We start from the raw sequence: 56930 nt of genomic DNA, 5'->3' as shown, positions 1-56930 counted from the left end.
TGCCGGCCGCGCGGCGCGCGCGCTGGAGCTTTGATCGGCGGATGGCCACTGCGCTCGCGCTGCTTGGCGATGCCCGTCTCGACAGGCTCATCTCGGGCGAAACCCACTTCACCGATCTGCCGGACGACTATCCACGTATCCTCAGCGCGTCCGACACGCTCTGCCACGCCATCCGCTATTCCTGACCTTCCGCATCGCTTTGTGAAAAGAGGCCCCATGTTCGCCGTTGAAGTTCGAGACCACATCATGATCGCCCACAGCCTGCCGCGCCCCGTCTTCGGCCCGGCGCAGGGCATGCATGGCGCCACCTTCGTGGTGGATGCCGCCTTCTTCACGCGGGATGTCGACGAGGATGGGCTGGCGGTCGATATCGGCGCGGCCACCACCGTTCTGGCCGAGGTGCTGAAACCCCTGAATTATCAGAACCTCGACACGCTCGACGTGTTCAAGGGCAAGGTCAGCACGACCGAGGTGATCGCCAAGCATGTGTTCGATGCGCTTGCGGCAGCGGTGAAGGCCGAACGCCTCGGACCGGGCAGCCACCGCATCTGCCGGCTGAAGGTGACGCTGCACGAATCCCACGCCGCGCGCGGCTGGTACGAGGCCGATCTGTGACGCGGGCACTGACCTTCGCCTATCCCGGCAATCTCCAGCTGAAGACCGGCGGTTATGGCTATGACCGCCGGGTGATCGAGGGCCTGCGCGCGCTCGGATGGCAGGTCGATTTGCTTGCCCTCGGCGAGGGTTTTCCGGTGCCTGATGAGTCCGTGCTGTCGGCCGCACAGCAGGCGCTTTCCGCCCTGCCCGACGGCAGCCTGCTGCTGATCGACGGGCTCGCCTATGGCGTTCTTGACGATTGGGCGGAGAAGGAGGGCAAGCGGCTGACGATCGCCGCGCTCTGCCACCATCCGCTCGCGCTCGAAACCGGGCTTGCGCCCGAGATGCAGGCGCGGTTTCGCCAGAGCGAGCGGCGCGCGCTGGCCTTTGCGCACAGCGTGATCGTCACCTCGCCGATGACGGCGCGGGAGCTTTCCGCCCATTTCGATGTCGAGCCCGGGCGCATCACCGTGGCCCTGCCGGGCACGGACCGCGTGGCGGCCACGCGCGCGGACAATGCGGTTGCGCAGATCCTCTCCATCGGCACGCTGTCGCAGCGCAAGGGGCATGATGTGCTGATTGCCGCGCTGAAGGGCGTCGAGGATCTTGAATGGCAGGCGACCATCATCGGCTCCAGGGACCTCGATCCCGCGACCGCCGCCGCACTGGAGCGCCAGATCGCCGCGCTCGGGCTTCAGGCGCGCATCGACCTTGCCGGCGCGGTGGAGGACCCCGCTCCCGCGCTTGCCCGCGCCGATCTCTTCGCACTGGCCTCGCGGTTCGAGGGCTATGGCATGGTCTTTGCCGAAGCCCTGGCCCATGGCCTGCCCATCATTGCCTGCCATGCCGGCGCGGTGCCGGAGGTGGTGCCGTCGGAGGCGGGCATTCTCGTGCCCGTGGATGACGTCACCGCCTTCAGCGCGGCGCTGCGCACGCTTCTTTCCGATCCGGCCGAGCGGCAGCGGCGGGCGGACGCCGCGCGCGCCGCGGGCGCCGAACTGCCCGGCTGGGACGATACGGCGGCGATCATCTCGAAGCTTCTGGACGGCATGGCCCGGGACGGTGTTGCATGAGCGGTTTCGACAAGGACTGGCTGGCGCTGCGCGAGCCTGCCGACCGCGCGGCGCGGGCAAAGCCGATGGTGGAGGCCCTGCGCCGCCATCTGCGGCAGGAACGGGCGCCGGTGATCATCGACATCGGCTGCGGCACGGGATCGACCTGGCGCAGCCTCTCGCCGGATTTCCCGGCGCAGACCCGCTGGCGGCTGCTGGACCATGATCCGCTGCTTTTGGCGGAGGCGGCACGGCGGATCGGCGAGACCGGGACGGTCTCGCTCCACGAATTCGACCTGAACCAGGCCGAGAGTTTGGCGCTCGACGGCGTCTCCATGGTCACCGCATCGGCCCTGTTCGATCTTTGCTCGGATGCCTTCTGCGCTCGCTTCGCCTGCCTCCTGGCGGCGCGCGGTGTCGGCCTCTATGCGGCGCTGAACTATGACGGGCGCATGGAGTGGTCGATCGCCCATCCGCTGGACCGTCAGGTGGTGGAGGACTTCAACCGGCACCAGAGGATCGACAAGGGCCTGGGCCCCGCTCTGGGCCCCGAGGCCACCGCGTATCTCGTCAGGCAGTTCGAGGCGCTCGGCTACAGGACGGAGGTGGAATCGAGCCCGTGGGAGCTGGGGCCGGACGAGGCCGCGCTTCAGGCCGCCCTTCTCAAGGGGCTGGAGCAGCCGTTGGGCGAAATCGGCTCGCTGACCTCAAGCGACATCCGGACATGGCTCGACTTCCGTCTGGCAGCGGTCGGCAAGGCCGGAAGCCGGTGCGTGGTCGGCCACGCCGATTTCCTCGCTTTGCCCGGCGCCCTGCCCGACACCCTGCCCCGCGAATGAGCGGTCCGGCGCCCTGAGGTCGCAATCGAAGAGGATATCCTCGCCCAGCAGAAAGAGGCTCGCCGCCGGACGGCGGGCGCTCGACAGCCGCTCGATCGGCGACAGGGCGATGCCGGGCGGGCCCGAGCCGATGATCAGCGGGGCGATCGACACATGCAGCCGATCGACCAGCCCTGCCTCCATGAAGCGGGCGATGGTGCGCGCGCCGCCTTCCACAAGCACCCTGTTCAGACCTCTTGCTGCAAGCACGTCCAGAATGGCGGCGGGGTCCAGGCCGTTGCCGTTTTTCGGCAGGCGGATGATCTCCGCCTTGCAGGGACGCTCCGGCGCATCCTCGGCGCGCATCACCAGCACCGGCGCGCCGCCATCGTGAAACAGGCTTTCCGCGCCGGTCAGCTCGGCGCGACAGTCGATGATCACCCTGACAGGGTTCGGTCCCTTGACCGCGCGCACCGACAGGCGCGGATCGTCCATCAGCACGGTGCGCACGCCGACGATCACCGCCTCGACCAGCGCCCGGCAGCGATGCAGATGGGCGATGCCCTCCGCGCAGGAAATATCGCGCGCATCGCCGGAAGGGGTCGCCACACGCCCGTCGAGCGACTGGCCGACCTGCGCCAGCACGAAGCGGCACGGCGCCGCCGCAATGGGGGCATAGAGCGCCACGGCCGGATCCAGCTCTTCGGCCGCCGCGCCCTGCGCGCTGCCCCGCAAGGCGAGAATGTGTGTCCACAGAGCATCGGTCATGGTGATCATGCGCATAAGGCGTCTCCCCCGGGACGAAGTGCCGCCCACGTGACGACGGCGCTGCTGTAGCACGGCGCAGTGAAAATGGTGCTCGATCGCGTGAACGGCAAGCGGGGGCGAAGGTTCCGCGGGCGAAAGACCGGTATGTGCCGGCGGGGCCGTGGCCGCGGGCGGCCTCGCCATTGCGAAACCTTTCCATAGCTCAGGGCGCACAAGACAAAAGGCTCGATTGACAGAAGCGGACAAGCCGGACCAGTTTACCCGCGCGACCAGCGGCCCGGGCAGGCTGACGGCAGGGCGGATTGGCGTTTGCGGTCAGGCTCTTGCCGGACCTTACCCTGGGGGAGCGGGGCGGCGCACAGTGTGGAGGAAGAAGATGCGGTCGATTCTCGAGCAATTGGAGCTGCGGCGCGCGCAGGCCCGCCTCGGCGGCGGGAAGAAGCGGATCGACGCGCAGCATGCCAAGGGCAAGCTCACGGCCCGCGAGCGCATCGAGGTGCTGCTCGACGAGGGGTCGTTTGAAGAGATGGACATGTATGTCACCCACCGCGCCGTGGATTTCGGCATGGCAGAGCAGAAGGTGGCGGGCGATGGCGTGGTCACCGGCTGGGGCACGATCAATGGCCGGCAGGTCTATGTCTTTTCCCAGGATTTCACCGTCCTCGGCGGCTCTCTCTCGGAAACCCATGCGCAGAAGATCTGCAAGATCATGGACATGGCCGTGCGCGTCGGTGCGCCGGTGATCGGGCTCAACGATTCCGGCGGCGCCCGCATCCAGGAAGGCGTGGCCTCGCTCGCCGGCTATGCCGAGGTGTTCCGCCGCAATGCCGAGGCGTCCGGCGTCATCCCGCAGATCTCCGTGATCATGGGCCCCTGCGCCGGCGGTGCGGTCTATTCGCCGGCCATGACCGATTTCATCTTCATGGTGCGCGACAGTTCCTACATGTTCGTCACCGGCCCCGACGTGGTGAAGACGGTGACCAACGAGATCGTCACGGCCGAAGAGCTGGGCGGCGCGGCCACCCATACCAAGCGCTCCTCCGTGGCCGACGCCGCTTACGAGAACGACATCGAGACGCTGGAGGCCGTGCGCCAGCTCTTCGATTTCCTGCCGCTTAACAACCGCGAGAAGCCGCCGACCCGGCCGTTTTACGACGACCCCGCCCGGCTGGAGATGCGGCTCGACACGCTGATCCCCGACAGCGCCACCAAGCCCTATGACATGAAGGAGCTGATCCTTGCGCTGGCCGACGAGGGCGATTTCTTCGAGCTGCAGGAAGCCTTTGCTCGCAACATCATCACCGGCTTCATCCGGCTGGAGGGGCAGACGATCGGCGTGGTCGCCAACCAGCCGATGGTGCTGGCCGGCTGCCTCGACATCGACAGCGCCCGCAAGGCGGCGAAATTCGTGCGCTTCTGCGATGCCTTCTCCATTCCGCTGCTGACGCTGGTGGACGTGCCCGGCTTCCTGCCCGGCACGGCGCAGGAATATGGCGGCGTGATCAAGCATGGCGCCAAGCTGCTCTTTGCCTATTCCGAGGCCACCGTGCCGATGGTGACGCTGATCACCCGAAAGGCCTATGGCGGCGCCTATGACGTGATGGCTTCCAAACATATCGGCGCCGACATCAACTATGCCTGGCCGACGGCCGAGATCGCCGTGATGGGCGCCAAGGGCGCGGCCGAGATCCTCTACCGCGCCGAACTCGGCGACCCCGACAAGATCGCCGCGCGCACCCGCGATTACGAGGAGCGCTTCGCCAATCCCTTCGTCGCGGCCGAGCGCGGCTTCATCGACGAGGTGATCATGCCGCATTCCTCCCGCAGGCGCATCGCCCGCGCCTTTGCCGCGCTCCGGGGCAAGCGGGTGGAGACGCACTGGAAGAAGCACGACACAATTCCGCTTTAGGCCGCAGCGCCTTCCGGCCATGCGGCAGCCGGGCCATGCGCCGGCTTCCGAACCTCCCTGCTTCTGACATTGCCAAAGAGCCGCAGACCCCATGTTCAAGAAAATCCTCATCGCCAATCGCGGCGAAATCGCCTGCCGGGTCATCCGCACCGCGCGCGCCATGGGCATCGCCACCGTGGCGGTTTACTCCGATGCCGATGCCGAGGCGCTGCATGTGCGCATGGCGGACGAGGCCTTCCGCCTTGGGCCCGCGCCATCGGCCCAGTCCTATCTCTCCATCGAGCGGATCCTTGAGGCCATCCGGCAGACGGGCGCGGATGCCGTTCATCCCGGCTATGGCTTCCTGTCGGAAAATGCCGGCTTTGCCGCCGCGCTCAAAGCGGAAGGCGTGGCCTTCATCGGCCCGCCGGCCGGCGCGATCGAGGCGATGGGCGACAAGATCACCTCCAAGAAGATCGCGGCGGAGGCCGGCGTGTCCACCGTGCCCGGCCATATGGGCCTGATCGAGGATGCCGAGGAGGCCGTGAAGATCGCCTCGGCCATCGGCTATCCCGTGATGATCAAGGCGTCGGCCGGCGGCGGCGGCAAGGGCATGCGCATCGCCTGGAACGAGGCGGAAGCGCGCGAGGGCTTCCAGTCCTCGCGCAACGAAGCGAAAACCGCCTTTGGCAACGACCGCATCTTCATCGAGAAATTCGTCACCCAGCCCCGCCATATCGAGATCCAGGTGCTGGGCGATGCCCATGGCACCATGCTCTATCTCGGCGAGCGCGAATGCTCGATCCAGCGCCGCAACCAGAAGGTCATCGAGGAAGCGCCCTCGCCCTTCCTCGATCCGGCAACGCGCAAGGCCATGGGCGAACAGGCCGTGGCGCTCGCCCGCGCCGTCGGCTATGCCTCGGCCGGCACGGTGGAGTTCATCGTCGACGGGCAGGAGAACCGCTTCTACTTCCTGGAGATGAACACGCGGCTGCAGGTGGAGCATCCCGTCACCGAGCTCGTGACCGGCATCGACCTGGTGGAGCAGATGATCCGCATTGCCGCCGGCGAGCGGCTGGCGCTGACCCAGGACGATATCAGGCTCAATGGCTGGGCAATCGAAAGCCGGCTCTATGCCGAAGACCCCACCCGCAACTTCCTGCCCTCGACCGGTCGGCTGACGCGCTACCGCCCGCCTCAGGAGGGCGCGCGGCCGGACGGGACGATCGTGCGCAACGACACCGGCGTCACCGAGGGCGGCGAGATCTCGATCTATTACGACCCCATGGTCGCCAAGCTCTGCAGCTGGGCGCCGGACCGGCGCCAGGCCATCGACGCCATGGCCGCGGCCTTGAACGATTTCGAGGTGGAAGGCATCGGCCACAATCTCCCCTTCCTCTCCGCCGTCATGGGGCAGGAACGCTTCCGCTCCGGCAGGCTGACGACAGCCTATATCGCCGAGGAATTTCCCGAGAGCTTTTCCGGCGTTCGGCCGGATGCAGCATCCTCGCAAAAGCTTGCGGCCATCGCCGCTGTTCTTCACCACAGGCTTCAGACGCGGGCGGCGCGGATCTCGGGCGGGATCGATCATCATGCGCGGGCCGTCGGCAGGGACTGGGTGGTGCGCCTCGGCGCGGCCAGCCATGCGGTGACGCTCTCAGGCGATCCGCAGGCACAGGCCGTGACCTTTACGGACAGTGGAGAGAGCCTGACAGTCGAGGCGGACTGGCATCCCGGCCGGACGCATGCCCCTTTCCGGCTGAACGGCGAAACGCTCGGCGTGAAGGTGGACCTCGTGGGCTCCGCCATCCGCCTGCGCACCCATGGCATGGATGTCCTCGCCCACGTGCGCAGCCCGCGCGTGGCGGAGCTGGCGAAACTGATGCCGGTGAAGCTGCCGCCGGACACATCGAAGATGCTGCTCTGCCCCATGCCGGGCGTGATCACGAGCGTCGCGGTGAAGGCCGGGGAAACCGTGGAAGCGGGACAGACCCTTGCCACTGTCGAGGCCATGAAGATGGAGAACGTCCTGAAGGCCGAGCGCAGGGGCATCGTCAAGCGCGTGGCCGTCGCAGCAGGCCAGAGCCTTGCGGTGGACGAGCTGATTATGGAGTTCGCGTAATGCGTGGGGTAAGGCAGCGATCAGGCGTTTGCCGTCGCCGCGGGCTTGATCTTATAGACCGAGAGCGGCTTTCTTTCGCACAAGCATCTCGTCAATCCGTTGACGGCTCTCCTCCATCGTCAGAAACGGCCCCTTGCTCCTTTCCTCGATCAAGGCGCGCAGGGCCTTTATTTCGGCCTCTTTCCGTTCCGTCTCTTTCCGCAGGAGCTCCAGCCCGCGCTGGACGACGGCGCTCACGCTGGCATAGCGGCCTTCTTCCACGAGCCGGCGGGCAAAGGCGTCCTGCTGGTCGGAGATCGAGACGGATGCTTTTACGGTCATGGCGCGGGGCTCCCGTGGTACCTGCACCCAAAATGCTACCCAGTCGCAATCTCGTCAATTTCAAAGCGGCGCGGACCGGGATGCCGGCCTTTTGGAGGATCAGCCGATGAGCAAGAAAACCGTCGCCGACTGGCAGGCACTGGCGGAAAAGGAACTCAAAGCTTCGCCTGACACCCTGGTCTGGAACACGCCCGAGGGCATCGCCGTCAAGCCGCTCTATACGGCCGAGGATCTGCAAGGGCTCGCGCATCTCGACAGCCTGCCAGGCCTGGCGCCCTTCGTGCGCGGCCCGAGGGCCACCATGTATGCCGGCAGGCCCTGGACCATCCGCCAATATGCCGGCTTCTCAACGGCGGAGGAATCCAATGCCTTCTACCGCCGCAATCTGGCGGCCGGCCAGAAGGGCCTCTCGGTCGCCTTCGATCTCGCGACACATCGCGGTTATGACAGCGACCATCCGCGTGTGGAAGGCGATGTCGGTAAGGCGGGCGTGGCGATCGACAGCGTCGAGGACATGAAGATCCTGTTCGACGGGATTCCGCTCAAAGACATGTCGGTTTCCATGACCATGAACGGCGCGGTCATCCCGATCCTCGCCTGTTTCATCGTCGCGGGCGAGGAGCAGGGCTGTCCCCGCGCCGTGCTCTCCGGCACCATTCAGAACGACATTCTCAAGGAGTTCATGGTCCGCAACACCTATATCTATCCGCCCGAACCCTCGATGCGGATCGTTGCCGACATCATCGACTATACCGCGCGGGAGATGCCGCGCTTCAATTCCGTCTCCATCTCCGGCTACCACATGCAGGAGGCGGGCGCGACATTGGTGCAGGAGCTGGCCTTCACGCTGGCCGACGGGCGCGACTATGTGCGCGCGGCGCTGGCCAAGGGGCTCGATGTGGACGAGTTCGCCGGCCGGCTTTCCTTCTTCTTCGCCATCGGCATGAATTTCTTCATGGAGGCGGCCAAGCTGCGCGCGGCGCGGCTCTTGTGGACGCGGATCATGCAGGAATTCCAGCCGAAAAAGCCGGCCTCGCTGATGCTGCGCACCCATTGCCAGACCTCCGGCGTCTCGCTGCAGGAGCAGGACCCCTATAACAACGTCATCCGCACGGCCTATGAGGCGCTCTCGGCCGTGCTCGGCGGCACGCAGTCGCTGCACACCAATGCGCTGGATGAGGCCATGGCGCTGCCGACGGAATTTTCCGCCCGCATCGCCCGCAACACCCAGCTGATCCTCCAGCACGAGACCGGCGTGACCCGCGTGGTCGATCCCTTGGCCGGCTCCTATTATGTGGAAAGCCTGACCAACGAACTGGCGGAAAAGGCCTGGGCGCTGATCGAGGAGGTGGAGGCGCTCGGCGGGATGACCCGCGCGGTGGCGGACGGCCTGCCGAAACGGCTGATCGAGGAGGCGGCGACGCTGCGCCAGGCGCGGGTGGACCGGCGCGAGGAGATCATCGTCGGCGTCAACGCCTACAGGCTCGAAAACGAGGAGCCGATCGACATCCTGTCCATCGACAACACCGCCGTGCGCCTGGCGCAGATCGCGCGGCTGGAGAGAACGCGGCAGACGCGCGACGCGGCGAGGGTGGCCGAGACGCTCGGCCTTCTGGCGGAGGTTGCCCGCTCCGGGGCCGGCAATCTGCTGGAGGCGGCCGTTGAGGCGGCGCGGGCGCGCGCCACGGTCGGCGAGATCTCCGACACGCTGCGCCAGTGCTTCGGCGATCACACGGCCCGGCCCGAGGTGGTCGGCGACATTTACGGCCCGGCCTATGCCGACGATCCCGAATATGAGACGCTGACCGGCCGGCTTGCCGCGCACGCAGCGGCGCGCGGGGCCGCGCCGCGCATCATGGTGGCCAAGCTCGGGCAGGACGGACATGATCGCGGCGCCAAGGTGATCGCCTCGGCCTTCGGCGATATCGGCTTCGACGTGCTGGCTGGGCCCCTGTTCCAGACGCCGGACGAGGCGGCGGCCATGGCGGTGGAAAATGGCGTGCAGGTCGTCGGCCTCTCCTCGCTCGCCGCCGGCCACAAGACGCTGGCGCCGCAGCTGGTGGAGGCCTTGAAGGCGCGCGGCGCAAGCGAGGTGATCGTCGTGGTCGGCGGCGTCATTCCCAGGCAGGACTATGCCTTCCTGATGGAGCACGGCGTTGCCGCCGTGTTCGGGCCGGGCACGCCGGTTCTGGAGGCGGCCAATGCCGTTCTCGATCTTCTCGAAGGCAAGCGCCGCAACCAGTGAGATAGAACATGATCACAGGGCTGAACCACGTCGCCATCGCCGTGCCGGATCTCGAAAAGGCCGCCGCCCCCTATCGCGCGCTGGGGGCTCAGGTCTCCGCGCCGCAGGACCTGGCGGAGCATGGCGTCACCGTCGTCTTCGTCACCCTGCCCAACACCAAGATCGAGCTTCTCGCGCCCTTCGGCGAGGCCTCGCCGATCGCGGGCTTTCTGGAGAAGAACCCGGCCGGCGGCATCCATCACATTTGCCTGGAGGTGGAGGACATCGCGGCCGCAGCCGAAACGGTCACCGGCCTCGGCGCGCGCCTGCTGGGCGATGGCAGGCCAAAAAATGGGGCGCATGGCAAGCCGGTGATCTTCGTGCACCCCAAGGATTTTCAGGGCGCGCTGGTGGAGTTCGAGCAGGGGTGAGTGCGCGCGCCTTACACCTCGAACACGTCGTCGAACGAGTCGGGGAAATTCTGGCGCGCCACGCGCTCGTTGATCTGCAGCAGCGTCTCGTAGGACAGCGGATCGAAGCTCTTGTCGACGGCGACGACCTCGCGACCGAAGAGCAGGTTCAGCCGGGCGGCATCGAGATTTCCGCGCTCGAACGGCTCGGTGCCGAAATGGTGCCAGAGCGCGTGCAGGAAGGCGGCATCGATCCGATATTCCTTGGTGCCCGGCCGGCCTTTTCGCGGCAGGGCCTTCAGCGGCGTCACGCCCTTGGGATTGGCGCGGCGGATGGTGAACTGGATGCCCGTGCCCGGCATGCCGCTGGGAAAGCCGCGATGCTTGGTCATTTCCGGCAGGTTGGCCATGTCTTTTTCTCCGCACGGTCTCCCGCATCTCCGGCGGCACCGTAATCGCCCGAAACGCGCATTCTCTTCATCGCACGCCATCGCTGAGGAGATCTCCCAAAGCCATGGCAGCCGAAGCGCCGCGCGATCGATCAGAATCGCTCGGGCGCTCCGGCCTTCTTTTGCGGTGTCCGGCGCCTGCGCGCAAGCGCGCGGACAGCGGGCAAGGGTATCAGCCGAGCTTGTCCTGCGTCTTCGTGTCGAAGTCGGCGGCGTCGTGGCGCTCGTGCAGTTGGGTGGAGGGATCGCCCGAGGTGCGGTTCACCATGGCGCCGCGCTTCACGCCCCGGCGCGCGCCGAGCTGTTTGGCCCAGCGCACAACATGCTCATATTCATGCGTGGCCAGGAATTCGCCAGCGCGGGGATAGGAATCATCCAGCGCGAGGCGGCCATACCAGGGCCAGATCGCCATGTCGGCGATGGTATAATCGCTGCCGGCGACGAATTCATTGGCAGCCAGCTGGCGGTTCAGCACGTCCATCTGCCGCTTGGCCTCCATGGCGTAGCGGTCGATCGCATATTGGATCTTCACCGGCGCATAGGCGAAGAAATGGCCGAAGCCGCCGCCGACGAAGGGGGCCGAGCCCATCTGCCAGAACAGCCAGTTCAGCGCTTCCGTGCGCCCGCGCAGGTCGGCGGGCAGGAAGGCGCCGAATTTTTCGGCGAGATAGACGAGGATCGAGCCGGATTCGAACAGGCGCAGCGGCGCCCCGCCATCCTTCGGCTTGTGGTCCATCAGCGCCGGGATCTTGGAGTTGGGGTTCACATCGACGAAGCCCGAGCCGAACTGGTCGCCCTTGCCGATATTGATCAGCCAGGCATCGTATTCGGCCTCCGTGTGGCCGGCATCCAGAAGCTCTTCCAGAAGGATGGTCACCTTGACGCCGTTCGGCGTGCCCAGCGAATAGAGTTGCAGCGGATGCTGGCCGACGGGCAGATCCTTGTCATGCGTCGGGCCGGCGATCGGCCGGTTGATCGAGGCGAACTGGCCACCATTGCCCGCCTCCCACTGCCACACCTTCGCCGGTTCATAGCCGGCCGGCAGATTGTTCTCAGGCGGAAATTTCGAATCGCTCATGGAAAGGGTCCCTTGCTTGGCGTGACAGACAGTCTGGTCCGCGTCGATCACAGGCCTGTTGCACATCGTTATTCGCAAGGCGCTTGACAAGGCCCTCCGCTGCCGGGCCTGGCCTCTTTCTTGGCGCCGCCGCTCGCCCCCGCTGGCAAAGAGAAACGCCGGCGATGGCCGTCATGGTCGGGGGCGGAAGGGCGGCCGGCAACCGGCCGCCTCGCCTCTCAAAGACGCGGGTCGATGATGGTGATGCCGTCGGGCGCCTTGCGGCCCATCTCGGTCAAGGCCGTCACCGCGCTCTCCAGCGAAATCGTCTCGCCGAGGAGGCGCTGCGGCTGAAGGCTTCCGGCCTCGATCATCGCCAGCATGGCGTCATAGCGCCAGGCCTGCATGCCGTGGCTGCCATAGATCTCCAGCTCATGGGCGATCACCTGCGCCATGGGAATTTCCGGCTTGGCGTGATCGGCCAGCATCAGCCCCACCTGAACATGCCGGCCGCGCCGGCGCAGATTGGCGATGGAGTTGAAGCAGGTCTCGGGATGGCCCAGCGCATCGATGGAGACATGGGCGCCGCCGCCGGTGATCTCGCGCACCGCCTCGACCACGGAGGCGACCTCGCGGCTGTTGACGCTGGCTGTGGCGCCGAGCGCGCGGGCGAGCGCCAGCTTCGGCTCGGCCACGTCGATGGCGACGACGCGCGCGCCGAGCGCGGCGGCGATCATGATGGCCGATAGCCCGACGCCGCCGGCGCCATGGACGGCGACCCATTCCCCGCCCTTCACCCGGCCCTGATCGGCAACCGCGCGGAAAGAGGTGGCGAAGCGGCAGCCGAGGCTTGCCGCCGTCGGGAAATCCATCGCCTCGGGCAGGCGCACGAGATTGTGGTCGGCCCGGTCGATCGCCACGAAATCGGCAAAGGAGCCCCAATGGGTGAAGCCCGGCTGGAACTGCGCCTCGCAGACCTGCTGGTGGCCGGCATGGCACTCCTTGCAATGGCCGCAGGCAGCGATGAAGGGAACGGTGACGCGCTCGCCCACGCGGAAGCGGCGCACATCCGGGCCGACGGCGGCGACCACGCCGGCAAATTCATGGCCGGGCACATGCGGCAGGCGAATGTCCGTGTCATGCCCCATCCAGCCATGCCAGTCGCTGCGGCAGAGCCCCGTGGCCTTCACCTCGATCACCACGCCATCGCGCGAGGGCGTCGGGTCGGGCACCGTCAGGACTTCGGGTGTCTGGCCAAAGGCCTCGAACAGCATGGCTTTCATACGAATATCTCCGTTTTGTCGAAACCTCTGATAGGCGTGGAGCGCGCGGACGGTCAAGCCGTCCGGCCGCCAGCCCTCAGCCGTCAGACCTCACAGTCTGTTCAAGAATTGCTGTTGGTCTGACGAAAATGGTGATTTCGAGAACCGGAGCGCAGCGTACTTAAGGTACGTGAGCACCGGAAGCGCAGAAATTGCCATTTGCAGGCGGCCAACGGCGATTATGGGACAGACTGTCAGACCTCACGGGCCGCGTAGGCGCTCGTCGCCGCCTGCCAGAAATCCGGATCCTCGTAATCGGTCGGGTCGGCAATGCCGGCCAGGTGGAAGGCCTCGCGCCGCTCGACGCAGGTGCCGCAGCGGCCGCAATGGCGCGCGCCGCCCTTGTAGCAGGACCAGGTCTGCGCAAAGGGCACCGACAGCCGCGCGCCATCGGCGACGATATCCGCCTTCGAGCGCGTGACATAGGGCGTGACCAGCCGCACGCTGGCATAGCCTTCCAGCGCCCGGTCCTGCATGGCCTGGAAGGCATCGATGAAGCCGGGGCGGCAGTCGGGATAGATGAAATGATCGCCGCCATGCACGGCGGCCGCCACAGCATCCGCGCCGCGCGCGGCCGCCAGACCGAAGGCGACGGCCAGCATGATGGCGTTGCGGTTGGGCACGACCGTGGTCTTCATCGTCTCCTCGGCATAATGCCCGTCCGGCACGTCGACATCATCCGTCAGCGCCGAACCGGTCAGGTGACGTCCCACGGGCGAGAGGTCGATCACATCATGCGGCACGCCGAGACGCTCGGCGGCGCGGGCCGCGAAGGTGATCTCCTTCTTGTGGCGCTGGCCGTAATCGAAGGAGAGCAGCCCGACCAGCGTGGCCTCGGCGGCGATGCGGTGGGCAAGCGTGACGGAATCGAGCCCGCCCGAACAGACGACGATGGTTTTCATGGAGGTGCTCCCGTTCGCGTGTCGTGATCCGGCCGCAACCATCATTCCAGGGAGCCGCGGTCAAGCGCAAGCCCGGCCAAAAGCGGTCGATCCGCAGACATGGGGCCCTTCCCGGCCTAGCTCCAGACATGAAAATCACAGGACGACGCCGCATCCGCCCGTGATCGCCGGTGACGGCGGCGGGCGATCGCGATATCAGGCAGGATGCAGCAGGTGAGACGCAGAATGAGCATCGACAAGGCAGGCACGAGCGGGGCGAGCACGGGGCAGGAAGCGGCGGCAGGCGCGAGCGCCGCCGAGGCTGACGCAAAGCCTTCCCTGCCGGCTGCAGACAGCAGGGAGCCGGCGCAGGCCACCCTGCCCGCCCCCCTGTCCGCAAGTTCTACAGGCCGCCCCCTGCTCAGCTGCTACTTTCCCCTCGGCGATCCCGCGATCGCGCTCGACTGCCTGGATCTCTATGCCGGCGAAGGCGTGGACGTTCTGGAGATCGGCATGGCCGCGCCCGATCCCTTTCTCGACGGGGCGGATGTGCGCGCCTCCATGGCGCGCGCCGACCGCACCCGCTGGCGCGGCGATCTCGATGCCGTGCTCGACCGGCTCGCGCGCCTGCCAAACCCGCCCCGCACCCTGCTGATGACCTATGTGGATCCGGCCCATCCGGGGCTTTCCGACACAAGCCTCTGGCGCGGCATCGACAGCCTGCTCGCCGTCTCGCGCCCTAACGATCCGCTTGCCGCCCGGCTGGAAGCCTCGGCGCTTTCGGCCGGCACCGCGCTCTCCGCCTTCGTGGCGCTGCCGCCCTCGCCCTCCGCCTTGATGCGGGCGCGGCAGGCGGGCTTCTATGTGATGCTGCAGGCCCATGACGGGCCGACCGGCCCGCGTGCGCGGCTCGACCCTGAAAACAGCGGGCGCATCGCGTCGCTGCGCACCGAAGGCGTGAAAGCGCCTGTCATGCTCGGTTTCGGCATTTCCACCGGGGAGCAGGCGCGGGCCGCGCGCGATCTCGGCGCCGATGGCGTGGTCGTCGGCTCTCAGGTGCTGCGCGCCGCTCTTGCCGGGCCCGGGGCGCTGCGGCTATTGCTGCGCGAGATGAGGAGCGGCCTTGATGCCTGATTTCGCCCCCGGCACTGCCCGAGAGGATGCCACACGCGACGCCTATGTGATCGGATTCGATATCGGCTCCACCGCCGTGAAGGCGGGGCTGTTCACGCTCGGCGGCACGGTCGTCGACCACTGGAGCCGCGCCTATCCCACCCTGCGCCCCGGCCCGGGGCGGGTGGAACAGGACCCGCAGCACTGGCTGGATGGCGTGCGCGACGCCATTGACGGGCTGCTTGTCGGCCGCGATCCTGGCCGTGTCGTCGCCGTCGGCCTGTGCAGTCAGGTAAACACGGATGTCTTCGTCGATGCCGCCGGCACGCCTCTGGCCCCGGCCATCGTCTGGCAGGATGTGCGCGCCGCACGCGAGGCGCAGGCGCTGGACGCCACGATCACGCCCGCCGAGAAGCAGGCCTGGTGGGGCGCCGAGATGCCGATCGGCGCGAGCCATGCGCTGGCGAAGATGATGTGGTTCAGGAAGCACCATCCCGATCTCTGGCCGCGCGTGGCCCATGTGCTTTCGCCCAAGGATTACTGCCTGCTGAAGCTCACCGGGCAGGCCGTGGCCGACCCGATCGCCTCCTTCGGTCAGGTGGGGCTGGATCTCGCCTATATCGCGCCGCTGATCGCGCGGGTGGAGGGCGCGGCCGAGCGCCTGCCGCCACTGAAGTTTTTCACCGATATCGCCGGCGAGATGCAGCTCGGCAGCCATCCCCGCCGCGTGCCCGTCACCGTCGGCACCATGGATGCCTGGGGCAATCTCTTCGGCTGCGGCGTCTTCTCGCCCGGACAGGGCATGTATGTCAGCGGCACCAGCGAGATCCTGGCGCTGGCGGGGGCTGAGCGCATCGGCGCGCCGGGGGTCGTCACCTTCGCCACGGTGAACGGGCTGGTGGTCAATGCCGGGCCGACGCAGAGCGGAGCGGACTCGTTGCGCTGGTGGAGCGGCACGGCCGGCATCGAGCCCGGCGCGGTTGCGGATCTCGCCGCCAGGGCCGACCGCGACGGCCGCCCCATCCTGTTCCTGCCGCATCTGGAGGGCGAGCGCGCGCCGCTCTGGGACGCCGATATTCGCGGCGCCTTCATCGGGCTGGACAGCCGCAGCGGCGGGCCGGACTTCGCGCTGGCAGTGCTGGAAGGCGTGGCGCTGTCGGCGCGCCATCTGTTCCAGTCACTGACAAAGGCCGCCGGCTATCGCCCTGATCGCCTGCTTTATGGCGGCGGCGGCGCCCGCTCCGATCTCTGGAGCCAGATCCGCGCCGATTGCCTCGGCGTGGCGCTGCACCGCTTCGCCTATCAGGATGTCGGCTGTCTCGGCGCGGCGATCATCGCCGCCGTCGGCGTCGGCGCCTTTTCCACGCTGGAGGAGGCCGTGCCGGCCATGACCTCGGTGGAGCGCGTGTTCGAGCCCGACCCGAAGCGGCTCAAGCGCTACGACCGCATGTTCGACGCCTATTGCAAGACCATCGACGCGCTGCGGCCGCTGGGGATCATCGACACCGATGCGCAACCCGCCGAAACGGCAAGCTGAGCAACAAGATTCTGACAACAAAGAGAGGAACACCCATGATCAAGACCCTGCTGCCCGCCGCCCTCGCCCTGTCGCTCAGCGCCGGCGCCGCCTTCGCCACGGATGTGACGATCCTGACCCCCTATATCAGCTCGATCCCGACCAACGAGATGGCGCAGAGCTTCAAGGCCGAGGGCGAGAAGCGCGGCTGGACGGTGACCATCATCGACACGCGCAATGATTTCGGCCAGCTGGCCTCGCGCATGGAAGACACCGTCAACGCCAAGGCCAATGCGATCGTGCTGATCTCCACCGATCCGGCCCAGGTCGGCGATCAGGTGGACATGGCGGCCAAGGCCGGCATTCCGGTGATCTCGCTCGACGGCTCCAAGCGCGACAACGTCGCCGTCAACGTCACCTCCAACAATTTCGAGCTGGGCACGCAGCTGTCGGAAGCGCTGTTCAAGGCTATGGGCGGCAAGGGCAACATCGTCAAGTTCTTCCACTCCGCCCATCCGGGCGTGCACCAGCGCGAGCTCGGCCTCGACGCCACGCTGAAGAACTATCCCGACATCAAGGTGATCGCCGATCACTTCGTCAAGGTTCCCGGCCCCGTCGATGACGGGCGGGTGGCCATGGAAAACATCCTGCGCCAGCATGGCGACAAGATCGACGGCGTCTGGGCCGCCTTCGACGATCCGGGCATCGGCGCGGAGCTGGCAACCGAGTCCGAAAAGCCCGATTCCAAGCTGATCATCATGGGCATCGACGGCAATGCCCAGGCCGTGGACATGATCAAGTCCTGTACCCATTACAAGGCGACCTTCCGCCAGGACTTCCCGAAGATGGCGGAACTGGGCGCCGCAGAGCTGGACAAGATCCTCAAGGGCGGCAGGGCCGACAAGGACGAAATGTATGTGCCGGCCGTGATGATCACGCCGGAAACGCTCGGCGCCAAGTGCTCCTGATCAACGCATCAAACAGGCTTCGCCAGGCCGCATCGACCGGGCGAAGCGCCTGCGCGCGCCCTCTCCCAAGCGATGCCGCGCTTCTGCGATGCGCGCCGGGGCACCGGACCGTGCAGGGGCCGGATCCCGCCCCTCGACCCGCTGCTTCATTCACAAATGCCGAGGTTTTCCCGTGCTTTTGAGCATTCGAGGGCTGGAAAAGCGCTTCAGCGGCGCCCGGGCGCTGGCCGGCGCCGATCTGGAGGTCGCAGCCGGCTCCGTTCATGGCCTTCTGGGCGAGAACGGGGCGGGCAAGTCGACGCTGATCAAGGCGCTGTCGGGTCTCGTCAGACCCGACGCCGGCACCATCCGGCTGGATGGCACGCCCGTGACGATCGATGGCGTGGCCGAGGCCGAAGCGCTGGGCTTCCGCTTCATCCATCAGGAACTGAGCCTGGTTCCGCATTTCACGGCGGTGGAAAATGCCTTTGTCGGCCGGCGCTATCCCCGGCGCGGCCCCTTCATCGATCGCAGGGCCATGGCGCAGGCCATTGCCGAGGTGGCCCGCGACATCGCGCCCGACCTGCCGCTCGACGTGCCCGCCGCAAGGCTCACCACGGGCCAGAAGCAGCTGGTGGAAATCATCCGCGCGCTCACCGGCGCGCCGGCGCGCCTCGTCGTCATGGACGAGCCGACGGCCTCGCTCTCGGATGGCGAGGCCCGGCGGCTGCATCAGGCCGTCAGGCGGCTCTCCGCGCGCGGCGTCGCGGTGATCTTCATTTCCCACAGGCTGGACGAGGTGATGGCGCTCTGCGACCGCTTCACCGTGCTGCGCAACGGGGCGACGGCCGGCAGTGGCGCCATTTCCGAAATCGATCGCCCCGGCCTCGTGCGCCTCATGTCCGGCCGGGAGGAGCTGGCGGCCGCGCCGCGCGCCGTGCCGGCGCAAAGCCCTGCCGTGCTCACCGTTTCCGCCCTGCCGTTCGGGCCCGGCGAGGAGAGGATCTCCTTCGCGATCCGCTCGGGCGAGATCCTCGGCCTCTACGGCCTTGTCGGCGCCGGCCGCTCCTCGCTGATGAAGATCGTCTGGGGTGCGCGCGGCCATGATGAGGGCGAGATCCGGCTGGACGGCCGGCGCTTGCGGCCCGGCAGCATCGGCGACCGGATCGCGGCCGGCGGCGCCTATGTGCCTGAGGACCGCCGCCATGAGGGGCTGATCACCTCCCGTTCGATCGCCGAGAATCTGGCGATCGCCGACCTCACCGCCGTGCGGCTCCAGCCCGGCCTGCCACTGACGGGGCTTGGCGCGCTGAAGCGCCGGGCGCTGGCGATCCAGGCGGCGCTGGCGGTGAAGATGGGCTCGCCCTTCGACCGGCCGCTGACGCTTTCGGGCGGCAACCAGCAGAAGCTGCTCTTCGGCCGCTGGTTCGGCCGGCCGATCCGCCTCCTGATCCTCGACGAGCCGACCCGCGGCGTCGATGTCGGCGCCAAGGCGGAAATCCACGCGCTCGCCCGACGCTTCGCCGAGGCGGGCGCCGCCGTTTTGATGACCACTTCCGACATGGACGAGCTGCTCGCGCTCTCCTCGCGCGTGCTGGTGCTCGCCGGCGGGCGCATCACGGCCGAGCTCGACGGCGCGGCGCTGACCCCGGCGCGCATCATCGACGCCGCCTTTCAACACGCATCCCGGAAAGATCCCGCAGCATGACCGGTTTCGTCAGACGGTTCGGCACGCTCGCCGCGCTCCTCGTCCTCATCGCCGCCTTCTCGCTGGTCTCGCCCGGCGCGTTCGGCTCGGCCGGAAACCTGATCAACATCACCCAGCAGATGACGCTGCTCGCCATCGTCGCCATCGGCGCGACGGTGGTGATGGCGGTGGGCGAGTTCGATCTGTCGACGGCGGCGATCGTCTCCTTCGGCGGCATTCTCGCAGTCACCCTCTTCAAGCTCGGCGTGCCGCCACCGCTCGCCTGCCTCGCGGTTCTCCTGGCCGCCGCCGCTTTTGGCGCCCTGTCCGGCTTCGTCGTCGCCCGTTTCGAGGTGCTGTCCTTCATCGCCACGCTGTCGGTCGGCACCATCATCGGCGGGGTCACCTTCTGGCTCTGCCAGGGCGCCACGCTGTTCGGCGACATTCCCGCCGGCTTTCGCGATATCGGCCGCGGCACGCTGTTCGGCCTGCCGACCTTGACCTGGTGGCTGATCGCCACCGGACTCGCCGCCTGGCTGCTGCTCGACAAATTGGAAATCGGCCGGCGGCTCTATGCCATTGGCGGCAACAGGGAAGCGGCAAGGCTTGCCGGCGTGCGGATCGTGCCCAACACCATGTTCGCCTTCACCGTCTCGGCCGTGCTCTCGGCGCTGGTCGGCATCCTGCTCACCGCCCGCATCGGTTCGGCCAATCCCACAGGAGGAGGCGGCTATCTGCTCTCCGCCTATGCCGCCGTCTTCCTCGGCATGACGGCTTTTCGCGAGGGCGAAGCCAATGTGCCGGGCACGCTGGTGGGCGCGGCGATCATCGCCGTCATCGGCAATGGGCTGACCATCCTCGGCGTCTCCACCTTCCTGCAGGACATCATCACCGGCAGCATCATCCTCGCCGCCGTGCTGGTGCGCCGCGTCGGCCGGCAGGGCGGCTGAAACCGAATCCCGCGAGGCTCAAAGCGCTGTCAGACCCAGGCAGGCTGCCTCGATGATTGCGTCGAGCGCCGCGTCGATATTAACCGTCACCACGCCGGGCTCGCCTGTCGGGGACTCCAGCGTCTGCAGCTGGCTTTCCAGCAGCGAGACGGGCATGAAATGGCCCGTGCGCGCGGCCATCCGCTGCTTAAGGAGCTCGAACGAGCCTTCGAGATAGACGAAGGCGAGCGACCCGCCGGCCGCCGCGCGCAGGCGGTCGCGATAGCTCAGCTTCAGCGCCGAGCAGGCGACGATCACCGCGGCTCCGTCGCGCTGGGCCTTGTGGATCTCCGCGCCGATCCTGTCGAGCCAGGGCCAGCGATCCTCATCCGTCAGCGGCGTACCGGCGGCCATCTTGTCGACATTTGCTTTGGGGTGCAGCCGGTCGCCCTCCATGAAGGGCAGTCCGCTGCGCGCGGACAGGCCGGCGCCCACCGAGCTCTTGCCGCAGCCGCTGACGCCCATCACCACCACCGACAGACCCGGGCGCAACCCGCAGGACGCGACGCCGGCGACCGTCGGCGCGGCGGTGGAAACAGGTTCGGACTCAGGCATCGCTCGCTCCTACATCGACATTGCACAGGCCGCGGCCACACCGGCAGCACCCTTCAAAAGCACCGGGCAAAGGCTAACCGGCCAATGGCATCAGGCTGGACACTCTCAGCGGTCCCCAGGTTGAAAACCGCCTGAAAGGAAAAGCGCGCCGCCTTGCTCCCTCATTCCCATATGGACCTCCGCGCGCGCTTGTCGAGACGCGGCGAGCCCCGCGCGGGAATTTCAAAGGGGGCAGGCCCGGGCTGACGCATGGGGATCGGCGGCAGCAAGTTTGGTCTCGTTCAGCCACGATCGCCGCCGCCATCCGCCCATGCCGGTCATCGGCCGGGAGGGGCCGGGAGCATCGGACTGCAGGCGATCGCGGGAGACGACAGATGTGTTAGCGGGCCAGCCAGAGCCGCGACGCATTGCGCCCTGCCCTGCGGCGGACGATTTCCAGTTCGACGCCAGCGCCATCTCCGCCTGATCCCGAGCCCTGATCCCGGGCCCTGACCTCAGGCGTCCGGCCTCGCCGTCCGCCCGTTCGTCCCCGTGCGCTCCTCGCAGGGCAGCAGCGCGGACCAGAGCAGCTCGAGATGGGCGGCGATGAAGTCTTCGAGATCGGTGCTTCTGCGGTCATCGAACATCAGATGCTCGACCGCGCGCAGAAGCGCCGGGCTGATCAGCAGCTCGGGGATTTCGGCAAGCGGCGTCGGGCGAAAGGCGCCACAGGCCACGCCCTCGCGGATCATCTCGCCGGCGGCATCGCACAGGGGCTGCATGAACTCCTCGTCCTGCCGGTCGGCCAGATGCGGAAAACGCGCGCCCTCGGCCACCACGAGGCGCAGGAGCTCGCGGGTCTTGCGATCGGCGACCAGCCGTTGATAGACATAGCGGACAAAGGCCTCGATGCGCTGCGGATAGGGCCCTTCGAGGCTGCGGATATGGGCGCGGGTATCGGCGAGCGGCGTCGAAAGGTGGCGCATCATCTCGCCGAACAGCACCTCCTTGCTTTCGAAATAGACATAGACCGTGCCCTTGGTGACGCCGACGCGCCGGGCGATGTCCTCCACCCTCGTCGCCGCATAGCCCTGAGCGGAAAATTCCTCGAAGGCCGCTTCGAGAATTTCCATCGGCCGGGCCGCCTTGCGCTGGGCGCGCGGTCCCTTTCCATCCGTCGGGCTCATAGCGGTTCTCCTGTCTTCCTGTCGTTCGGCCCGCTGGCGAAAGGCCGGGCGCCGCCTCCGTGTCCCCGAAAAGGCCCCAGAACCCGCGATTGGCATATACGCATCATCCGAAATATTCATTTATGGCCGGCACGATCGAAGCCAAGATTTTGATGCAGGGTTGGCTTCATGCACTGGGCTTGAATTATTTCATTGACTAAAGGGTCAGTCAATTCTATTCACCGGATTGTGAGGTCCCCCAATAAATCGAGGCGATCATGGGACGAACCAACAAATCCCGGACCAGAAGATCTAAGGCGAGGACATCCTGGCCCCACCGGTCCTGGCCGCATTCATTCCGGCTGTGGCTGGCGCTGGGCGCCGGCCTGGTGCTGGCCGGCTGCAACCAGCCCAGACAGGATGCCGCCGTGGAAGAGCGTCCCGTCGTGGTGACAGAGGCGGCGCTGGCCGATTATGCGCCGACGACGGCGGTGACCGGCGAGGTCAAGGCGCGCATCCAGACGGAGCTGTCCTTCCGCGTGAGCGGGCGCATCACCGAGCGCAGCGTCGAGGTCGGCTCCAAGGTGACGAAGGGCCAGGTGCTGGCCCGCATCGATCCGCGCGAGCAGAATGCCGATGTCGACGTGGCCTCGGCCAGCCTTCAGGCAGCCGAAGCGCAGCTGACCCAGGCCCAGCTGGACTTCAACCGCCAGCAGAACCTGTTCAAGAGCGGGGTCACCTCGCGCGCCCGGCTTGACCAGTCGCAGGAGGCGCTGCTGGTGGCGCAGGCCACGGTGGAATCGGCGCGCACCCAGCTGGATGTGGCGCGCGACGCGCTCTCCTATACGGAGCTCAAGGCCGATGCCGACGGCATCATCACCGCGCGCAATGCCGAGGTGGGCCAGGTGGCGCAGGCCGCGCAGTCGATCTTCACGCTTGCCCATGACGGCCCGCGCGACGCCGTGTTCAACGTGTTCGAGGCGCTGTTCCTGCAGAAGTCGCTGGACCATGTCGAGGTCGCGCCGCTGTCGGACCCATCCGAGAAGGTCTCCGCCCCGGTGCGCGAGGTCTCGCCCACCATCGACACCGCCACCGGCACCATCCGCGTCAAGGTGGCACTGGACGCCGCCGGCGGCGCGCTGCCGCTCGGCGCCCCTGTCGTCGGCACCTTCACCGCGCCCACCCGCCAGGCGATCATCCTGCCCTGGAATGCGATTGCCTCGGATGGCGGCACGCCGGCCGTCTGGGTCGTCGATCCCAAGACCTCGACCGTCTCGATGAAGAAGGTGGAGGTCGCCGAATACGAAACCGGCCGCTTCGCCGTCTCCTCCGGACTGGCGCCCAAGGAGCAGGTGGTGATCGACGGCACCAAGTTCCTGCTGCCGGGCAAGAGCGTTACCGTCGCCAAGGAGGCAAGCCCATGAATCCTGGCCCCATGAACCGCGGCCTGATGATCCTGACGGCAGCCTTGCCGCTTGCTCTGGCCGGCTGCGACGAGAAGAAGGCCGAGGCGCCCGAGGTTGTGCGCCCGCTCCTGTCGCAGACCGTGGCGCTTCGTCCCGCCGCCACGCTGCGGCTGCCCGGGCTCGTCGAGCCGCGCATCAGCACCGATCTCGGCTTCCGCGTGCTCGGCCGCGTGGTCGCCCGCGATGTCAGCGTCGGCGATCTCGTCACCAAGGACGAGGTTCTGGCCGCCATCGACCCGCTGGCGCTGGAGCTTGCGGTGCGCAGCGCCCAGGCCGAAATCGCCAATGCCCAGGCCCAGCTGACCAATGCGGCCGCCACGGCGACGCGCCAGCGCACGCTGGCCGAAAGCAAGAGTGACAGCGAAGCCTCGCTGGAAACCGCCGAACAGGCGGAAAAGACCGCCCGCGCCACGCTGGCGAAGGCGGAAGCCAATCTGGCCAAGGCGCGCGAGCAGCTGAGCTACGCCCAGATCCATGCCGAATTCGACGGCGTGGTCACCGCAACCGCCGTCGAGGTGGGCCAGGTCGTCTCCCCCGGCCAGACGGTGCTGACCATTGCCCGCCCGGAGCTGCGCGATGCGGTGATCGACGTGCCGGAAATGGAAGCGCGCCGCCTGTCGATCGGCGCCCCCTTCGAGGTCATGCTGCAGCTCGATCCAAGCGTGCGCGTCTCGGGCGAGGTGCGCGAGATCGCGCCGGAAGCCGACACGACCACGCGCACCCAGCGTATCAAGATCGCGCTCGTCAATCCGTCCGACGCCTTCCGCCTGGGCTCGATCGTCACCGTCGCCTCCACCACCGATGCCTCGCCCACGCTCGTCGTGCCGGCGAGCGCGATCCTTGCCGACAAGGACGGCAGCGCGGTCTGGCTGGTCGACGAGGCGGCGCAGACGGTGAGCCGACACAAGGTGACTCTGGCGCAGGGCGCCGCCGACGGCAATGGCGTCGTCGTTTCCGCCGGGCTGGAGCCCGGCCAGCGCATCGCGGTTGCCGGCGTCCATCAGCTCAAGGAAGGCCAGAAGGTCAAGATCGTCAGGGAGACGACCCCGTGAAGAAGTTCAACCTCTCCGACTGGGCACTCGAGCACCGCTCGCTCGTCTGGTATTTCATGATCGTCTTCATGATCGCCGGGGTCTTCGCCTATATTGGCCTTGGCCGTGAGGAAGATCCGAACTTCACCATCAAGACCATGGTGATCCAGGCGCAATGGCCCGGCGCATCGGCCGAGGAGGTGACCAAGCAGGTGACCGACAGGATCGAGAAGAAGCTCGAGGAGCTTGCCTCGCTCGACCGCACCCGCAGCGTCACCACCGCGGGCCAGACGATCATCTTCGTCGATCTCCTGCCCACCACGAAGGCGCGCGACGTGGCCCCCACCTGGGTGCGCATCCGCAACATGATCGCCGACATCAAGGGGCAGTTTCCCTCCGGCGTCGTCGGCCCCTTCTTCAACGACCGCTTCGGCGACGTCTACGGCAATATCTATGCCTTCACCAGCGACGGGCTGACGCAGCGCCAGCTGCGCGACCGGGTGGAAGACGCGCGCGCCAAGATCCTGACCGTCGAGAATGTCGGCAAGGTGGATATTATCGGCGCGCAGGACGAGGTGATCTATCTCGAATTTTCCACCCGCAAGATCGCGGCGCTGGGCATCGACCGCCAGGCGGTGATCTCCACCCTGCAGGCGCAGAACGCCGTCACGGCCTCCGGCTTCATCGAGGCGGGGCCTGAGCGTGTGGCGCTGCGTGTCAGCGGCCAGTTCGCCTCGGAAGAGAGCCTGCGCGCCATCAACCTGCGCATCGGCGACCGATTCTTCCCGCTGACCGACATTGCCACCATCACCCGCGGCTATGCCGACCCACCCTCCTCGCTGTTCCGCTTCAACGGCCAGCCGGCCATCGGCCTTGCCATCGGCATGAAGGAAGGCGCCAATCTGCTCGAATTCGGCAAGGCGCTGGACAAGGAGATGGAGCGCGTGACGGCGGAAATGCCCATCGGCGTCACCATCGGCCGCGTTTCCGACCAGCCGGCCGTGGTGGAAGAGGCGGTTTCGGGCTTCACCCGCGCCTTGTTCGAGGCCGTGGTGATCGTTCTGGCAATCAGCTTCATCTCGCTCGGCATGCGCGCCGGCCTTGTGGTGGCAATCTCCATTCCGCTGGTGCTGGCCATCACCTTCCTGGTCATGGCCTATACCGGCGTGTCGCTGCAGCGCATCTCGCTCGGCGCGCTGATTATCGCGCTCGGCCTTCTGGTGGATGATGCGATGATCGCGGTGGAAATGATGGTGGCGCGGCTGGAGGCGGGCGACGACCTGCGCAAGGCGGCAACCTATGTCTATACATCCACCGCCTTCCCGATGCTGACCGGCACGCTGGTCACCGTCGCCGGCTTCATTCCGATCGGGCTGAATTCCAGCGCCGCGGGTGAGTTCACCTTCACGCTCTTCGTCGTCATCGCGGTCTCGCTGGTGGTTTCCTGGATCGTGGCGGTTCTGTTCACTCCGCTGCTCGGCGTGACGCTGCTGCCGAACAGCATGAAGAAGCATCACGAGCACAAGGGCGTCTTCGCGCGTGGCTTTGCCGGGGCGCTGGGGCTTGCCATGCGGTTCCGCTGGATCACCATCCTGCTGACCGTGGCTGCCTTCGGCGCCTCGCTCTTCGGCATGGGCTTCGTCCAGCAGCAGTTCTTCCCCAATTCCGACCGTGTGGAGCTGGTGGTGGACTGGAACCTGCCGCAGAACGGCTCGATCCACGAGACCAACCGCCAGATGGCGCAGTTCGAGCGCGAGATGCTGCAGGGCAATCCCGGCATCGATCACTGGTCGAGCTATGTCGGACAGGGGGCGCCGCGCTTCCTCCTCTCCTTCGACGTGCAGCCGGCCGACCCGACCTTCGGGCAGACGGTGATCGTCACCAAGAGCGTGGAGGTGCGCGATACGCTCCGCCGCGAGCTGCAGGCCTATCTCAACCGCGCCTTCCCCGGCACGGATGCCTTCGTCAAGCTGCTCGACATCGGCCCGCCGGTCGGCAAGCCCGTGCAGTACCGCGTCAGCGGCCCGGATATCCAGACCGTGCGCCGGCTGGCGCAGGGGCTGGCCGGCATCGTCGGCAGCGATCCCCGGCTGATCGCCATGACCTTCGACTGGAACGAGCCGGCCCGCGTGGTGCGCGTCGACGTGCTCCAGGACAAGGCCCGCCAGCTCGGCGTTTCCTCGGAGGATATTGCCACGGCGCTGAACAGCATCGTCGAAGGGTCGGCGGCCACGCAGCTGCGCGATGACATCTACCTGATCGACGTGGTGGGCCGGGCGCAGAGTGCCGATCGCGGCTCGATCGACACTCTGCAGAGCCTGCAGCTGCCGAGCTCCAACGGCAAGTCCGTGCCGCTTTCGGCCTTCGCCACCTTCCGCTACGAGCTGGAGCAGCCGACGATCTGGCGCCGCTCCCGCCAGGCGACCATCACCATCAAGGCCGGCATTGACGGCCCGACCCAGCCGGCGACCATTGTCGAGGCGCTGGCGCCGAAGGTGGCGGAATTCTCCAAGACCCTGCCCGCCGGCTACAATGTCGTGGCCGGCGGCTCGGTGGAGGAGAGCGCCAAGGCGCAGGGGCCGATCGCCGCCGTGGCGCCGCTGATGCTGTTCATCATGGCCACGATCCTGATGATCCAGCTGCAGAGCTTCAACCGGCTGTTCCTGGTCTTCGCGGTGGCGCCGCTGGCGCTGATCGGCGTGGTCATCGCGCTTCTGGCGAGCAATGCCCCGCTCGGCTTCGTCGCCATTCTCGGCGTTCTGGCGCTGATCGGCATCCTCATCCGCAACTCGGTGATCCTCGTGGTGCAGATCGAGGATCTGAGGCGGGAGGGGATGGCGCCCTGGGCGGCCGTGATCGAGGCGACCGAGCACCGCATGCGGCCGATCCTCCTGACAGCGGCCGCCGCCACGCTGGCGCTGATCCCGATCTCGCGCGAAATCTTCTGGGGGCCGATGGCCTATGCCATGATGGGCGGGATCGTCGTGGGCACGGTGCTGACGCTCCTGTTCCTGCCGGCGCTCTACGTCACCTGGTTCCGCATTCGCCGCGACACCCCGGCCGACGACCTCAAGAGCGGCGAGGCCTCGGCCTGACCGGTCCGGAGCATCGGATTGGACATCATCCGCAGTCCGATGCTCTCGATTTTCCGTTTTCGCATCAGACCGGCAATTTCACGAACCCTGCCCCAGCCCTTCGCCGATTGATCGGCGGAGGGCTTTCTTTTGGCGCTGCCAGCGGAGATGGCCTTCGCCGATCCATCGGCGGAGGGCTTTTTTTCTGACAGCGTCAGGGGAGAAGCAGCATTCAGGCCGCCGGCCGGCGGCTGATCAGGAGGATGAAGCCGAGACCGCCGGCAAAGCCGGTGATGACGCCAACGGGCATGTCTTCCGGCGCCATGATCGTTCGGGCGGCGAGATCGGCCAGCACCAGAGCGATGGCGCCAACAGCCGCGCTCAAGGGGATGACGCGGCCATGATCGCTGCCGGCAAACAGCCTGACGACATGCGGCACCATGAGCCCGATAAAGCCGATGGCGCCGGAAAAGGCGACCATGACGCCGGTGAGCAGCGCCGTGACGGTGAAGAGCTGCGCACGCAGCCGCGCCACCGGCAGGCCGAGCGTGGCCGCCGTCTCGTCGCCCATGGCCAGCCCGTTGATCTCGCGCGCGCGCAGGGCGAGCCAGGCGAGGCTGCCGGCGAGCACCAGCGCCGGATAGAGAAGATGCGGCCATTGGGCGAGCCCCAGCCCGCCGAGCATCCAGAACACCACGCTCTGCACCGCGCGCGGATCGCCGAGATAGATCAAAAGGTTCGACAGGGCCGTGGCGACGAAGGCGACCGCCACGCCCGACAGGATCAGCCGCTCGGCCGAGGAGCCGGAAAAGCGGGTGACGCCGATGACCGCGAGGGTGGCGGCAAGCGCGCCGAGAAAGGCGAAGAGCGGCACGGTGATCAGCCCGAACACCATGCCCGTATGCAAAAGCGCGAAGATCGCCCCGCAGGCCCCGCCGGAGGAGACGCCGAGCAGATGCGGATCGGCCAGCGGATTGCGGGTCGTGACCTGCAGCACGGCCCCGACCACGGCAAGCCCCGCCCCCACCAGCGCGGCCAGCACCACGCGGGGAAAGCGCACATCCCAGACGATGCTCTCCCGCCCGGCCGACCAGTCCTTGATGACCGATCCCGGCACCAGCCGGTCGGCCACCACGCCCCAGACCGTCTTCAGCGGAATGGACGCGGCGCCCAGCGAGACACCCGCTGTGATCGCCGCGAGGATGAGGATCAGCGCCAGGAGCGCGACGAGAAGCGGTTTGCCCTGGGGCATGAGGGGTCCTTTGGAGCGGTCTTTTGTGTTAGAGCATCGGACCGAAAACCGGTTCCCGCTTTTCGGACCGATGCTCCCGCCGACAGAATGACGTCAAAAGTCGGAAAGCATCACGCGGGCCGGATATGGACGGGGTCGTCCTCCTCGCCGTCGTCGGCGGTGCCGGCGGTTGCCTGGCGGACCGTCTGCCAGGCGGTGGCGGCCGCGGCAATGCCGAAATCCTCTTCCATCCACCGGATGAAGCTGCGGGTGCCCATCAGCGTGATGTCGGCGCGGATCGCCCTGACCGCGTCACGTCCATCCCGATCGTCCATGATCACGATGATTTCCTCGTTTTGCGCAAGCGCGCGCTTCAAGTCCTGGATGGCTGAGAGCACGCTTCTCTCGCCCCTGTCGCTCCAGTCAGGGCGAAGCTCCGCCGGCTTCCCCGCCTTTTCCCACAGCTGCATCTCACGCCCATAGCGTTCGCCATCGACCGTCGAGAGGATCGTAATCCTGTGCCGGTTTTGCTCCAGCCACTGCGCCACATAGGTCCGAGTCCGGCGGCGCAGATTCCGCCCCTCGCCCGGATCGCGCGTGGCTTCGGCCAGCACCATGTCGGTGATCATAACAGGGCATCCCGGCGCGAACAGCCAGTCCAGCCCCTCAATGATCGCAAGCACCGAGAGAGGGGTAGTGTCCATGATCAGCACATGCGGCTGCTTGGCATCCGCCCCGGCCGGCCAGTCAATCATTGACGCTCTTCCTTGAACCTGGACCTGACATCCGCCAATTCCGCCTGCACGGCTTCCTCATGCGCGCCGTCGAGGGCGTCACGCGCCATTCGATCGGCGGCGCGCGAAAAATCGCTGACATCATAGCCGAGCGGGTCGGCGCGATGGCGGATCACCAGGGGCTTGCGCGATAGAAGATCCGGCGGCACCGGCTCCTGCGCCATGCGCTTGAGCCGGCAGAACTCCTCCACCGACAGGATCACATTGCGCGGCTTGCCGTGCGAGGTGATCACCACCCCCTCGTGCGACGCAGCGCGCTGCACATCGCCCGTTTGCCGCTGAAGATCAATCGAGGTGAAGATCCGCATAATCGCCTCCAAAATACATATTTTATGTATTTATGCGATCTACTGGCGTGAGACAAGCGACCCGCCCGACCTCGGCCGGGCCGCGGGTCCGCGCGCCCTGAAGCATCGAACTAAAAAATCACATGCAGTCAGATGCTTCAGGACTTTGTTTTTGCATCGGATTTTTCCGAAAGCCGGCACCCACTTTTCGGTCCGATGCCCTACAGCGCCCCGGGATGAAACCCCGCCGCCAGCTTTTCGATCGCCTCGATGTTGCGCGGGCCGGGGGTGGCGGCGACGTAGTCGAGCACGACGAAGCGGTTGTTGCGCACGGCGTCGAGGTTCTTGAAGGCCGGGTTGTCCTTGAGGAAGGCGATCTTCTGCTCGGCGGTCACCTCGCCGTAGTTGACGATGACGATCACCTCCGGATTGCGCTCGATCACCGGCTCCCAGGAGACCTCGGTCCAGCTCTTGGCCACGTCCTCCATGATGTTCACGCCGCCGGCGGCCTCGATCATGGCGGTGGGAATGCCATAGGCGCCTGACGTGAACGGCTTGTCCGTGCCGGAATCATAGACGAAGACGCGCACGGGTGCAGCGCCCTTCGGCAGCCTGGCCTGCAGCGCGGCGAGTTGGTCGCGATAGCCTTTCACCAAGGCCTCGGCCCGGTCTTCCACCTGGAAGATGCGGCCGAGATTGAGGAGATCGACGAACATGTCCTCCATGGTCGGCTTGGCCTTGGGCATGATGTGGATGCAGCTTTCGGTCAGCTCGTAGACCTTGATGCCGAAGGGCGCCAGCGTCTCCGGCGTCACCTCGCCGCCCACCTTCATGCCGTAGTTCCAGCCGGCGAAGTAGAAATCGGCATCCGCGTTTAGCAGCACTTCCTTGGTCGGATATTTCGGCGAGAGCTCCGGCAGTGCCTTGAGGCCCGCCCGCAACCGCTCGTCGATGGTTTTCCAGCCGGAAATGCCGGTATAGCCGACCATCCGGTCCTGCAGCTTCAGCGCCAGCATCATCTCGGTAAGATTGACGTCGTTGGACACGGCGCGTTTGGGTGGCGCGTCGAACGTCACCTCCCGGTTGCAGCTCTTGACGGTGACGGGGGCCGACAGCGCCGGCGTGGCCAGAAGCAGGGCAAGCGCCAGCGGCGCCAGAAAACGAGGCATCATGGGGTCCAATCCTCAAAAGCTTTGAAATTCAGAAAAATACAGGCAGCGAGAAGGAGAAGCGCAGGGCCTCGCTGGCGCGCGGCGCGTGCACCCGCGCCGCCACGCCGAAAGCCTCCGACACCGCCTCGGCCGACAGAACCGTCTCCGGCGGGCCGAAGGCGACGAGCCGGCCCGCCGCCATCAGCGCCACATGGGTGGCGAAGCGGCCAGCCAGGTTGATGTCGTGCAGCGTGGTGATGACGGTCAGCCCCAGGCCTTCGAGCAGCGCCAGGATCTCCAACTGGTGGCGGATGTCGAGATGGTTGGTCGGCTCGTCGAGAATGACGATCTCGGGCGCCTGAGCCAGGGCGCGCGCCACCAGCACCCGCTGCTTCTCCCCGCCGGAAAGCGAGGCGAAATTGCGCGAGGCCAAACCGCCAAGAGCGAGATGGTCGAGCGCGTGATCGCAGGCCGCCCTGTCCTCGCCGCTCCAGCCGCCAAGGCCGGACCGGCGCGGAATGCGGCCCATCATCACCACATCGCGCACGGTGAAGGGAAAGTCGGCCGGCATTTCCTGCAGCACCACCGAGATCTTGCGGGCGGACTGGCGCGGCGTGAGCCCGGCCAGATCCTCCCCGTCAATCAGAACGCGGCCGCTGCGCGGCTGAGCCGCGCGGTAGAGGCAGCGCAGCAGCGAGGTCTTGCCCGCGCCATTGGCCCCGAGAATCGCCAGCCGTGCACCGGCGGGAACCGCGAAGCTGACATCATCGACCAGCGTCAGGCCGGCGCGCGGCCCCCAGCTCAGGCGCTCGACCGTCACGCTCGCGCCCTTGGAGTCACAGCTCATCTGCGGCTCCGGCATTGATGCATGCTTGCCCGGCACGAAGGCCGATTTCTCGCGGAAAGATCGTCGTCTTTGCGGCATGCCCGAAAAGGCAGCCGCAAGGCTGAAGAGTCTCCATAGGGAACACCCCGTCCACTTTGGTTGATATCTGGACGGCAGGTCTCCTGGCTCGCGCATATGCGCCGCCGGCCTGCCTTCCCGCGCGTTTCGCGCAGTGGCATGGCGCCCGAAGGCGCCACAGGGGCCGATCGACAATCCGCTTACAGTTGCGGGGGCAGCCACGGTCTTGGTCCCGTCAGGGTCGTCCGCACCGTGTTCCCTTTTGATCCCGTCGGAAGTCTTCCCTCGGGGAACCGTCACCATGAAGGCTAAACGCCGCGAGGGGCGCGCGTCAAGCCTGACCGTCGGGCTTTTACCCGGCTCTCCGCTTTGGCTCGCAGTGCCCCACCCGGCAGGGCCCTGTGCCATAGGCTGGGCGCGGTCTCCCCGGGCGCCGGGCCGGTTCGTGCCGCCCGCATTTCTATGTGCGTAACGTAATAACATTACGATCCTCTAGACGAGAACGCCCTGTCCTGTCCAGCCCCTTCAGGGCGCCATGCGGAGGAAAGCAGCGGAGATGGGCCGGGTGTCGGTGGGCTCGCCTGTCTCGCGCAGAAAGACGATCAGGTCCGGCAAAACACCTTCTACGGTTTCCAGCTGATCGCTTCGCGAACCGGAAACAAGAACCATCGAAAATCCATGGCCGGAAGGCCAGATTTTCGATGGACGGAATACGGTTTCCGGTCTGATCAACCGGAAACCGTATCAGGCCTCGAGGCGGATAAGATGCCGCGCGATCCCCGCAACCCTCTCCCCTCCCCGCCGGGCAGCGGCGGCAAGTGGCAGGCGCGGTCGCCCGTCCTGTGGTTATCGCCTCACGGCTCAGCCTTTGGCGACGGCCTCCGCCAGTGCGGCCAGCGCCGCCGCATAGGTGGCGAGATCGCGCGCGGGATCGGCCGGCAGGGCGGCGGCGCGCAGGAGGCGGCCGCCTGTGGCGGCGATGCCGCCGTCGATCATCAGATTGTCGGCCATGCCGTGATCCTCCACCGCCAGCCCGTCCGGCCCGCGCGGGCGGCCATCGCTGCGGTCCAGCGCCGCGCCGCGATACCAGTCCTCGGCCACGCGCTTACCATAGTCGGCCGGGTGGTTCGAATAGGCCCAGACGCGCTTTTCGAGCGCGATCATGAAACCGATCTCATAGACCGTGCCCGGATCGGCGCTGATGCCGCGGAAGGGGGTGATGTTGGCGAGGCAGATGTCGGCGCAGCGCATGGCCAGATCGTTGCGGCGGTAGATGGCGTCCGCCGTCAGCACGCCGCCGGATGCGGGATGCTGCGGCGCCTGGTTCTCGTCGCTGCCCGGCCCGGTCGGCTCGAAGCCGTGGGCGCGCGCCAGGCGGCGCTTCTCGGCCATGATCGCCGGCGCATCGGGAAGAAACACCTCCGGCCCCGCGAGATAGATCGTCGTCATGCCGCTTGCCTCCATGCGATGGATGTCGGTCGATGGATGTCCGTCAGGGGTGCAGGCCCGGCGCTTCCTGGCCGGTGCGCGCCACATAGTCGGTATAGCCGCCGCCATATTGATGCACGCCGTCGGGCGTCAATTCCAGCACGCGGTTGGAGAGCGCACCGAGGAAATGCCGATCGTGCGAGACGAACAGCATGGTGCCCTCGAACTGGGCGAGCGCCTTGATCAGCATCTCCTTGGTGTCGAGATCCAGATGGTTGGTCGGCTCGTCCAGCACCAGCAGATTTGGCGGATCGAACAGCATGGCCGCCATGACGAGGCGCGCCTTTTCCCCGCCCGAAAGCACGCGGCAGCGCTTTTCCACATCGTCGCCGGAAAAGCCGAAGCAGCCGGCCAGCGCCCTGAGCGGCCCCTGCCCCGCCTTGGGAAAGCTCTCCTCCAGCCATTGGAACACGGTCTGGTCGCCGGAGAGCAGGTCCATCGCATGCTGGGCGAAATAGCCCATCTTCACGCTGGCGCCCAGCGCCACGCTGCCGGCATCGGGCGCGCTCGCGCCGGCCACCAGCTTCAGCAGGGTGGATTTGCCCGCGCCGTTGATGCCGAGAATGCACCAGCGCTCGCGCCGGCGCACGATGAAGCTGAAATCCTCATAGATCACCCGCGTGCCATAGGCCTTGTGCACGTTCTTGAGGTTGATCACGTCTTCGCCCGAGCGCGGGGCCGGCTGGAACTCGAAGGCCACCGTCTGGCGGCGGCGCGGCGGCTCCACGCGCTCGATCTTGTCCAGCTTCTTCACCCGGCTCTGCACCTGGGCGGCATGGGAGGCGCGGGCCTTGAACCGCTCGATGAAGCGGATCTCCTTGGCCAGCATTGCCTGCTGGCGCTCGAACTGCGCCTGCTGGTGCTTTTCCGACAGCGCCCGCTGGCCCTCGTAAAATTCATAATCGCCGGAATAGCTGGTGAGCGATCCGCCATCGATCTCGATGATCTTGGTGACGATGCGGTTCATGAACTCGCGGTCGTGCGAGGTCATCAACAGCGCGCCGTCATAGGATTTGAGGAAGGATTCCAGCCAGATCAAGCTTTCAAGATCGAGATGGTTCGAGGGTTCGTCGAGCAGCATCACGTCGGGGCGCATCAAGAGGATGCGCGCCAGCGCCACGCGCATCTTCCAGCCGCCCGAAAGCTTGCCGACATCGCCGTCCATCATACCTTGCGTGAAGCTCAGGCCCGCCAGCACCTCGCGCGCGCGGCCCTCCAGCGCATAGCCGTCCAGCTCCTCATAGCGCCCCTGCACCTCGCCATAGCGCTCGATGATCGCCTCCATCTCGTCCATCCGGTCGGGATCGGACATGGCGGCTTCGAGCTCGGCGAGTTCAGCGGCAACTTGCGAGACCGGGCCGGCCCCGTCCATCACCTCGGCCACCGCGCTGCGCCCGGCCATTTCGCCGACATCCTGGTCGAAATAGCCAATCGTCACGCCCTTATCGACCGAGACCTGGCCTTCGTCCGGCAGCTCCTGGCCGGTGATCATGCGAAACAGCGTGGTCTTGCCCGCGCCGTTCGGGCCGACCAGGCCGATCTTCTCGCCCTTGTTGAGCGCGGCCGAGGCCTCGATGAACAGAAGACGATGGCTGTTCTGCTTGGAGATGTTTTCGATGCGGATCATGACAAGGCGGCCTGAAGACGTGTTTGCGCGCCTTATGGCACGCGCCCGCCCGGCTGTCCTCGCCTTTTTCGTTCATGCTGCATTGCATCCGATGAGAGGCCGTGCGAATGAAAAATGAGAATTTATTAATTTAGAATACGCTGCTCGACTACGCCGTCTCCGGCCGCGCCGTGGGCTTTGTCACGCGTGGAAGCCGGCGCGGTGGAGCGCTTCCGCGCGGCATTTGCTTTTGCATCGACGTCTTCCGAAATCCGGCTCCCACTTTTTGGCCCGATGCTCTAACGCTCGCCCCGCCGGTAGGGCTGCATCAGCGCCTGCGGCACGCGGGCGCGCCGGGCCATGACGGCCAGCGCGACGATGGACATGAGATAAGGGATCATCAGGAAGAGCTGGTAGGGCACGATGCCGTTCAGGGCCGGCTGCAGGCGCAGCTGCACCCCGTCGAAGAAGGCGAAGAGCAGAGCGCCGAGAAGCGCCCGGCCCGGCCGCCAGGAGGCGAAGACGACCAGCGCGATGCAGATCCAGCCGCGGCCCTGCACCATGGTGGGGAAGAAGCTGTTGAAGGCCGAGAGCGTGAGGAAGGCGCCGGCCATGCCCATCAGCGCGCTGCCGGCAATCACCGCGCCATAGCGCACCGCCACCGGATTGATGCCCTGCGCTTCCGCCGCATGCGGATTTTCGCCGGTCATGCGGATGGCGAGGCCGAGCGGCGTGCGCTTCAGGAGGTAGCCGAGCGCGATCGCGAGCAGGATCGCCAGATAGGTCGGCGCGGTCTGGGCGAAGAAGGCGGGGCCGAAGAAGGGAATGGCGGTCAGGCCGGGAATGTCGAGCGGCTGGAAGGGAACGATGGTCGGCGGCGTACCGGCCACCGGCACCAGCATGCGGAAGACATAATAGGCGAAGCTCGCCGCAAACAGCGTGACGCCAAGGCCCGCCACATGCTGCGACAGGCCGAGCGAGACCGTGAGCAGAGCGTGGAGAAGGCCGAAGGCCGCACCCGCAAGGGCCGCGACCAGAAAGCCGGTCCACAGATCCGCGCCATGATAGACCGCCAGCCAGCCGATCATCGCGCCGAAGGTCATGATGCCCTCGATGCCCAGATGCAGCACGCCCGCCCGCTCGCTCAACAGCGCGCCGAGCGTGCCGAGGATCAGCGGCGTGGCGATGCGCAGCACCGCCGCCCACAGGCCGGCCGAAGCGAGAATGTCGAACAGCGTGCTCATCGGCGGATCCGGTACTGGGTGAAGAACAGGGCGACCAGCATGGTCAGCAGCGACAGCGCCACGGTGACATCGGCAATATAGCTCGGAATGCGCAGCGCGCGGCTCATGCCGTCGGCGCCGACGAACATGATGGCGGAAAACAGGGCCGCCAGCACCACGCCCAGCGGATTGAGCCCCGCCAGCATGGCGACGACGATACCGGAATAGCCATAGCCGGGCGAAAGATCGGTGGTGACATAGCCTTTGACGCCCATGACCTCGATGGCGCCGGCGAGGCCCGCCAGCCCGCCGGAGAGGCAGGCGACTTTGACGAGCGTCGCGCCCAGCGGCACGCCGGCAAAGACCGCGCCGGCCGGATTGAGCCCGGCGGCGCGCGATTGCAGCCCGAAGACCGTGCGCGACTGGACCAGATGGATGAGGATGGCCAGCGCCGCGGCGACGAGGATCCCGATATGCAGGCGCGAGCGGGCCAGAAGCTTCGGCAGCATGGCGGCATCGGCCACCGATTGCGACTGCGGCCAGCCAAAGGCGGTCGGGTCCTTCAGCACCGTGTCGATCAGCATGGAGACGAAGAGCAGCGCCACGAAATTCAGGATCAGCGTGGTCACCACCTCATCAACCTGAAAGCGCAGCCGCAGCCAGAGCGGCACCAGAAGCAGCACCATGCCGGCCATGGCGCCGAGAAGCAGCAGCAGCGGGATCTGCACAGCGGACGGCAGGCCGCCGAGCAGATGGGAGCTGGCGGCGGCCACGGTGATGGCGCCGAGATAGAGCTGGCCCTCCGCGCCGATGTTCCACAGTCGCGCGCGAAAGGCGACGGCGGCGGCAAGGCCCGTCAGCATCAGGGGTGCTGTGCGCGTCAGCGTTTCCGTGGTGGACAGGCGCGAGCCGAAGGCGCCGATCAGGATGCGGCGATAGGCTTCAAGCACCGGCGCGCCGGCCAGCGCGATGAGAATGCCCGACAGCGCCAGCGCGGCGATGACCGCGAGCACCGACGTGGCAATGACGAGAGCGAGCGGGCGGTGGTCGCGGCGTTCAAAGCGCATGGGCTGTTTCCTTCGCGGCGGTCCATTCGCCCGAGATCATCAGGCCGAGCGTGCGGGTATCGGCCGCTTCCGCCGCAATCGGCGGCGACAGCCGGCCGCCCGTGATCGCCTGGATGCGGTCGGCGAGCGCCATCACCTCCTCCAGATCCTCGGAGATCAGCAGCACGGCGGTGCCGGCCCTTCGGGCCTCCAGAATACGCTCATGCACGGCGGCGACCGCGCCTTCGTCCAGCCCGCGCGCCGGCTGGGCAGCGATCAGGATCTGCGGCCGGTCGATCAGATTGCGCCCGAGAATGAGCTTCTGCATATTTCCGCCCGACAGCAGGCGGATGCGGGTGGAAGGCCCCCCGCCGCGCACGTCGAAGCGCGCAATGATGTCCTGCGCAAAGGCCATGCCCGCCTTGCGGGCGACGAGGCCGTGACGGGAAAAGCGCGGGAGACGCTCCAGCACCGCATTTTCCCAGACCGCCATGTCGCCGATGGCGCCCTCCTTGTTGCGGTCCTCCGGCACGCGGCCGATGCCGGCTTCAACAAGCCCGGCCACGCCAGGCTCGCCCACCGGCTTGCCGAACAGCAGGAGATCGCCCGAAGTCGGCCGCGCCGTGCCGCAGAGCAGCCGGGCAAGCTCGGCCTGGCCATTTCCCGAGACGCCGATGATGCCCAGAACCTCGCCGGCGCGCAGGCGGAAATCCACCGCCTTGAGACGGTCGACCCCGCTCTGGCGCAGCGTGACGCCCACGGCCTCCAGCACCACCGGGCCGGGCGTGGCCGGCTCGCGCACAGGGCGCACGACCGTGCGGCCGACCATCAGCTCGGCAAGCTCGGCCTTGCTGGTCTCGGCCGCCCTGCGTTCGGCCACCTTGCGCCCGCCGCGCAGCACGACGATGCGGTCGGCCGTGGCCATCACCTCGTCCAGCTTGTGGGAAATGAAGATCAGCGACAGGCCCTGGCGCGCCATGTCCTTCAGCGTGGCGAAGAGATGCTCGGCCTCTGCGCGCGTCAGCACCGCCGTCGGCTCGTCCAGCACCAGGATGCGCGCATCATTATAGAGCGCCTTGAGGATCTCGACGCGCTGCTGCTCGCCGACCGAGAGATCGCCGAGCCGCGCATGCGGATCGACCTTCAGGCCGAAGCGGGCGGAGAGCGCGGCGAGCTTGGCGCGGGCCTGGCCCTTGCGCGCGGACAAGGACCAGAGCGGCTCGGTGCCGGTCATGATGTTTTCCAGCACGGTGAGATTGGGCGCCAGCGCGAAATGCTGGTGTACCATGCCGATGCCGGCGCGAATGGCGGCGCGCGGCTTGCCGGGCGGCAGCACCGCGCCATCGACCGAGACCGTGCCGGCATCCGGCACGTAATGGCCGAAGAGAATGCTCATCAGCGTCGTCTTGCCGGCCCCGTTCTCGCCGAGTAGGGCAACGATCTCGCCCTTGGCAAGGGTCAGGGAAATATCGTCATTGGCCAGATTGGCGCCGAAACGCTTGCTGACGCCGGCAATCTCCAGAAGCGGCGTGCTCATGCGCTGAGGTCCTCTCGGGCGCCCGGGCTTGCGGGTAAAGGGGTGGCGATGGGAAAGCGATGGCGCCAGCGCCCCTCGGCCTCCAGCCGGGCGGCGGCCGCCAGCAGCAGCCCCTCGCCGCCCATCGGCGCCAGAAGCTGCAAGGGCAGCGGCAGCCCGTCCTCATCCGCGCCGAAAGGCAGCGTCAGCGCCGGGCAGCCGGCAATATTGGCCAGCGTCGCCAGAGGTGCGAAGCAGGCCATGCGGGAAAAATGCAGGTCGAGATCGGCATGGTCGGTCGGCATGGCGCCGAGCGGAAGGGGCGCGCGGCTGAGCATCGGGGTCAGCATCAGGTCGACATCGTCAAACAGCGCCCAGAGATCGCGGGAGACCAGAACCATGGCGTTCAGATCCTGCCAGAGCCCGGCGCCGGTGAGGCTCCGCCCCCTGGCGATGGCAGCCCGCGAGATCGGTTCCACCCTGCCCTCATCCAGGGCAAGGCGATCGAAAAGCGCGGCGAGATTGACGCAGACGATCGTCTCGAAAACGCGCCGGCTGGTGGCGGCGAGCGCGGCGAGCGCGTTTTTGTCGATCCGGCGAACAAGATGCCCGTCGGCTTCCAGGCTCCTGGCCGCGGCCTCGACCGCCGCCTGCCGGGCAGGCTCGACGGGACAGTCCGCTCCCAGATCGGTGACGAGGCCGATGCGCAGTCGCTGCGGCAATGTGGGGAAGATCGAGGGGGCGGCGGCTGGCGGAAAGGGCCCGCGCGCGGCCCCGGCAAGTGCTGTCAGGCTTGCGGCCGTGTCGCGTACGCTGCGGCTCACCACCAGCTCGGCGGCGATGCCGCCCAGATGGTTGCCAAAATCCGGGCCACCCGGCATCAGCCCGCGCCCGGGCTTGAGCCCGACAAGGCCGCAGGCGGCGGCGGGCACGCGGATCGAGCCGCCGGCATCGGTGGCATGGGCGATGGCGACGATGCCGGCCGCCACGGCCGCCGCCGCGCCGCCGGAGGAGCCGCCGGCGCTTAAGGTAGGGGCGAGCGGATTGCGGCAGGCCGGGCCGATCGCCGGCTCGCTTGACAGCGACAGGCCGAATTCCGGGCTGGTGGTCAGCCCGAACAGGCAGAAGCCGGCCGCGCGGAAGCGGGCGGCGAGATCGGAATCGGGGGTGGACCTGTCTGCTGCCCCCTCTAATGGCATGTCCGGATCGCGCGCGGCAAACAGCGCAGATCCCGCCTTGACGGGCAGGCCAACAAAGGGGCCGCCGAGATCCTTGGCGAGCGTCGGCACGCCGGCAAAGGGCCGCGCTGCCAGTTCGGCCGCCGCCGCGCCGCCTTCGGCGAACATGGCATCGATCCGGGCGGCTTCGGCAAGCCCCAGCCTGCTGTCGACATGCGTCAGTGCGCCAAGATCAGCTTCGGCCTCGGCGGCCGCGAGAGCGGCCTGCATGGCCGCCGTCGCGCTGAACCGGCCCGCCTTGATAGCGTCAGCCAGCGCTGTCGCATCCGCGATCATCGCAAAGGCCGCTTACTTGGGTTCGGTCATGATCTTGGGCACCTCGAAGGTGCCGGCCTTGATCTCGGCGCGCTTGGCCTCCATCGCGGCTTCCGCCTCGGCCGGGGCCACGCCCTTCACATAGACGATATCGCTGCCGCCTTCCTTCATCAGGCCATAGGCGGTATAGTCACGCCCCGTCGGCTTGCCGGCCGCCACATCAGCGAGCGCGGCATTGAGGATCGGGCGGAAATTCCACAGCGCATTGGCGAAGACCGTGTCGGGATAGCGCGGCGTATAGTCGATCAGCGAGCCAACCGACTTGATCTTGCGCTCCTTGGCCGCATCCGCCGTGCCGATGCGCTCGCCGAAGAGGATGTCGGCGCCGGCATCGATCTGGGCAAGGCCGGCCTCGCGGGCCTTCGGCGGATCGAAGAAGGTGCCGATGAAGGTCACCCTATGCTTTGCATCGGGATTGACCGCCTTCACCCCCTCGGCAAAGGCGTTGATCAGCATGTTGACCTCCGGGATCGGCATGGCACCGACCGAGCCAACCACGTTCGACTTGGTCATCTTGCCCGCCAGCATGCCGGCGAGATAGGCGCCATCGAAGTTCCAGGTGCCGAAGACGCCGAAATTGTCGCCCGCTTCCTTGCCGCTGGAGCCCATGACGAAGGCGGTGTCGGGATAATCCGCCGCCACCTCGCGCGCCTGCTTCTCCACAGGGAAGGTCTCGCCGATGATCAGCTTGGCGCCCTGCTCGGCATATTCGCGCATGGCGCGGGGATAGTCGGTACCCGAGACGCCCTCGGAGAAGACATATTCGATCACGCCTTCCTTGGCGGCATCCTGCAGCGCCTTGTGCAGCACCGAATTCCAGGCATTTTCCACCGGCGAGCCATGAATGCCCGCGACCTTGACCGGGGCGGCGGCGCGGGCCAGCGGCCCAAGCGCGGCGCTGGCGCCAAGCGCCAGACCGGATGCAAGAACGCCGCGGCGCGACAGGATGATCGGATTGCGCATGATGTTTTCCCCTCTGGCATTTTTACCAATTGGTAGAAATTTTTAGGGATCGCATAAATTTAAGTCAAGCAGACAAAAAGATGAAATTTGCGGCAGCGCACAGGGTTTCGCAGGCGCGTGGAAAGCCGGCGCTCCGCTCAGCCGCCCGTCACCAGCTTCACCGCGATGCTGGCCATCACCGCCGCGATCAGCCCGTCGAGAACCCGCCAGGCCGAGGGCCGAGCAAAGAGCGGGGCGAGAAGGCGCGCGCCGTAACCGAGCGAGAAGAAGAACAGGGCCGAGGCCGTCATTGCCCCGAGCGCGAAGGAGAGCCTGTCGGCCGGAAAGCGGGTGGAGACGCTGCCGAGCAGGATGACGGTGTCGAGATAGACATGCGGATTGAGGAAGGTCAGCGCCAGGGCGGTCATGAGCGTTGCGCGCAAGCTTGCCGGCGCGCCACCCTGCGCCGTCAATCCGCCTTGCGGCTTCAGCGCCGAGCGCAGGCTGCGCAGGGCATAGAGTGCGAGGAAGGCCGCGCCGCCATAGCGAAAGGCCGGATCGAGCCAGGGCATGACCCGAGCGACCACGCCGAAGGCCGTAACCCCCAGCAACACCAGCGCGGCATCGGACAGCGCGCAGAGCAGGCAGACGGCGAAGACATGCTCGCGCTTCAGCCCCTGGCGCAGCACGAAGGCATTCTGCGCGCCGATAGCGACGATCAGGCCAAGGCCGGTGCCGAAGCCGGTGAGGACGATGCCGGGGGTCATGGACAATCCAGAAGAGAGCATTGATGAAGGCGCTTCTAGATGTCGCGTGAGATTTAGCCTAATGAAAGCATCTTAGTGCGATGAAGCGGAGCTTAATCCCGGATGCTCGACTATCCCGCCCTTGCCGCCGTCGCCGCCGTGGTGGAGACCGGCAGTTTCGAGCGCGCGGCACGCCGTCTCTCGGTCACGCCCTCGGCCATCTCCCAGCGCGTGCGTCAGCTGGAGGAGCGCCTGGGCCTGATCCTGATCGAGCGGGGAACGCCCTGCCGGGCGACAGAGAAGGGTGCATGGCTCTGCCGGCACATGGAGCATGTCGGCATGCTGGAAAGCGCGCTTCTGAAGGCGCTGCCGGGGCTTGGCGATGAGGCCGCGCCGCGCCCGACGCTCAGGCTCGCGGTCAATGCCGACAGCCTGGCCACCTGGTTTCTCCAGGCGGCGGCCGACTACGCCAAGGCGGAGCATCCGCTGCTGGATATCGCGCTGGACGATCAGGAGCACACGGCCGACTGGCTGCGCCGCGGCCGGGTGGTGGCCGCCATCACCGCGCTGGGGCGGCCGGTGCAGGGGTGCCGCCGCGTTGCGCTGGGCGCTCTGCGCTACCACGCCACTGCAAGCCCCGCCTTCGTCGCCCGGCACTTTCCAGATGGCGTCACGCCGGAGGCGATCGCTGCGGTCCCGGCGCTGACCTTCAATGCCAAGGACCGGCTGCAGGGCGACTGGATCAAGCGCGCCTTCGGCCGCGAGATCCGCCACCCCACACACTGGCTGCCCTCCACACAAGGCTTTGTCGACGGCGCGCTGATCGGGCTCGGCTGGGGCATGAACCCCGCGCCGCTGGTCGCCGATCACCTCGCCAGAGGGCGGCTTGTGGAGCTTCTTCCGGGCACGGTCATCGACACGCCGCTGGACTGGCAGGTAAACCGCCTGATGGCCGGGGAGCTGCAGCCGCTGACGCGCGCCGTGCTGGCAGCGGCCAAGGCGCGGCTGGTGCCGCCGGAAGGGTGAGGCGGAGGGCTGAAAGCCGCGGGGCCGGGCCGCAGAGGCCGCCGACAAAGCCCTCCGGCCCCCATTTGAGCCAGCCGCTTACCGCTTCCGCACGAATTCGGTGCGCAGCACCAGGCCCTTGATGGCGTCGTGGCGGCAGTCGATCTCTTCAGGATTGTCCGTCAGCCGGATCGAACGGATCACCGTTCCCTGCTTCAGCGTCTGGTTGGCGCCCTTGACCTTCAGGTCCTTGATCAGCGTCACACTGTCGCCATCGGCCAGCACATTGCCGGCAGCGTCGCGCACTTCGGAAGCCTTGGCTGCCTCAGCCGCCAGCTCGGATTTCGGCCGCCAGTCGCCGGTTGCCTCGTCATAGATATAGTCGTCGTCATCCGCCGCCATGGGGCCGCCTTTCCGCACATGCTAAAGAACTGCCCCGGGGCTTACAATGCGCTCACGCCTCAAGGCAAGGGGCTTCGGGCGCCGGTCTGCGCAGCGGGCGGCGTTCTGGCCAATGGGCAACGTTCCGCCCAGCAGGCCTTGCGGGCGGGTCGGGAAGCAGGGCGCTCAGCGCCCGCCGCCGGCCACGATACGATCTCGCCCTTCGCTCTTGGCGCGATAGAGACAGGCATCGGCGGCGGCCACAAGGGCGACGGTCCAGGGGCCGGGAGTCTTGAGCGGAAAGGATGGGCGGGCGGAGGCGAGCCCCATGCTGGCGGTGACACAGCCGGCGGGCGCGCCCTCATGGGGGATCGCCAGCGCGTGCAGCGCGCCCCGCACCCTCTGCGCCCAGCGCAGGGCCTCGACCCCATCCACACCGGGCAGGATGCAGGCGAATTCCTCGCCACCATAGCGCGCGGCAAGGCCGCCGGCCGGGCGCAGCGTGTCTTCCACCGCGCCCGCCACGCGGCGCAGGCAATCATCGCCCGCCAGATGGCCATAGCGATCGTTGAAGGACTTGAAGTGGTCGACATCGAGCATGATCAGCGAGAGCGGCCGGCCCATGGCGTCGGCCTCCTCGACATACGCGGCCAGCCGCTCGTCGAAACAGCGCCGATTGGCGACCCCGGTCAGCCCGTCGGTCATGCTCATCTGGCGGATGCGTTCGGTGAGTGCGCGCCGCTCCGCCTCCGCGCGCCTGCGCTCGGTGATGTCGCGCACGATCGCGCAATTATATTTGACCCCGCGATAGGTCACCATCGTCGCCCGCACCTCCACGGGGATGACCGTTCCATCCTTGGCCCTGTTGGTGGTTTCGAGCATGACGGAACCGAGGCGGCCGAGTTCGTCCCAGTGCGCAGACCAGCGCGCGGCATCGACATCGGGGTCCATGTCACAGACCGTCCGGGTCGTCAGCTCCTCGGAGGAGTAGCCGAGCAGCTGCGTGGTCGCCTTGTTCACGAAGACATAACGGCCATCCTGATCGAGCCAGATGATCATGTCCGCCACGGCGTCGATGGAGAATTGCGCGAGAACGGGGTCCTTCAGCCTGCCGGACTGCAGGGGAATGATTGCGCCCTCCATGTCCGTGGCTTCAGCTGATTCCTGCACCCGCTGTCCTTGGCCCTCTTCCCGCACGCCGAGCAACCCTTCAAACCTTCAGTCTCCCGGATCATGACACGTCGCTGCAGCAAAATATGTTAAAGCATCCTGGAAAACGTCACAGACCAGGCCTTTTCATGACGCAGCGCGCGGGCCCCGGCGCAACAGGCCATCGGTGGCGGCCGGCCTCCGGATGTGTCACAGAGAGGCGCGGCCCTGCGCCGTGACGGGTGTGGCGCACCGGCCGATCCCTGCGACGACCTCCAATCCCCGGGAGAGACGATGGAAAGCGTCGGCATCGTTCTGATCTTGCTTCTGGCCGTGGTGGTCAGCAGCATGGTGGTCCGGCTCCTGCCGATCGGCCTGCCGGCGCCGCTGGTGCAGATCGCGCTCGGCGCGGCTCTGTCGAGCGTCACAGGCTCGACCATCACGCTCGATCCGGAGGTGTTCTTCCTCCTGTTCCTGCCGCCGCTCCTGTTTCTCGACGGCTGGCGGATTCCCAAGGAGGGGCTGTTCCGCGACAAGGGCGTGATCCTGGAGCTGGCGCTCGGGCTGGTGGTCTTCACCGTGATCGGCGTCGGCCTGTTCGTGCACTGGATGATCCCGGCCATGCCGCTTGCGGTCGCCTTCGCACTCGCGGCGATCCTGTCGCCGACGGACCCGATCGCCGTTTCGGCCATTGCCGCCCGCGTGCCCGTGCCCAAGCGGCTGATGCATATTCTGGAGGGCGAGTCGCTGCTCAACGACGCCTCCGGCCTCGTCTGCATGCGCTTTGCCGTGGCGGCGGCGCTCACCGGCAGCTTCTCGCTGGTGGAGGCTTTCGCCACCTTCCTCTGGCTGGCTCTCGGCGGCATCGCGCTCGGCTTCTGTGTCACCTGGGGCGTGATGGTTGCCAAGGATGCCGCCTCGCGCCGGCTCGGCGAGGAGGTGGGATCGCAGATCCTGATCAGCCTGCTGATCCCCTTTGCCGCCTATCTCCTGGCCGAGCATCTGGGCTGCTCGGGCATTCTGGCCGCCGTCTCCGCCGGCATCACCATGAGCTATGTCGAGCAGCGCGGCCAGGTGATGGCCGCCACGCGCGTGCGCCGCAGCATCGTCTGGGATACGGTGCAGTTCGCGCTGAACGGCATCATCTTCGTCATTCTCGGCGAACAATTGCCGTCGATCGTCGCCGGCGCCGCGCAGGTGGTGCGCGAGACCGGCCATCACGATCCGGTCTGGCTGATCCTCTATGTGCTGGCGATCAATCTGGCGCTGGCGCTGCTGCGGATCACCTGGGTCTGGCTGTCGCTGCGGCTGACGCTCTACCGCGCCGCGCGCCACGGGCAGGCGCCGCCGCGGCCGCACTGGCGCCTCGTGGTGGCCACCTCGCTGGCCGGCGTGCGCGGCGCCATCACGCTCGCCGGCATTCTCACCCTGCCGCTGCTGGGCGCCGATGGCGGCGCCTTCCCCGCACGCGATCTCGCCATTCTGCTAGCCGCCGGCGTCATCATCGTCTCGCTTCTGGCCGCCAGCATCGGCCTGCCGCCGCTTCTGCACAATCTGGAACTGCCGCCGGAAACCGAAAACGATCGCGCCGAAGATGCCGCGCGCATCGAGGCGGCCGAAGCCGCGCTGAAGGCGATCGCCGCGCTGCAGCAGGAAGCCGCCGAGCAGGAGAATGGCGAGGCCTATGCCGAGATCGGCGGGCGGCTGCAGGAGATCTACCGCCGGCGCATCGAAGGCCGGTCCAAGACCGGCAGCGAGGCCGAGGCGCTGCGCCGGATGGAGGCGGCGGAACGGCGCCTGCGGCTGGCGGCGATCAGGGCCGAGCGCGACGCCCTGTTTCGCGCCTCCCGCGCGCGCCGCCTGCCGGATGAGGTGGCCCGCAAGCTCATCCGCGAGGTCGATCTGGCCGAGGCGCGCTGGGGCGGGTGACCCCCGACCGGGATGGGCGAGATGAGAGCATCGGGCCGAGAAGCGGGAACCGGGTTTCTGGAAAAATCGACGCAAAAACAAATCCTTATAACATCGGACTGCGTGCGATTTTAAGCCCGATGTTCTGGGAGTCTCACTCCTCCGGGGCCAGGATCGCCAGCGCGGCCTCGGCGCTCGGCGCGGCGCGCAGGCCCCGCGCGGCATCGCTTTCGCGCAATCGGCGGGCGAGCGCCGAGAGCAGCGAAAGGCTCTGGCTGCGCTGGACCGGGGGCACAAGAACGAGGAAGACGAGATCCACCGGCTCGTCATCGACGGCGGCGAAATCCACCGGCCTGTCCAGCCGGACGAAGAGGCAGACGACCTTGTCCAGCCCTTCCACCATGGCATGCGGCACCGCCACGCCCTTGCCGACGCCGGTGGAGCCCAGCGCCTCGCGCGCGGAAAGCGCCGCGCGGATCGGCGTTGCCGCAAGCCCGCTGCGCTCGGCCGCCGCCTCCGCCAGCAGCGCGATCAGCGCCGACTTCGACGCCGCCTTGCGTCCGAGCAGGACATGGCCGGCCGGCAGATGGTCACGCAATATCATTCGCCTCTCTCCTTGCCGCCCGGCCATGCGGGACGCCGTTTCCCGAGATCGGGAGCCCGCCGGTAGAATTTTCCGCCGGCCAACCGCCGCAAACGCGGCTTTCCAAGCCACCCGCGGGCCGTCTGCGACGCGGTTGCGCCAGCCCGTCCAGCCGCCGCCCCTCGCCTTGCCTGCGCCTGTCTTTACCGCATTGTGTTGAGAAAGCGATGAAGCACCCTCTCGAAACCTGCGGCCCACAGGCCCAGATCGGCTGGGCCTCTCGACAACGGGCGCCTCCCGACGGCACGGGAGGGCGACAGCGGACCCCATCTCAGCCCGGCTCCACCAGCCGGTAGCCCACGCCGGTTTCCGTCAGGATATAGCGCGGCTGGTCCGGCGTCGCCTCGATCTTCTGGCGCAGCTGGCGCACATAGACGCGCAGATATTGCACGTCGGTCAGCCCGTCCCAGACCTGCTCCAAGAGGAAGCGATGGGTCAGCACCTTGCCGGCATGCTGCACGAGAATGCGCAGGATGTCATATTCCTTCGGCGAGAGCTTCACCTCGCGTTCGGCCACGCGCACGATCCGGCGGACCAGATCGACCTGGAGATCACCCGCCTGGAACAGGGGCTTCTCGCCCTGGCTCTGCAGCCGGTGGCGCAGCGCCACGCGCAGGCGCGCCGCCAGCTCGTTCATGCCGAAGGGCTTGGCGACGTAATCGTCGGCGCCCGTTTCCAGCGCCTCGACGATGCCCGCCTCGTCGGTGCGGCTGGAGAGGATGACGATCGGCACGGTCAGCCCCTCGCCGCGCCAGCGCTGCAGCAGCGCCTGTCCGGCCATGTCCGGCAGGCCGAGATCGAGCAGGATCAGGTCGGGGCTCTCGGCCGCCACCGCCTCGATCGCCGTCTTGCCGTTCATCGCCTCGAGAATCTGATAGCCCTGGGTCGACAGGCCCACGCGCAGCAGCTTGCGGATCGGCGGCTCGTCATCGACGACGAGGATGCGGATGGCGGGATGGGTCATGGCGTCTCTCCGGGGGCGGGCGACGGGGTATAGAGCATCGGACCGAAAGGTGGGAACCGGTTTTCGGAAAAATCCGATGCAAAAACAAAAATCTAGAGCATCGCACTGAGGACTGTTTTCAGTCCGATTCTCTAGGGCGGCGGGGTCGATGGTAGGGCGCGCTCCTCCACCGGCATGCGCAGGGTGAAGATGGCGCCCGGCCGGTCGGTGCGGTTGGCGGCGTGGATCGTTCCGCCCATGGCTTCCACGAAGCCGCGGCAGATGGCAAGGCCGAGACCGGTGCCGGCGCGCACCTGGTCGCCCTTGCGCACGCGGTAAAAGCTGTCGAAGATCCGCTCGATATCCTCCGGCGGAATGCCCGGCCCCTCATCCATCACGCTGAGAAACAGGCCCTGCGCATCCCGCCCGCCGCCCAGCGTGATCAGGCTGCCTTCGGGCGCATATTTCGCGGCATTGTCGATCAGGTTGAACAGCACCTGCTCGAACAGGACGGGATCGACCTTGAGCATCGGCAGGTCGACCGGCAGGGACACGGCCACCCTGTGTCCGGCGGCGATCTTGGCGGCGCGGGCGAGCGCGCTGCCGACGATATCGCCGGCAAAGTGAAGGGCATGGTTCGGCTCCATCGCGCCCGCGCCCAGCCGGGTCATGTCGAGCAGATTGGCGATGAAGCGGTTCAGCCGCTCGGCCTCGTCGATCACGGTGCCGAGAAGTTCGCCGCGCGACTCCGCATCGAGCTGCCCGTCGAAATCCTTCAGCGTGCCGGCCGAGCCGAGAATGGCGGCGAGCGGCGTCTTCAGATCATGCGAGATCGAGGTGAGCAGCGCGGTGCGCAGTCGGTCGGTCTCGGCCGCCAGCCGGGCCGTATCGACATCGGAGACCAGCTGGATGCGCTCGATGGCGAGCGCCGCCTGATCGGCCAGCGCGTCGAACAGCCGCTGATCGGCAGGGGTGAGCAAGGGGCCCTGGCGGTCGTCGTCGAGCCCGATCACGCCGATGGCCTTTCTCCCGGTGCGCAAGGGCATGTAGAGCCGCCGGGCGCCGGGAAGCGTGTCGGCGGCGCGCCCGGCCGGGCGGTCATGCTCCCAGGCCCAGTGCGCGGCGGCGATATCGGCGTCCGCCAGCGTGTCGTCGGGCGGATAGCCGGCCTTGACCGCGATGCTGTCGCCCTCCGGCAGCAGGATGACGACGCGCAGCTTCAGCATGGAGGCGATCTGGAAGGCGGTGGCCCAGAGCACGTCGTCGAGCGTGCCGGTGCCCGCGAGCTTGCGCGAGAAGAGGTAGAGATCCTCCGTGGTGCGCGCCCGTGCGCGCGCCGCCGCCGCCTGGCGCTGCACCGCCGCCGTCAGGTTGGAGGCCACCAGCGCCGTGCCGAGATAGAAGAACAGCGCCACCAGGCTTTCAGGATCGCGCACGGTGAAGGTGTAGCGCGGCTCCAGGAAGAAGAAGTTGAAGGACAGCGCGCCGGCCACCGAGGCACAGAGGGCCGGCCCCAGGCCGCCGGCGACCGCCGAGAGCAGCACGGCCATCAGAAAGCCGAGCGCCAGGTTCTGCACGTTCAGCACCTGATCGAGCAGCGCGCCGGCACCCACCGCGAGCCCGACGAAAACCAGGCTGATGAGATAGGGCAGGATGTGGAACGGCTCGGACGGCGCTGCCGTCTTCACCCCCCGGCGCGGCGGGCCCTCCTCCGCCTCGCCCGAGACCACATGCACGCTGATCCGCCCGGCGCGGCGCACCAGCTCCTCGGTGACCGAGGCGCCCCAGCCGAGCAGACCCAAGCGGGACCAGCCGGCGTGGGCGGGGCGGCCGACGATGATATGGGTGACGTTGCGCCCCTGCGCATAAGCCAGGATCTCGCGGGCCAGATGCACGCCCGGCAGAACGACGCTTTCGCCGCCCAGCTGCTCGGCCAGCCGCAGATTGGCCGCCAGCCGGTCCTTTTCCGCGTCGCTGCGCAGCACGGCCTGCGGCCGGTCCAGATGCAGCACCGTCCAGGGCGCGCGCAGCCGCTCGGCGATCCGCCGGGCGGTGCGCACCAGGCCGGCCCCCTCCGGCCCATGGCCAAGGCAGAGCAGCACCCGCTCGCCGGCCGGCCAGGGGCCGGAGATCGCATGGGCCTGCATATGGTGCAGCAGCTGGTCGTCCACCCGCTGCGCCGTGCGCCTGAGCGCCAGCTCGCGCAGCGCGGTGAGGTTGCCGGGCACGAAATAATTCTCGATCGCCCGGCGCGCCGTCTCCTCCTGATAGATCTTGCCGTCCTTCAGCCGCTTGATCAGGTCGTCGGGCGTGATGTCGACGATCTCGACATCGTCGGCCCGGTCGATGATCGTATCCGGCACGGTCTCGCGCACGCGCACGCGGGTGATCTGGGCGACGATGTCGTTCAGGCTCTCGATATGCTGAATGTTGAGCGTGGCATAGACGTCGATGCCGCGCGCCAGGATCTCCTCGACATCCATGTAGCGCTTGGGATGGCGGCTGCCGGTGGCATTGGTGTGGGCCAGCTCGTCCACCAGCACCAGCGACGGCCGCCGGCCGAGAATGGCGTCGAGATCCATCTCGGCGAGTGCCTGACCGTGATAGTCGCTGCCCCGGCGGGGCAGGATCTCGAAGCCCTCGAGCAGCGCCTGCGTCTCGCGCCGGCCGTGGGTCTCGACCACGCCGATCGCCACATCCACGCCATCGGCGCGGCGCGCGCGGCCCTCCATCAGCATTTCATAGGTCTTGCCGACACCGGGGGCGGCGCCGAGAAAGATCTTCAGCCGGCCCCGGCCCTCGCGCTCGGCGCGCGCCAGAAGCGCGTCCGGCGAAGGCCTGCCATCGGTGTCGCGGCGGTCGTCTGCCATGCTGCAAGCCTGTTCCTAGCCTCGGGGCATCGGGGCGATGCGCGAGGTCCCTGGTTTTCGCATCGAATAATCAGACCGCCGTTCCCGCTTTTCGGTCCGATGCGCCGATCAGCGCCAGAGCGGCTTGGGCCCCGCGATGAAGCGCCCTTCCCTGCCCGTCAGCAGCACGCCGGCGCGCGCCTGTCAAAAGCTTTCGCCGGCAGCCCCCATCGCAGGCCTGAAAAGGCGGGGCGCCTGCCCCGCCCCATCAGGAGCGCAGGGCGTCGAGCGCCATGTTCAGCGCCAGAACATTGACAACGGGCTCGCCCAGCACGCCCAGCTCGCGCGCCTCGATATGGCTGTCCACCAGCGCCCGCACCGCGGCCTCGTCCAGGCCACGGGCCCTGGCCACCCGCGCCACCTGCCAGTAGGCGGCCTGCGGCGTCAGATGCGGGTCGACCCCGCTGCCCGAGGCGGTGACGAGATCGGCGGGCACGTCGGCCGAGACCCCATCCGGATTGTCGGCCCGCGCGGCGGCGGTGGCCGCCGTCACCCGGTCGATCAGCGCCTTGCTGGTGGGGCCGAGATTGGAGCCCATGGAATTGGCGGCATTATAGGGCTGAGGAACGGATTTGCTCGCATCGGCCGGGTCGGCGCCCGTGGTGGCCGAGGGCCGGCCGTGGAAGTAGCGCGGGCTGGTGAAGGACTGGCCGATCAGGGCCGAGCCGATGACGGTTCCGTCCTTTTCGATCAGGCTGCCATTGGCCTGCGCGGGAAAGACCGCCTGGGCGATGCCGGTCATGGCGAGCGGGTAGACGAGACCGGTGATCGCCGCGGTGGCGAAGAGCAGGACGAGAGCGGGGCGAAGCTGTTTGAACATGGAAGCATTCCTTGAAAGAAGGGTCGACGGGCACGCGTGGAGAGCGCGCCCTTGCTGCGAAGCGCGCGGGACCGACCTCAGGCCAGGCCGATGGCGGTGACGAGGAGATCGATCGCCTTGATGCCGACGAAGGGCACGAGGATGCCGCCCAGGCCATAGATCAGGAGGTTGCGCGAGAGCAGCGCGCCGGCGCCCACGGGGCGGTAGGCAACCCCTTTGAGCGAGAGCGGGATCAGCGCGATGATGATCAGCGCGTTGAAGATGATGGCCGACAGGATGGCGCTTTGCGGTGTGGCCAGCCCCATGACGTTGAGCACGCCGAGCTGGGGATAGAAGGTCAGGAACATGGCCGGAATGATGGCAAAATATTTGGCGATGTCGTTGGCGATCGAGAAGGTCGTCAGCGCGCCGCGCGTCATCAGGAGCTGCTTGCCGATCTCGACGATCTCGATCAGCTTGGTCGGGTCGCTGTCGAGGTCCACCATGTTGCCGGCCTCGCGGGCGGCGACCGTGCCGGTGTTCATCGCCACGCCGACATCGGCCTGGGCCAGCGCCGGCGCGTCATTGGTGCCGTCGCCGCACATGGCCACCAGCTTGCCCTTGGCCTGTTCCTCGCGGATCAGCTCCAACTTGTTTTCCGGCGTCGCCTGGGCGAGGAAATCGTCCACGCCCGCCTCCGCCGCGATCGCCGCCGCCGTGATCGGATTGTCGCCGGTAATCATGACCGTGCGGATGCCCATGCGCCGCAGTTCGGCGAAGCGCTCGCGGATGCCGCCCTTGACGATGTCCTTCAGCGCGATGACGCCGAGCAGCCGCCCGTCGCGCGACACGGCCAGCGGCGTGCCGCCGGTCTTGGCGATCTCGTCGGCGATGGCGCGCAGCTCCTTGACCGCCGCGCCATCGGCCTGGCCGGCGACGGCCGCGAGCACCGCCTCCACCGCGCCCTTGCGGATGGACGAGCCCTCGAGATCGACGCCGCTCATGCGGGTCTGGGCGGTGAACGGCACGAAGATCGCCTTCAGGCTGGCCATGTCACGGGCGCGGATGGCGTATTTCTCCTTGGCCAGCACCACGACGGAGCGCCCCTCCGGCGTCTCGTCGGCCAGCGAGGCGAGCTGGGCGGCATCGGCCAGCGCCTGTTCCGTCACGCCCTTGAGCGGGCGGAAGCTGGTGGCCTGACGGTTGCCGAGCGTGATCGTACCGGTCTTGTCCAGCAGCAGCGTGTCGATGTCGCCGGCGGCTTCCACCGCGCGGCCGGACATGGCCAGCACGTTGAAGCGCACCAGGCGGTCCATGCCGGCAATGCCGATGGCCGAGAGCAGCGCGCCGATGGTGGTGGGGATCAGCGTGACGAACAGGGCCACCAGCACGATGACGGGAATGCTGCCGCCGGCATAGGCGGCAAAGCTCGGAATGGTGGCGGTGGCCAGAACGAAGATCAGCGTCATGCCGGCCAGCAGGATGTTGAGCGCGATCTCGTTCGGTGTCTTCTGCCGCTCGGCGCCTTCCACCAGCGAGATCATCCGGTCGAGGAAGGTGGCGCCGGCCGCCGCGGTGATGCGCACGCGGATCCAGTCGGACAGCACTTCCGTACCGCCTGTGACCGCCGAGCGGTCGCCACCGGATTCGCGGATGACGGGGGCGCTCTCGCCCGTGATCGCCGCTTCGTTGACCGAGGCCACGCCTTCGATCACCTCGCCGTCGGAGGGGATGATGTCGCCCGCCTCGACAAGAACGAGATCGCCCACCTTCAGGCTGGTGCCGGGCACGCGCTCATAATCGCGGCCGGTCGCCGATGTCAGCCGCTTGGCCTCGGTCTCGGTGCGGGCCTTGCGCAGCGAATCCGCCTGCGCCTTGCCGCGCCCTTCGGCGACCGCTTCGGCGAAATTGGCGAAGAGCACGGTGAACCAGAGCCAGAGATTGATCTGGAAGGAGAAGCCGAGATCCGGCCCGCCGCGCGCCAGATCGCGCAGGAAGAGAAGCGTGGTCAGAGCCGAGACGGTGGCGACCACGAACATGACGGGATTGCGGGCGAGCGTGCGCGGATCGAGCTTGCGGAAGGCCGCGCCCACGGCCGGCAGCAGGATGCGCCGGTCGAGAATGCTGACGGATTGTGCCTGGCTCATCAGAGACTCCAGCGGAATTTTTTCAAAGGCGACCGGATGCGGTCGCGGCAGGGGAAAGGGGTGAGACCGGCGCGCGGGAGGGCGCGCCTCGGCTTCATGTTCGTGAATGCAGGGGCATGGACGGCGCGGATCGTCCCCGCTCGAGGCAGGGAGACCCGCGCCTTTCGCCTCAGAAGGTCTCCCCGGCGACGGCGACCAGATGTTCCACCACGGGGCCCAGCGCCAAAGCGGGGAAGAAGGTGAGCCCGCCGACGATGACGATGGTGCCGACCAGCAGCCCGACGAAGAGCGGCCCGTCGGTGGGGAAGGTGCCGGCCGAGGCGGGCACGGTCTTCTTTGCCACCAGCGCGCCGGCAATGGCGAGTGCGGGCACGATCACCAGGAAGCGGCCCATCAGCATGCCGAGCCCCAGCGTGACGTTGTACCAGGGCGTGTTGCCCGAGAGCCCGCCGAAGGCCGAGCCGTTGTTGGCGGCTGCCGAGGTATAGGCATAGAGGATCTCGGAGAAGCCGTGCGGACCGGCGGTGCCGATAGAGGCGACGGCCGACGGCATCACGCTGGAGATCGCCACCAGGACCAGCATGGCGAGCGGCAGGCAGAGCACGGCCAGCACCGCCATCTTCATTTCCTTGGCCTCGATCTTCTTGCCGAGATATTCCGGCGTGCGGCCCACCATCAGCCCGGCCACGAAGACGGCGATGATGATGAACAGCACGATGCCATAGAAGCCCGCGCCGACGCCGCCGACGATCACCTCGCCGAGCTGCATGTTGATCAGCGGCACCAGGCCGCCGAGCGCGGTGAAGGAACCGAGCATGCCGTTGACCGCGCCGCAGGAGGCGGCCGTGGTGATGACGGCGAAGAGCGAGGACATGGCGATGCCGAAGCGCGCCTCCTTGCCTTCCATATTGCCGCCGGCCAGATGCAGCGACTGCAGGAGCGGATTGCCCGAAGCTTCCGCCGCATAGACCACGCCGACGCCGATCAGGAACAGGATGCCCATGGCCGAGAGGATCGCCCAGCCCTGGCGCGGATTGCCCACCATCCGGCCGAAGACATTGGTGAAGGCGGCGCCGATGGCGAAGATCGACACCATCTGCAACAGGTTCGACAGATTGTCCGGATTCTCGAAGGGATGGGCGGAATTGGCGTTGAAGAAGCCGCCGCCATTGGTGCCGAGCATCTTGATGGCGAGCTGCGAGGCGACGGGCCCGAGCGCAATGGTCTGCCTGGCGCCTTCCAGCGTGGTGGCCTCGATATAGGGCCCCAGCGTCTGCGGCACGCCGAGCGCGACATAGACGAGGGTCAGCACGATGCACAAGGGCAGCAGGATATGCAGCGTGGCGCGCAGCATATCGGTCCAGAAATTGCCGATCGCCCGGGCCGACGCCCGCGAGAAGCCACGGATCAGGCCGATGGCGATCGCCATGCCGGTGGCGGCGGACACGAAGTTCTGCACCGTCAGGCCCAGCATCTGCGTCAGATAAGAAAGCGTGCTCTCCCCGCCATAGTTCTGCCAGTTGGTGTTGGTGACGAAGCTCACTGCCGTGTTGAAGGAAAGCTCCGGCCCGACCGCGCCCATGCCGGCTGGATTATAGGGCAGCAGGCCCTGAAGCCGCAGCAGCGCATAGAGCAGGACGACGCCGAAGAGATTGAACAGGAGCAGCGAGACGGCATAGGCCGTCCAGTGCTGCTCCTCACGCGCGGCGGGGCCCGCCAGCGCCAGAAGCCCGCGCTCGATGGGCGAAAGGAGCGGCGAGAGAAGCGTGCGCTCGCCCGCGAAGACGCGCGTCATGTAGCCGCCGAGCGGCCTGACGAGCGCAAGAACGATCCCGCAGAAGATCAGGATCTGAAGCCAACCGTTGAGGGTCATGAAAGGTGCTTTCCCGGCCGGGGCGGCGCGTTCTCAAGCCATCGTCACCGCCAAGGCCGCGCCTTGGCGGGCGCGGGCCCTAGAAGCGCTCCGGACGAATGAGGGCATAGGTGAGATAGACGGTGAGGAAGACGGTGACGGCACCGCCGGCGAGATAATCGAGCAACATGGCGCTCTCCCGCTCACAGCCGGTCGCACAGATGCGTGTAGGCGAAACACAGGGCGAAGAAGGCGGCTGACGCGCCGAGAAGGAGGAAGTCCATCATGGGAAGAATCCTGTTGTGCGATGCGCCGTTGCCCCTGGGATCATGCGGATCCCGGCAACGGGTCGGACAGGATTATCGCGCGCGGCGCATAGGCGTTCGAGACGGGCGGCGCGGCAAAGAAATAGGAATCCCATAGGAATGGGCGGCGCTTCCCGCCGCGCGGGCGGGAAACGGAAGGGGCGACGAGAGCCGCCCGGATCAGGCGGCTGCCGTATCCGCCTGCGGGGCCGGCTGGCGCCGGCGCAAGCCGTCGAGCAGGAGGTAGATCACCGGTGTCGAATAGAGCGTCAGCAGCTGGCTGACGATCAGGCCGCCGACAATGGCGTAACCGAGCGGCTGGCGCAGCTCGGATCCGGCGCCATGGCCGATGGCGAGCGGAATGCCGCCGAGCAGCGCGGCCATGGTCGTCATCAGGATCGGGCGGAAGCGCATATGCGCGGCCTTGACGATCGCCTCCTCGCTGCTCATCCCCTCACGCTCCGCCTGGATGGCGAAATCGACCAGCATGATGCCGTTCTTCTTGACGATGCCGATCAGCAGGATCACGCCGATCATGCCGACGAGGCCGAAATCGAGCCCCGCCCAGTCGAGCGCCAGAAGCGCGCCGAGGCCGGCAGACGGCAGGGTCGACAGGATGGTCAAGGGATGGATCAGGCTTTCGTAGAGCACGCCGAGGATGAGATAGACCACGAAGAGCGAGGCGAGGATCAAGAGCGGCACGGTGGAGAGCGACTCCTGAAAGGCGCGGGCGCTGCCGGAAAAGCTCGTCTGCAGCGCGGCTGGCGGATGCAGCGCCGCCACCGTCGCCTCGATCGCCTTGGTCGCCTGCCCCAGCGCCACCGAGGGCGCCAGATTGAAGGAGACGGTGACGGCCGGCGACTGGCCCTGATGGGCGATCGAAACAGGCGAAACCCCGTCGGTCGACCATTTGGCCACCACCGACAGCGGCACCAGCGTGCCGCCCGAGGACCGCACGGAGAGCCGGTCC

Annotated in this window: 49 protein-coding genes and 1 riboswitch (2 of these 50 cut by a window edge); of the genes, 17 read left to right on the top strand and 32 right to left on the bottom strand. The window is 67.4% G+C overall.

Features of this window, described 5'->3' with window-relative positions; genetic code table 11:
- The 3 genes in view from BJF92_RS10390 to BJF92_RS10380 are tightly spaced (at most 31 nt apart) and all read left to right on the top strand, a layout consistent with a single transcriptional unit that may run on beyond the window.
- On the top strand, window positions 1-185 hold the final stretch of the coding sequence (locus BJF92_RS10390; RefSeq protein ID WP_075634680.1) for a zinc-dependent alcohol dehydrogenase. Its footprint begins 820 nt before the window's first position; the window shows 185 of its 1005 coding nt (coding positions 821-1005); its start codon lies off the left edge, out of view; the stop codon is at window positions 183-185.
- 31 nt (window positions 186-216) lie between these two features.
- Window positions 217-615, top strand: coding sequence for a 6-pyruvoyl trahydropterin synthase family protein (locus tag BJF92_RS10385; RefSeq protein WP_075634679.1), 399 nt, complete (start codon window positions 217-219; stop codon window positions 613-615).
- Window positions 612-1670: a glycosyltransferase family 4 protein gene (locus BJF92_RS10380; RefSeq protein ID WP_075634678.1), complete on the top strand. Its 1059-nt coding sequence runs from the start codon at window positions 612-614 to the stop codon at window positions 1668-1670. The genes BJF92_RS10385 and BJF92_RS10380 overlap by 4 nt, the downstream gene beginning before the upstream one ends.
- A gap of 686 nt (window positions 1671-2356) precedes the next feature.
- On the opposite strand, the gene BJF92_RS10370 is transcribed toward BJF92_RS10380, so the two are convergent.
- A complete protein-coding gene (locus BJF92_RS10370) occupies window positions 2357-3250 on the bottom strand; it encodes a RibD family protein (protein WP_075634676.1) in 894 nt (297 codons plus the stop codon).
- Window positions 3251-3611: 361 nt separating this feature from the next.
- On the opposite strand from BJF92_RS10370, the gene BJF92_RS10365 reads away from it, so the two are divergent.
- Both BJF92_RS10365 and BJF92_RS10360 read left to right on the top strand, forming a co-directional pair.
- Entirely contained in the window at window positions 3612-5144 is a 1533-nt protein-coding gene (locus BJF92_RS10365; protein ID WP_075634675.1) for an acyl-CoA carboxylase subunit beta, read from the top strand.
- Window positions 5145-5235: 91 nt separating this feature from the next.
- Window positions 5236-7245 carry an acetyl-CoA carboxylase biotin carboxylase subunit gene (locus BJF92_RS10360; RefSeq protein WP_075634674.1) on the top strand — a complete coding sequence of 670 codons (2010 nt, stop codon included), beginning with the start codon at window positions 5236-5238 and terminating at the stop codon, window positions 7243-7245.
- A gap of 51 nt (window positions 7246-7296) precedes the next feature.
- Here BJF92_RS10360 and BJF92_RS10355 read toward each other — a convergent pair whose 3' ends face one another.
- On the bottom strand, window positions 7297-7566 hold the full coding sequence (locus BJF92_RS10355) for a type II toxin-antitoxin system ParD family antitoxin (protein ID WP_075634673.1): 270 nt from the start codon (window positions 7564-7566) through the stop codon (window positions 7297-7299).
- Between the two features lie 106 nt (window positions 7567-7672).
- Here BJF92_RS10355 and scpA point away from each other — a divergent pair, with 106 nt between their 5' ends.
- Complete coding sequence (scpA, locus tag BJF92_RS10350) at window positions 7673-9811, top strand: methylmalonyl-CoA mutase (RefSeq protein WP_075634672.1); 2139 nt, start codon at window positions 7673-7675, stop codon at window positions 9809-9811.
- An 8-nt stretch (window positions 9812-9819) separates the two neighbouring features.
- Window positions 9820-10221 (top strand): methylmalonyl-CoA epimerase, encoded by a 402-nt coding sequence (gene mce / locus BJF92_RS10345; protein WP_075634671.1) that lies wholly within the window; start codon window positions 9820-9822, stop codon window positions 10219-10221.
- 11 nt (window positions 10222-10232) lie between these two features.
- Here the strand turns inward: mce and BJF92_RS10340 are convergent, their stop codons facing one another.
- From BJF92_RS10340 to queC, 4 genes are all read right to left on the bottom strand, one after another.
- A complete protein-coding gene (locus BJF92_RS10340; RefSeq protein WP_075634670.1) occupies window positions 10233-10610 on the bottom strand; it encodes a hypothetical protein in 378 nt (125 codons plus the stop codon).
- Between the two features lie 211 nt (window positions 10611-10821).
- Window positions 10822-11727 carry a glutathione-dependent disulfide-bond oxidoreductase gene (gene yghU, locus BJF92_RS10335; protein WP_075634669.1) on the bottom strand — a complete coding sequence of 302 codons (906 nt, stop codon included), beginning with the start codon at window positions 11725-11727 and terminating at the stop codon, window positions 10822-10824.
- A gap of 218 nt (window positions 11728-11945) precedes the next feature.
- Window positions 11946-12989 carry a zinc-dependent alcohol dehydrogenase family protein gene (locus BJF92_RS10330; RefSeq protein ID WP_075634668.1) on the bottom strand — a complete coding sequence of 348 codons (1044 nt, stop codon included), beginning with the start codon at window positions 12987-12989 and terminating at the stop codon, window positions 11946-11948.
- Between the two features lie 233 nt (window positions 12990-13222).
- The gene (queC, locus tag BJF92_RS10325) at window positions 13223-13930 is read right to left on the bottom strand and encodes a 7-cyano-7-deazaguanine synthase QueC (RefSeq protein ID WP_075634667.1); all 708 of its coding nucleotides are present in this window, start codon (window positions 13928-13930) and stop codon (window positions 13223-13225) included.
- A 225-nt stretch (window positions 13931-14155) separates the two neighbouring features.
- Between queC and BJF92_RS10320 the strand changes: the two genes are divergently transcribed.
- From BJF92_RS10320 to BJF92_RS10300, 5 genes are all read left to right on the top strand, one after another.
- Entirely contained in the window at window positions 14156-15043 is an 888-nt protein-coding gene (locus tag BJF92_RS10320) for a tryptophan synthase subunit alpha (RefSeq protein ID WP_075634666.1), read from the top strand.
- Complete coding sequence (locus tag BJF92_RS10315; RefSeq protein WP_075634665.1) at window positions 15036-16559, top strand: xylulokinase; 1524 nt, start codon at window positions 15036-15038, stop codon at window positions 16557-16559. The genes BJF92_RS10320 and BJF92_RS10315 overlap by 8 nt, the downstream gene beginning before the upstream one ends.
- A 35-nt stretch (window positions 16560-16594) precedes the next feature.
- Window positions 16595-17506 (top strand): sugar ABC transporter substrate-binding protein, encoded by a 912-nt coding sequence (locus BJF92_RS10310; protein ID WP_075634664.1) that lies wholly within the window; start codon window positions 16595-16597, stop codon window positions 17504-17506.
- 172 nt (window positions 17507-17678) lie between these two features.
- A complete protein-coding gene (locus tag BJF92_RS10305) occupies window positions 17679-19193 on the top strand; it encodes a sugar ABC transporter ATP-binding protein (protein ID WP_075634663.1) in 1515 nt (504 codons plus the stop codon).
- Entirely contained in the window at window positions 19190-20122 is a 933-nt protein-coding gene (locus BJF92_RS10300) for an ABC transporter permease (protein WP_075634662.1), read from the top strand. Before BJF92_RS10305 ends, BJF92_RS10300 begins: the two co-directional genes overlap by 4 nt.
- 18 nt (window positions 20123-20140) lie before the next feature.
- Here BJF92_RS10300 and BJF92_RS10295 read toward each other — a convergent pair whose 3' ends face one another.
- Window positions 20141-20626 (bottom strand): gluconokinase, encoded by a 486-nt coding sequence (locus BJF92_RS10295; RefSeq protein WP_075634752.1) that lies wholly within the window; start codon window positions 20624-20626, stop codon window positions 20141-20143.
- 584 nt (window positions 20627-21210) lie between these two features.
- Window positions 21211-21882 (bottom strand): TetR/AcrR family transcriptional regulator, encoded by a 672-nt coding sequence (locus BJF92_RS10290; protein WP_075634661.1) that lies wholly within the window; start codon window positions 21880-21882, stop codon window positions 21211-21213.
- 407 nt (window positions 21883-22289) lie between these two features.
- On the opposite strand from BJF92_RS10290, the gene BJF92_RS10285 reads away from it, so the two are divergent.
- Genes BJF92_RS10285 through BJF92_RS10275 form a run of 3 tightly spaced genes read left to right on the top strand, consistent with a single transcriptional unit; the run spans window position 22290 to window position 27453 of the window.
- Entirely contained in the window at window positions 22290-23285 is a 996-nt protein-coding gene (locus BJF92_RS10285; protein ID WP_425356396.1) for an efflux RND transporter periplasmic adaptor subunit, read from the top strand.
- Complete coding sequence (locus tag BJF92_RS10280; RefSeq protein WP_425356395.1) at window positions 23282-24379, top strand: efflux RND transporter periplasmic adaptor subunit; 1098 nt, start codon at window positions 23282-23284, stop codon at window positions 24377-24379. Before BJF92_RS10285 ends, BJF92_RS10280 begins: the two co-directional genes overlap by 4 nt.
- On the top strand, window positions 24376-27453 hold the full coding sequence (locus BJF92_RS10275; RefSeq protein WP_075634660.1) for an efflux RND transporter permease subunit: 3078 nt from the start codon (window positions 24376-24378) through the stop codon (window positions 27451-27453). The genes BJF92_RS10280 and BJF92_RS10275 overlap by 4 nt, the downstream gene beginning before the upstream one ends.
- A 211-nt stretch (window positions 27454-27664) precedes the next feature.
- On the opposite strand, the gene BJF92_RS10270 is transcribed toward BJF92_RS10275, so the two are convergent.
- From BJF92_RS10270 to BJF92_RS10210, 14 genes are all read right to left on the bottom strand, one after another.
- Window positions 27665-28684: a FecCD family ABC transporter permease gene (locus tag BJF92_RS10270; protein WP_075634659.1), complete on the bottom strand. Its 1020-nt coding sequence runs from the start codon at window positions 28682-28684 to the stop codon at window positions 27665-27667.
- 110 nt (window positions 28685-28794) lie between these two features.
- On the bottom strand, window positions 28795-29418 hold the full coding sequence (locus tag BJF92_RS10265; protein ID WP_075634658.1) for a hypothetical protein: 624 nt from the start codon (window positions 29416-29418) through the stop codon (window positions 28795-28797).
- Window positions 29415-29765 (bottom strand): type II toxin-antitoxin system prevent-host-death family antitoxin, encoded by a 351-nt coding sequence (locus tag BJF92_RS10260; RefSeq protein WP_075634657.1) that lies wholly within the window; start codon window positions 29763-29765, stop codon window positions 29415-29417. Before BJF92_RS10260 ends, BJF92_RS10265 begins: the two co-directional genes overlap by 4 nt.
- 200 nt (window positions 29766-29965) lie before the next feature.
- Window positions 29966-30916 (bottom strand): ABC transporter substrate-binding protein, encoded by a 951-nt coding sequence (locus tag BJF92_RS10255; protein WP_075634656.1) that lies wholly within the window; start codon window positions 30914-30916, stop codon window positions 29966-29968.
- Window positions 30917-30944: 28 nt separating this feature from the next.
- Window positions 30945-31742 (bottom strand): ABC transporter ATP-binding protein, encoded by a 798-nt coding sequence (locus tag BJF92_RS10250; protein ID WP_075634749.1) that lies wholly within the window; start codon window positions 31740-31742, stop codon window positions 30945-30947.
- A 134-nt stretch (window positions 31743-31876) separates the two neighbouring features.
- Window positions 31877-32112: riboswitch (cobalamin riboswitch) on the bottom strand.
- Between the two features lie 212 nt (window positions 32113-32324).
- Window positions 32325-32468: a hypothetical protein gene (locus BJF92_RS25560; RefSeq protein ID WP_158032222.1), complete on the bottom strand. Its 144-nt coding sequence runs from the start codon at window positions 32466-32468 to the stop codon at window positions 32325-32327.
- 192 nt (window positions 32469-32660) lie between these two features.
- Window positions 32661-33248: a nucleoside 2-deoxyribosyltransferase gene (locus BJF92_RS10245; RefSeq protein ID WP_075634748.1), complete on the bottom strand. Its 588-nt coding sequence runs from the start codon at window positions 33246-33248 to the stop codon at window positions 32661-32663.
- A 43-nt stretch (window positions 33249-33291) separates the two neighbouring features.
- Window positions 33292-34914 (bottom strand): ABC-F family ATP-binding cassette domain-containing protein, encoded by a 1623-nt coding sequence (locus BJF92_RS10240; RefSeq protein ID WP_075634655.1) that lies wholly within the window; start codon window positions 34912-34914, stop codon window positions 33292-33294.
- 278 nt (window positions 34915-35192) lie between these two features.
- Complete coding sequence (locus BJF92_RS10235) at window positions 35193-36137, bottom strand: ABC transporter permease (RefSeq protein WP_075634654.1); 945 nt, start codon at window positions 36135-36137, stop codon at window positions 35193-35195.
- A complete protein-coding gene (locus tag BJF92_RS10230; RefSeq protein ID WP_075634653.1) occupies window positions 36134-37183 on the bottom strand; it encodes an ABC transporter permease in 1050 nt (349 codons plus the stop codon). The genes BJF92_RS10235 and BJF92_RS10230 overlap by 4 nt, the downstream gene beginning before the upstream one ends.
- On the bottom strand, window positions 37173-38699 hold the full coding sequence (locus BJF92_RS10225) for an ABC transporter ATP-binding protein (RefSeq protein WP_075634652.1): 1527 nt from the start codon (window positions 38697-38699) through the stop codon (window positions 37173-37175). Before BJF92_RS10225 ends, BJF92_RS10230 begins: the two co-directional genes overlap by 11 nt.
- Window positions 38696-40192, bottom strand: a complete 1497-nt coding sequence (locus tag BJF92_RS10220) for an amidase family protein (protein ID WP_075634651.1) — start codon at window positions 40190-40192, stop codon at window positions 38696-38698. Before BJF92_RS10220 ends, BJF92_RS10225 begins: the two co-directional genes overlap by 4 nt.
- 12 nt (window positions 40193-40204) lie before the next feature.
- Window positions 40205-41194, bottom strand: a complete 990-nt coding sequence (locus BJF92_RS10215) for a BMP family protein (RefSeq protein ID WP_075634650.1) — start codon at window positions 41192-41194, stop codon at window positions 40205-40207.
- A 137-nt stretch (window positions 41195-41331) separates the two neighbouring features.
- Window positions 41332-41940, bottom strand: a complete 609-nt coding sequence (locus BJF92_RS10210) for a LysE/ArgO family amino acid transporter (protein ID WP_075634649.1) — start codon at window positions 41938-41940, stop codon at window positions 41332-41334.
- A 102-nt stretch (window positions 41941-42042) separates the two neighbouring features.
- Here BJF92_RS10210 and BJF92_RS10205 point away from each other — a divergent pair, with 102 nt between their 5' ends.
- Window positions 42043-42945, top strand: coding sequence for a LysR family transcriptional regulator ArgP (locus BJF92_RS10205; RefSeq protein WP_075634648.1), 903 nt, complete (start codon window positions 42043-42045; stop codon window positions 42943-42945).
- A gap of 78 nt (window positions 42946-43023) precedes the next feature.
- Here BJF92_RS10205 and BJF92_RS10200 read toward each other — a convergent pair whose 3' ends face one another.
- A complete protein-coding gene (locus BJF92_RS10200; RefSeq protein ID WP_075634647.1) occupies window positions 43024-43326 on the bottom strand; it encodes an alkylphosphonate utilization protein in 303 nt (100 codons plus the stop codon).
- Between the two features lie 165 nt (window positions 43327-43491).
- Window positions 43492-44475, bottom strand: coding sequence for a GGDEF domain-containing protein (locus BJF92_RS10195; protein WP_245294718.1), 984 nt, complete (start codon window positions 44473-44475; stop codon window positions 43492-43494).
- 273 nt (window positions 44476-44748) lie between these two features.
- Between BJF92_RS10195 and BJF92_RS10190 the strand changes: the two genes are divergently transcribed.
- A complete protein-coding gene (locus BJF92_RS10190; RefSeq protein WP_075634645.1) occupies window positions 44749-46383 on the top strand; it encodes a Na+/H+ antiporter in 1635 nt (544 codons plus the stop codon).
- A gap of 133 nt (window positions 46384-46516) precedes the next feature.
- Here BJF92_RS10190 and BJF92_RS10185 read toward each other — a convergent pair whose 3' ends face one another.
- The 8 genes from BJF92_RS10185 to BJF92_RS10150 form a co-directional block, all read right to left on the bottom strand.
- Window positions 46517-46966 carry a PTS sugar transporter subunit IIA gene (locus BJF92_RS10185; protein ID WP_075634644.1) on the bottom strand — a complete coding sequence of 150 codons (450 nt, stop codon included), beginning with the start codon at window positions 46964-46966 and terminating at the stop codon, window positions 46517-46519.
- A gap of 310 nt (window positions 46967-47276) precedes the next feature.
- Entirely contained in the window at window positions 47277-47969 is a 693-nt protein-coding gene (locus BJF92_RS10180; RefSeq protein WP_075634643.1) for a response regulator transcription factor, read from the bottom strand.
- 131 nt (window positions 47970-48100) lie between these two features.
- Window positions 48101-50818, bottom strand: coding sequence for a sensor histidine kinase (locus BJF92_RS10175; protein WP_075634642.1), 2718 nt, complete (start codon window positions 50816-50818; stop codon window positions 48101-48103).
- Between the two features lie 247 nt (window positions 50819-51065).
- Window positions 51066-51677: a K(+)-transporting ATPase subunit C gene (locus BJF92_RS10170; RefSeq protein WP_075634641.1), complete on the bottom strand. Its 612-nt coding sequence runs from the start codon at window positions 51675-51677 to the stop codon at window positions 51066-51068.
- A gap of 77 nt (window positions 51678-51754) precedes the next feature.
- On the bottom strand, window positions 51755-53803 hold the full coding sequence (kdpB, locus tag BJF92_RS10165; protein ID WP_075634640.1) for a potassium-transporting ATPase subunit KdpB: 2049 nt from the start codon (window positions 53801-53803) through the stop codon (window positions 51755-51757).
- A 169-nt stretch (window positions 53804-53972) separates the two neighbouring features.
- Complete coding sequence (gene kdpA / locus BJF92_RS10160) at window positions 53973-55676, bottom strand: potassium-transporting ATPase subunit KdpA (protein WP_075634639.1); 1704 nt, start codon at window positions 55674-55676, stop codon at window positions 53973-53975.
- A 79-nt stretch (window positions 55677-55755) separates the two neighbouring features.
- Complete coding sequence (kdpF, locus tag BJF92_RS10155) at window positions 55756-55845, bottom strand: K(+)-transporting ATPase subunit F (RefSeq protein WP_075634638.1); 90 nt, start codon at window positions 55843-55845, stop codon at window positions 55756-55758.
- Window positions 55846-56140: 295 nt separating this feature from the next.
- Window positions 56141-56930 carry the final stretch of an efflux RND transporter permease subunit gene (locus BJF92_RS10150; RefSeq protein WP_075634637.1) on the bottom strand. The gene runs 2345 nt beyond the window's last position, so the window shows 790 of its 3135 coding nt (coding positions 2346-3135); its start codon lies off the right edge, out of view; the stop codon is at window positions 56141-56143.

The sequence above is a fragment of the Xaviernesmea rhizosphaerae genome (assembly GCF_001938945.1).
Taxonomy (GTDB): domain Bacteria; phylum Pseudomonadota; class Alphaproteobacteria; order Rhizobiales; family Rhizobiaceae; genus Xaviernesmea; species Xaviernesmea rhizosphaerae.
Note: the sequence above shows the minus strand (reverse complement) of the source record. Positions and strands in the feature narration are given on the sequence as shown.

Bases quoted from the DNA above. Each gene is read 5' to 3' on its own strand.
- BJF92_RS10385 (WP_075634679.1), top strand. From the start codon at position 217: ATGTTCGCCGTTGAAGTTCGAGACCACATCATGATCGCCCACAGCCTG.
- BJF92_RS10370 (WP_075634676.1), bottom strand. From the start codon at position 3,250: ATGCGCATGATCACCATGACCGATGCTCTGTGGACACACATTCTCGCC.
- BJF92_RS10365 (WP_075634675.1), top strand. From the start codon at position 3,612: ATGCGGTCGATTCTCGAGCAATTGGAGCTGCGGCGCGCGCAGGCCCGC.
- BJF92_RS10360 (WP_075634674.1), top strand. From the start codon at position 5,236: ATGTTCAAGAAAATCCTCATCGCCAATCGCGGCGAAATCGCCTGCCGG.
- BJF92_RS10355 (WP_075634673.1), bottom strand. From the start codon at position 7,566: ATGACCGTAAAAGCATCCGTCTCGATCTCCGACCAGCAGGACGCCTTT.
- scpA (WP_075634672.1), top strand. From the start codon at position 7,673: ATGAGCAAGAAAACCGTCGCCGACTGGCAGGCACTGGCGGAAAAGGAA.
- mce (WP_075634671.1), top strand. From the start codon at position 9,820: ATGATCACAGGGCTGAACCACGTCGCCATCGCCGTGCCGGATCTCGAA.
- BJF92_RS10340 (WP_075634670.1), bottom strand. From the start codon at position 10,610: ATGGCCAACCTGCCGGAAATGACCAAGCATCGCGGCTTTCCCAGCGGC.
- yghU (WP_075634669.1), bottom strand. From the start codon at position 11,727: ATGAGCGATTCGAAATTTCCGCCTGAGAACAATCTGCCGGCCGGCTAT.
- BJF92_RS10330 (WP_075634668.1), bottom strand. From the start codon at position 12,989: ATGAAAGCCATGCTGTTCGAGGCCTTTGGCCAGACACCCGAAGTCCTG.
- queC (WP_075634667.1), bottom strand. From the start codon at position 13,930: ATGAAAACCATCGTCGTCTGTTCGGGCGGGCTCGATTCCGTCACGCTT.
- BJF92_RS10320 (WP_075634666.1), top strand. From the start codon at position 14,156: ATGAGCATCGACAAGGCAGGCACGAGCGGGGCGAGCACGGGGCAGGAA.
- BJF92_RS10315 (WP_075634665.1), top strand. From the start codon at position 15,036: ATGCCTGATTTCGCCCCCGGCACTGCCCGAGAGGATGCCACACGCGAC.
- BJF92_RS10310 (WP_075634664.1), top strand. From the start codon at position 16,595: ATGATCAAGACCCTGCTGCCCGCCGCCCTCGCCCTGTCGCTCAGCGCC.
- BJF92_RS10300 (WP_075634662.1), top strand. From the start codon at position 19,190: ATGACCGGTTTCGTCAGACGGTTCGGCACGCTCGCCGCGCTCCTCGTC.
- BJF92_RS10295 (WP_075634752.1), bottom strand. From the start codon at position 20,626: ATGGGCGTCAGCGGCTGCGGCAAGAGCTCGGTGGGCGCCGGCCTGTCC.
- BJF92_RS10290 (WP_075634661.1), bottom strand. From the start codon at position 21,882: ATGAGCCCGACGGATGGAAAGGGACCGCGCGCCCAGCGCAAGGCGGCC.
- BJF92_RS10280 (WP_425356395.1), top strand. From the start codon at position 23,282: ATGAATCCTGGCCCCATGAACCGCGGCCTGATGATCCTGACGGCAGCC.
- BJF92_RS10270 (WP_075634659.1), bottom strand. From the start codon at position 28,684: ATGCCCCAGGGCAAACCGCTTCTCGTCGCGCTCCTGGCGCTGATCCTC.
- BJF92_RS10265 (WP_075634658.1), bottom strand. From the start codon at position 29,418: ATGATTGACTGGCCGGCCGGGGCGGATGCCAAGCAGCCGCATGTGCTG.
- BJF92_RS10260 (WP_075634657.1), bottom strand. From the start codon at position 29,765: ATGCGGATCTTCACCTCGATTGATCTTCAGCGGCAAACGGGCGATGTG.
- BJF92_RS10255 (WP_075634656.1), bottom strand. From the start codon at position 30,916: ATGATGCCTCGTTTTCTGGCGCCGCTGGCGCTTGCCCTGCTTCTGGCC.
- BJF92_RS10250 (WP_075634749.1), bottom strand. From the start codon at position 31,742: ATGAGCTGTGACTCCAAGGGCGCGAGCGTGACGGTCGAGCGCCTGAGC.
- BJF92_RS25560 (WP_158032222.1), bottom strand. From the start codon at position 32,468: ATGGTTCTTGTTTCCGGTTCGCGAAGCGATCAGCTGGAAACCGTAGAA.
- BJF92_RS10245 (WP_075634748.1), bottom strand. From the start codon at position 33,248: ATGACGACGATCTATCTCGCGGGGCCGGAGGTGTTTCTTCCCGATGCG.
- BJF92_RS10240 (WP_075634655.1), bottom strand. From the start codon at position 34,914: ATGATCCGCATCGAAAACATCTCCAAGCAGAACAGCCATCGTCTTCTG.
- BJF92_RS10235 (WP_075634654.1), bottom strand. From the start codon at position 36,137: ATGAGCACGCTGTTCGACATTCTCGCTTCGGCCGGCCTGTGGGCGGCG.
- BJF92_RS10230 (WP_075634653.1), bottom strand. From the start codon at position 37,183: ATGCGCTTTGAACGCCGCGACCACCGCCCGCTCGCTCTCGTCATTGCC.
- BJF92_RS10225 (WP_075634652.1), bottom strand. From the start codon at position 38,699: ATGAGCACGCCGCTTCTGGAGATTGCCGGCGTCAGCAAGCGTTTCGGC.
- BJF92_RS10220 (WP_075634651.1), bottom strand. From the start codon at position 40,192: ATGATCGCGGATGCGACAGCGCTGGCTGACGCTATCAAGGCGGGCCGG.
- BJF92_RS10215 (WP_075634650.1), bottom strand. From the start codon at position 41,194: ATGCGCAATCCGATCATCCTGTCGCGCCGCGGCGTTCTTGCATCCGGT.
- BJF92_RS10210 (WP_075634649.1), bottom strand. From the start codon at position 41,940: ATGACCCCCGGCATCGTCCTCACCGGCTTCGGCACCGGCCTTGGCCTG.
- BJF92_RS10205 (WP_075634648.1), top strand. From the start codon at position 42,043: ATGCTCGACTATCCCGCCCTTGCCGCCGTCGCCGCCGTGGTGGAGACC.
- BJF92_RS10200 (WP_075634647.1), bottom strand. From the start codon at position 43,326: ATGGCGGCGGATGACGACGACTATATCTATGACGAGGCAACCGGCGAC.
- BJF92_RS10190 (WP_075634645.1), top strand. From the start codon at position 44,749: ATGGAAAGCGTCGGCATCGTTCTGATCTTGCTTCTGGCCGTGGTGGTC.
- BJF92_RS10185 (WP_075634644.1), bottom strand. From the start codon at position 46,966: ATGATATTGCGTGACCATCTGCCGGCCGGCCATGTCCTGCTCGGACGC.
- BJF92_RS10180 (WP_075634643.1), bottom strand. From the start codon at position 47,969: ATGACCCATCCCGCCATCCGCATCCTCGTCGTCGATGACGAGCCGCCG.
- BJF92_RS10175 (WP_075634642.1), bottom strand. From the start codon at position 50,818: ATGGCAGACGACCGCCGCGACACCGATGGCAGGCCTTCGCCGGACGCG.
- BJF92_RS10170 (WP_075634641.1), bottom strand. From the start codon at position 51,677: ATGTTCAAACAGCTTCGCCCCGCTCTCGTCCTGCTCTTCGCCACCGCG.
- kdpB (WP_075634640.1), bottom strand. From the start codon at position 53,803: ATGAGCCAGGCACAATCCGTCAGCATTCTCGACCGGCGCATCCTGCTG.
- kdpA (WP_075634639.1), bottom strand. From the start codon at position 55,676: ATGACCCTCAACGGTTGGCTTCAGATCCTGATCTTCTGCGGGATCGTT.
- kdpF (WP_075634638.1), bottom strand. From the start codon at position 55,845: ATGTTGCTCGATTATCTCGCCGGCGGTGCCGTCACCGTCTTCCTCACC.